Origin of the sequence: Flavobacterium sp. ARAG 55.4 (assembly GCF_051846875.1) — a bacterium.
GTDB lineage: Bacteria > Bacteroidota > Bacteroidia > Flavobacteriales > Flavobacteriaceae > Flavobacterium > Flavobacterium plantiphilum.
This window is the reverse complement of record NZ_JBPYCT010000011.1, coordinates 53,544-111,214: the sequence shown is the minus strand read 5'-3', so window position 1 is coordinate 111,214 and position 57,671 is coordinate 53,544. Positions and strand designations below refer to the sequence as shown.

Below are 57,671 nucleotides of genomic sequence, written 5' to 3'. Positions count from 1 at the left end.
GGAAGATTATTTTACAAAACATAATTTAATCTGTATTTCTGATGTCGATACTAGAGCTTTAGTAAGCTATATTAGAGAGAATGGAGCGATGAATGCTGTTATTTGTACAGATGATACTCCTGTTGAGGAACTAAAAGCGGCTTTAGCTCAGGTGCCGGATATGAAAGGTTTAGAGTTGGCTTCACAAGTCTCAACGAAAGAACCTTATTTTTACGGAGATGAAAATGCCACTTACAGAGTTTCCGCTTTAGACTTAGGGATTAAAACAAATATTTTACGTAATCTGGCTAAAAGAGATTGTTATATTAAAGTTTATCCGTATGATTCTTCTTTTGCGGAGTTAAATTCTTTTAACCCTGATGGGTTCTTCCTGTCAAATGGACCTGGCGATCCGGAGCCTTTGGAAAATGCCATTGAAGTTGCCGGAGAAATTCTTGCAAGCAATAAACCTTTATTTGGGATATGTTTAGGACATCAGGTGATAGGATTGGCAAATGGGATTTCAACATATAAGATGTTTAACGGTCACCGTGGAATTAATCATCCAGTTATGAATTTGGTTTCAGGAAAAGGAGAAATTACTTCTCAAAATCATGGTTTTGCTGTGAATAGAGAAGAAGTTGAAGCTCATTCAGGATTAGAAATTACGCATCTTCATCTTAATGACGGAACAGTGGCAGGTATGCGAGTGAAAGGTACGAACTGCTTTTCTGTTCAATATCATCCGGAAGCAAGTCCGGGACCACATGATTCCTCTTATTTATTTGATCAGTTTATTGAGAGTTTAAAAAAATAATTTTCTTTCAAAAAAATAAGTAAAGGCTAAGCAATTCTTTTGTTTAGCCTTTTTTATTTTTAAATCTTTTGAAGGCTGTTTATTTGTAAAATTTATTTTAAATTATGTTTAAAAAATAGATTTATAACGTTTTCGTTGATAAGATTGAAAAAATAAATACGGTGTTTGAAAAACTTAGAATATATTTGTATTTTAAAATTTAAAAACTAAGTAATATGAGTATTATTATCAAAATTCATGCAAGACAAATTTTCGATTCAAGAGGTAATCCTACAGTAGAGGTAGATGTAATTACAGAAAACGGTGTTTTAGGAAGAGCGGCAGTTCCATCTGGAGCTTCAACTGGTGAACACGAAGCTGTAGAATTACGTGATGGTGGAAAAGCTTTTTTAGGAAAAGGAGTTTTAAATGCAGTGAACAATGTTAATACTGTAATTGCTGAAGAACTTGTAGGTACTTCTGTTTTTGAACAAAATCTTATTGATCAAATGATGATTGATTTAGATGGTACTGCTAATAAATCTAAACTGGGAGCTAATGCAATTTTAGGAGTTTCTTTAGCTGTTGCTAAAGCTGCTGCTGCTGAATTAGGATTGCCTTTATACAGATATGTAGGTGGAGTTTCTGCTAATACATTGCCTGTTCCAATGATGAATATCATCAATGGTGGTTCTCACTCTGATGCTCCGATAGCTTTTCAGGAATTTATGATTTTCCCTGTAAAAGCAACTTCTTTTTCTCATTCTATGCAAATGGGAACTGAAATTTTTCACAGCTTGAAAAAAGTGTTACACGATAGAGGTCTTTCTACTGCTGTAGGTGACGAAGGAGGTTTTGCTCCTAACTTAGCCGGTGGTACTGAAGATGCTTTAGATACAATCAAATTGGCAGTTGAGAAAGCAGGTTATACTTTTGGTGACGAAATTATGATTGCTTTAGACTGTGCTTCTGCTGAATTTTATGTAGACGGGAAATACGATTACACTAAATTTGAAGGAGAAACAGGAAAAATAAGAACTTCTGCTGAACAAGCTGAGTATTTAGCTGAGTTGACAACTAAATACCCAATTATCTCTATCGAAGATGGTATGGATGAGAATGACTGGGAAGGTTGGAAATTATTAACTGAAAAAATTGGAGATAAAGTTCAATTAGTAGGTGATGATTTGTTTGTAACGAATGTGGAGCGTTTGTCAACTGGAATCGAGAAAGGGATTGCTAACTCAATTCTTATTAAAGTAAACCAAATTGGTACTTTAACTGAAACGATAGCTGCAGTTAACATGGCTAAAAATGCAGGGTATACTTCTGTAATGTCTCACCGCTCAGGAGAAACTGAAGATAATACAATTGCTGACTTAGCTGTTGCGTTAAATTGTGGTCAGATTAAGACCGGTTCTGCTTCACGTTCAGATCGTATGGCTAAATACAATCAATTGATCAGAATTGAAGAAGAATTAGGAAATACGGCTTATTTTCCCGGAAAAAAAGCATTCAAAATAAAATAAGAATAACAAATTGTTATTTTTTTAAAGCCATTCATTTTAAAATGAATGGCTTTTTTTATCAAATTTAACAATATCGCTGTTTTTTTCTCTTTTTAATTAACGTTATTATCCTTAGATTTGGTAAATTATTAAGTGTAAAGATTTATTTCAAATTATTATGTCAAAAACAGCTATATTAGAGATTGATGGTCAGAAGTATGAGTTTCCTGTTGTTAAAGGAAGTGAGAACGAAGAAGCTATCAATATTAACAAATTAAGAGATTTAACAGGAGCAATTACAATTGATCCTGGTTTTAAAAATTCAGGTTCTTGCACTAGTGCAATTACTTTTCTGGATGGAGAATTAGGAATTTTACGCTACAGAGGCTATGCTATTGAAGATTTAGCCGATCAGGCAAACTTTTTAGAAGTTTCTTATCTTTTAATTTTTGGAGAACTACCAACAGCTGCACAATTAGAGCAATTTGAAACAGATATCAGAAAACATACCTTAGTAAATGAGGAAATGAAAAACATTATCGATGGCTTTCCAAAAACAGCTCACCCTATGGGTGTTTTAGCAGCTTTGACAAGTGCATTGACAGCTTTCAATCCAAAATCGGTAAATGTTGAGAATGAAAAAGAATTGTATCAGGCGGTTTGTAAAACTATGGGTAAATTCTTGGTAATTGCAACCTGGACCTATAGAAAAGCAATGGGATATCCTTTGAATTATTATGATAATACAAAAGGATATGTAGAGAATTTTATGAATTTAATGTTTGCTTTACCTACCGAGCCTTATAAAGTAAATCCTGTTGTTATTGAGGCCTTAGATAAACTATTTATTCTGCATGCTGATCATGAGCAAAACTGTTCTACTTCTACAGTAAGAATGGTAGGTTCTTCTCATGCTGGTTTATTTGCATCTATTTCTGCCGGAGTATCTGCGCTTTGGGGACCTTTACACGGAGGTGCTAATCAGGCTGTGTTAGAAATGTTAGAAGAAATTCATCAGAATGGTGGAGATACAGAAAAGTATCTGGCTAAAGCAAAAGATAAAAATGATCCGTTCCGATTAATGGGATTCGGACACAGAGTTTACAAAAACTTCGACCCGCGTGCTAAAATTATCAAAAAAGCAGCCAATGAAGTTTTAGGAACTTTAGGAGTTGATGATCCAATTTTAGAAATTGCTAAAAAATTAGAGGCAGCTGCTTTAGAAGACGAATACTTCAAAGCCAGAAATCTATATCCAAACGTTGATTTCTACTCAGGAATTATCTATAGAGCATTAGGAATTCCTACTGATATGTTTACTGTTATGTTTGCTATAGGAAGATTACCGGGATGGATTGCTCAATGGAAAGAAATGCGTGAAAACAAAGAGCCAATTGGAAGACCAAGACAAATTTATACAGGATCTGCGTTAAGAGAATTTAAAAGACCCGTATAATCTTTAAATTAAATCAAACTGAAGCTTCACTGAAAAGTGAGGCTTTTTTTTATCTTTGATAAATAATAACAGATTCAGATGAAACAAGTAACTAATTCGGTTTTAATGATACGTCCGGTAGCTTTTCGGATGAATGAGCAAACCACGGAAAACAATCATTTTCAAAAAGAAATAAAAGGAATGTTGCCTTTGGCTATAAATGCTAAAGCCCGGCAGGAGTTTGATGGTTTAGTGAGCCGGCTTCAGGGAAACGGTGTGCAGGTAGTGGTTATAGAAGATACTTTAGATACAGATACTCCGGATAGTATTTTTCCAAATAACTGGATTTCTTTTCATGAAAACGGGGATGTGGTTTTGTATCCTATGTTTGCTGAAAACCGTCGGGATGAGCGTCGGGAGGAGGTTTTGGATATCCTTGAAGAAAAAGGTTTTGTGATTGAAAATAGTGTTGATTTTACATCAGCAGAAGAGGATGGGCTTTTTCTGGAAGGTACCGGAAGTTTAGTTTTAGACAGAGCAAATGCAATAGCCTATTGTGCTTTATCACCAAGAGCTGATGAGGAACTCTTTATTGAATTTTGTGAAGATTTTGATTATGCTCCGGTTATTTTTGAAGCTTTTCATACAGTAGATAATAAACTGAAATTGGTTTATCATACGAATGTAATGATGAGTATTGGGGAGCATTTTGCTGTAATTTGTGCAGATATGATTGCAGATAAAAAAGAACGTAAAATGGTTTTAGATAACTTAAGAGCAAGCGGGAAAGAAGTTATTCTGATTAGTGAAGAACAGGTTAATTATTTTGCCGGGAATATACTGGAAGTTTCAGGTGCTGATGATAAAAGACATATTGTAATGAGTACTACAGCTTTTAAAGCGCTTCGTCAGAATCAAATAACACAATTAGAAAAATACGGTTGTATTTTAACCGCTGATTTAGAAACCATCGAAGCTTGTGGAGGAGGAAGTGCAAGATGTATGATGGCAGAAATTTTTCTGCCTAAAAATAATTCTTTTTGAAGTATTGAAATTTTGTATCCTTCTGTTTAAGTTCTATTTGTCTACCTTTGCAAAAATAAATAATAATGAAAAATAAAAAAACGCTGGTTCTGGGAGCAACTACAAAATCTGACAGATATGCTTTTAGAGCCATAAATATGTTAACACAAAAAGGGCATACTGTGCTGGCTATTGGTCAGCATCAGGGGGAAGTTGCAGGAGTGAAAATACATACTAAGGCTATTCCTGTTAAGGCTATAGATACTGTTACATTGTATTTAAATCCAAAAAATCAACGGCATTATTATAATTATATTATTGAAGCCCAGCCTAAGCGGGTAATATTTAATCCGGGAACAGAAAATCCGGAGTTGTATCAGCTTTTAGAATTGAATAATATCAAAGCCGAAGTTGCCTGTACATTAGTTTTATTAGCTACAAACCAATATTAATTTTTGTTCCGAAAATAAAGTAAGCTGTTTTTCATACGAAAAATGGCTTTTTTAATTAAATATAGTGAACGGAATCAGGTTTCAGACAGATGATTCAAAAGGAATTTATTTTATCAGGCATTTTAGAATAATCAGTTATTTCAATGAACAAATTATTACATTTGCAACTATGGAATTTTCTTCAAAATTATTAGAAAAAGCTGTCAATGAAATATCGCAATTGCCGGGAATAGGGAAAAGAACTGCTTTGCGACTGGTTTTACATTTGTTAAAACAGCCCAGAGAACAAACGGATTTCCTGACGCAGGCATTGGTGAATATGAGGGAGGAAATTAAGTTTTGTGAAAGCTGTCATAACATTTCGGACACTCTGATTTGCGAAATATGCAGCAATAAAAACAGAAATCATGAAGTAGTGTGTGTTGTTGAGGATATTCGTGATGTAATGGCAATTGAGAACACAGGACAGTTTAAAGGAATTTATCATGTTTTAGGCGGTAAGATTTCGCCAATTGACGGAGTAGGTCCGAGTCAGTTGAAGATTTCGACTTTGGTAGAAAAAGTTAAGTCAGGAAAATTAACGGAGGTTATTTTTGCCTTGAGTTCAACAATGGAAGGGGATACCACTAACTTTTATATTTACAAGCAGATTGCTGATTCAGATATTGTGATTTCAACTATTGCCAGAGGAATTGCTGTAGGCGACGAATTAGAATATGCTGATGAAGTTACTCTTGGGCGCAGTATTTTACAGCGTTTGCCATTTGAAAAGGCAATAAAAAATAATTAATGAGTTATTATTAATACGGCTTCTGTTTTCATAAAATGAAAGCTATATTTGTTATATAAAATTATAAAATGACTAAGTATTTATTTGGTTTATTATTAAGTATCAGTGTCTTGTTTTCGTCTTGTATATCAACAAAAGATTTGATTTACCTGCAAAATAAAGACGAAACAAATACTGAAACTACTATTTCGGCAGTTGTTTCAAAGCCGTATCGGTTACAAACAAACGATGTTTTAAGTATTACTATTAAAGCCAATGATCCAAAATTAGTCGAGATTTTCAGTACTACAAATGAGGATGAATCCGGAAAATCTGAATCAGCTTTGTATTTTAACGGCTTTACAGTAGATGATCATGGAAATATCAGGATACCTCTTTTGGGAGAATTCAATGTGACAGGGTATACTTTAGATGAAGTAAGGCAACGAATCGAAAAACAGTTATTAACAGAATATTTTAAAAAAGAAGCTAATATTTTTGTTATCGTAAAGTTGGCAGGATTTAGATATACAATTAATGGCGAAGTAGGTAGCACCGGAACTAAGACCTTGTTTCAGGAACAGGTAAATATCATGGAAGCGATTGCTAATTCAGGTGATATTACACTTACCGGAAACAGAAAGGAAGTAACTATTATCAGAAAAACTCCGACAGGTACTGAAATGCATGATATTGATCTTACTGATCGTAATGTGATACACTCTCCTTATTATTATTTACAGCCTAATGATTATATTTATGTGAAACCTCTAAAACAAAAAAGCTGGGGTACAGGGAAAACAGGTATCGAATCTTTAGGTACAATATTAACGCTGATTTCTTTAGGAACAACTGTTTTGTTATTGTTAAAAAGATAAAATACTTTGTAAAAAATGCTAGATATAAAAGACTTTTCCATTTTTGAAAACCAGCTAAGCTTTGATTTTAAGGGATTGCTCCTGAAAATAGTGAGTTACTGGAAATGGTTTTTGGTAAGTTTGATAATTGCTTTTACAATTGCCTATCAGGTAAATATTCGTAAGGAGAAGATTTATGAGATGGAGACTTTGATTTCGATTAAGGAAGAAAATAATCCGCTGTTTACTTCCAATACCAGTCTGACCTTCAATTGGGGTGGGATTTCTGATCAAATGCAGACTGTTTCCACCACATTACAATCCCGGTCGCATAACGAATTAGTGGTTGATAAATTAGAATTTTATATTGATTATTTACAGCAGGAAAAGTACAATATGGTTGATGCTTATGGAGCTGTACCGTTTTATGTATCGATTGATAAAAACAAAGGACAATTAGCAGGTAGTTTAATCCAAATTACTTTTTTAAGCGAGTCCGAATACCAGATAAAAATTCCTTTTCAAAACAATTCTGCTTCCTTAATTAGTTATTCTGATAATTCTTATAGCAGTACGAATGTTGCAATAGGCGATTTCATTAAGCAATATAAGGTTGGAGAGCCAGTCTCGTTGCCGTTTTTGAATTGGAAATTAGAGATAAAAGAGAATCCTGGTTTTTATAAAGGGAAAGTATATTTCGTTCGATTTAATGATTTTAACGGGGCAGTGTCCCGTTACAAAGGAGTGAGTGTTATTTCTGACAATAAGGGCGCTTCTATTTTAACTTTAAAGATGACCGGTACCAATAAGGCCCGAATGGTCGAATATCTTAATGCAACGGTTAAGATGCTTATTAAAAGGCAGCTTGACAATAAGAATCGATTTGCAACCAATACGATTTCTTTTATTGATAGTACGCTTGTTGCTATGGAATCGCAATTGAAAACAGCAGGGGAAGAACTGAAATCTTTTAAGAAAGATAAAGATGTTTTTAACCTTGAAGATGGGGGAGCCCGGTTTTCGGATAAAATTCTTGAGTATGATGTTGAAAAAGATGCTATCGTTCGGAAAATTGCTTATTACAATTCCCTTAAATCGTATTTAAAAAGCAGTGTAGATTATTCTAAACTTCCGGCGCCATCCGTTGCCGGAATTGAAGATCCTAATATTGTAACGAATGTCTCTAAGCTTATTGCACTTTCTACACAGCGTTCTGAAATGGCTTATGCGGTAAAAAGTGATAAATTATTTCGGGATTTCGACAATCAAATGGAAGCGGTAAAAAGCGTTCTGCTTGAAAATATTGCTAGTGCAAAATCGGCATTACAGTTTGATTTAGGATTGGTGAATAGTAAAATTAATCAGGCAGAAGGAAGTATTAAACAATTGCCTGATGACCAACAAGAATTGGTGAAAATCAAAAGGAAATACGATTTAAGCGATAATATTTACAGCACGTTTTTGCAAAAAAGGAGTGAAGCTGATATCGTAAAGGCAGCCAATTTATCAGACATTCATTTTATTGATCCCGCTAAAGATGTGGGTGGAGGACTGATAGGGCCTAAAACATCAGTGAATTATGTTTTAGCGTCTTTCTTAGGAATTCTGATTCCGTTAATGTTTATATTTATTATCTTTTTTATTAATAATTCTGTTCAAAATGCAGAAGATGTGAGTAAACAGACTCAGATTCCTTTGATAGGTGTTGTTGGGGTGTATAAGGAAAAAGGTGAACTGGCGGTTTTTGATAAGCCCAAATCAGCATTGTCAGAATCCTTTCGGGCGATTCGTTCTTCGTTACAGTTTTTATATAAAAAGCAAAATCTGGAAGGAGGGAAAACCTTAATGATTACATCTTCTATCAGTGGTGAAGGAAAAACATTTTGTTCGATAAACATCGCCACTGTTTTTGCTTTAAGCGAAAAGAAAACAGTAATTGTAGGTCTGGATTTAAGAAAACCCAAACTGGCTGATGAGTTTGGTTTGTCTAATGACTCAGGGGTTGTAAATTATCTCATCAGACAAAAAAAACTGGAAGAAATAGTAAATAAAACAGCAGTTCCTTATTTAGATGTTATTCTTTCGGGTCCTGTTCCGCCCAATCCTTCTGAATTAATTATCGGAGAAACAATGGCTGAATTTGTTGAAGAATTAAAAACAAAATACGATTACATTATTCTCGATACACCGCCTGTAGGTTTAGTGGCAGATTCATTGGAGTTAGGCCAGTATGCCGATGTAACCTTATATATTATAAGACAGAATGTAACCAAAAAGGAGATGATTCCATTGTTAAATAATCGTGTGAAAAGAGGTGAAATGACCAATGTAAGTATTATTCTGAATGGTTTTGAAAACAAAGCAAAGTACGGTACGTCTTATGCTTACGGTTATGGCTATGGAGATTATTCAAGCGGTTATCATGAGGATGAAAAACCCAAAAGTTTTTTGGGAAAAATAAGAGATAAGATTAGAAAAGCGTAGGAACCGTTAGATTAAAAAATAGAAATTTTCTTTTTCCTCGCTAAAGATGGAAAATTTCTTAAAACAGCTCTATAGCAAATTTTTGAATAAAAAAGATGAGAGAAATAACAAATTATACTATTTTAATTACCGGAGGAGCAGGTTTTATTGGTTCTAATCTGTGTGAGTACTTTTTAGCAAAAGGAAACAAGGTGATTTGTCTGGACAATTTTGCTACCGGACACCGTCATAATTTAAAAGTATGCCTGGATAATCCTGAATTTTCTCTGATTGAGGGTGATATCCGTAATTTTGAAGATTGTAAAAAAGCAATGTCAGGGGTTGATTATGTTTTGCATCAGGCGGCTTTGGGTTCTGTACCACGTTCTATAAATGATCCTCTTACTACTAATGAGGTGAATGTATCCGGTTTTTTGAACGTATTACAAGCAGCTTCGCAGGCTAATGTAAAACGTTTTATATATGCTGCGAGTTCTTCCACTTATGGAGATTCTGCCGGATTACCAAAGGTAGAAGATGTGATTGGAAAACCCCTTTCGCCTTATGCTATTACAAAATATGTAAATGAACTGTATGCTGAAATATTCAGTAAGACCTATGGAATAGAAACTATTGGCTTGCGTTATTTTAATGTTTTTGGAAGAAAACAGGATCCGAACGGTGCTTATGCGGCTGTGATTCCTAAATTTGTGATGCAGTTAATGAATCATGAAAGTATCACTATAAATGGGGATGGTAATTATTCCCGAGACTTCACTTATATAGATAATGTAATTCAGATGAACGAACGGGCTATGGCTACAGATAATCCGGAGGCCGTTAACACGGTTTACAATACTGCTTTTGGGGATAGAAATACGCTGAATGATTTAGTACTTTATTTGAAAGAATATTTGAGTATATATGATGCAGAAATAACGAATGTTAAAGTGATTCACGGTTCTAACCGGGCGGGAGATATTCCACATTCTTTAGCCAGTATTGCCAAAGCAAAAGAACTTCTGGGGTATAATTCTGAATATTCTTTGCAGCAAGGACTTAAGATTGCAGTGGATTGGTATTGGGAAAATTTAGGAGAAAAAAGAAAATAGAAAAATGAAAATTACAAAAATTTGTTGCATTGGAGCGGGCTATGTTGGAGGACCTACAATGGCAATTATAGCACAAAAATGCCCACAGATACAAGTTACAGTGGTAGACCTAAATCACGAAAGAATAGCGGCCTGGAACGATGCCGATGTAAATAATATCCCTATTTATGAGCCTGGACTTTCTGAAATTGTAAAAGAATCGAGAGGGCGTAATTTATTTTTTTCTACTGAAGTTGATCAGGCTATAGAAGAAGCTGAAATGATTTTTATTTCGGTAAATACCCCTACAAAGACCTATGGGAAAGGAAAAGGAATGGCAGCCGATTTAAAATTTATTGAATTGTGTGCCAGACAGATTGCTAAGGTATCCCAATCCGATAAAATAGTGGTAGAAAAATCTACTTTGCCGGTACGTACTGCTGAAGCGATAAAAAGCATTTTGGATAATACCGGAAACGGAGTAAAATTCCAAATCCTTTCAAATCCGGAGTTTTTAGCAGAAGGTACGGCTGTTCAGGATTTATTGCATCCGGATAGAATTTTGATAGGTGGTGATACTGCCGAAGAGGGACAAAAAGCTATTCAGGCATTGGTAGAGGTGTATGCTAACTGGGTGCCGGAAGATAGAATTCTGACCACTAATGTATGGTCTTCTGAATTGTCAAAACTAACAGCCAATGCTTTCCTGGCACAAAGAATTTCTTCTATTAATGCCATGTCTGAACTTTGTGAGAAAACAGGAGCAAATATCAATGAAGTGGCTAAGGCTATTGGGATGGACAGCAGGATTGGTTCTAAATTTTTAAAAGCTTCTGTAGGTTTTGGAGGTTCTTGTTTTCAGAAAGACATTTTGAATTTGGTTTATATAGCTAAATCTTATGGTTTGCAGGAAGTAGCCGATTATTGGGAGCAGGTGATCATTATGAATGATCATCAAAAAAGACGTTTTTCTGATAAAATAGTGAAAACTTTATACAATACGGTTTCCGGTAAAAAGATTGTTTTTTTAGGCTGGGCATTTAAAAAAGATACTAATGATACCAGAGAATCTGCCGCTATATATGTAGCAGATGATTTGATAAGTGAAAACGCTCAAATAGCAGTATATGATCCTAAGGTTGCCCGAAAAAAGGTTTTGGCTGATTTGGATTATTTAGAGTCAAGAAGCGCTGAAAATAATGCAAGCAGTGTTTTGTCATTTGAAAATCCTTACGAAGCTTGTGCCGGAGCTCATGCCATTGCTGTTCTTACGGAATGGGATGAGTTTATTTCATATGACTGGCAAAAAATATACAATGCTATGCAGAAACCTGCGTTTATATTTGACGGAAGAAATATTTTAGACGGTTCTGCGTTAGGAAAAATAGGATTTGTTTATCAGGCTATCGGATCATAATGTAAAAATGATATTGTTATAGACTCATTTCTTTAATCAGGGATGAGTTTGTTTTTTTAGCAGAAAAGGATACTATTTGCTTAAACAGGCAGGACAGGAATGAATGTAGTACTAAAATTTAGAAGTATGAACTGGTATGTAGTGTATACAAAACCAAAATGGGAAAAGAAAGTTGCGGAACAATTAACTCAAAAAGGAATTGAATGTTATTGTCCTTTAGTAACACAAGTCAGGCAATGGACTGACAGAAAAAAGAAAGTACAGGTTCCGCTTTTTAATTCTTATGTTTTTGTTCATTTGGATGAAGCGGACAGAAACTTAGTTTTTCAGGTCACAGGAGTCGTGCGTTATCTTTTTTGGTTAGGAAAACCTGCTGTTGTACTGGATCAGGAAATCAATACCATTAAAGAATGGTTAGGATCTTCGGATAAATATGATGTTTCATTGGCTCCTATGCAGGTGGGAGACAGAATTAAAGTAGCATCCGGGCCTTTCAAATCGCAGTCAGCCATAGTTCAGGAAGTGGGTAAATCACATTATGTATTAATTTTAGAGTCTATGGGATGTGTTCTAAAAATGAAACTCAAATAATGTGAAAAATCGTTTAGTTTTTTCGAAACAGAAATTTGATACAAGAAGTTTCTGTGTTTTAAATGGCTATGATGTGATTTTTGTATAGTATTGGTTTCCTTCTAATAAAGTTTCAGGATAATATTTCTGCTTCGATTTTATATGTTTTATAGGAATTCAGCTTATAGTCTGCTATATTTGCGCACTGAAAAATAGGGATTTCAATTCATTTGTGTGGGTTGGAGCCGCGAAGCGCTGGAAAAAATCGCTGAAAATGGTTAATATGATCGTAAATTAATGAATACTGATTCTAAAATAGCAGTTATAGGTATGGGCTATGTAGGCTTGCCTTTAGCCCGCTTATTTGCTACAAAATTTGCTGTTGTTGGTTTTGATATAAATGAATCAAGAGTGACACAATTACAATCCGGAGTCGATGTTACTCTGGAAATTGATTCCACTACACTGAATTCAGTGCTTAAAGATAAAATTTCTGAAAAAAAAGGATTGTATTGCACTTCTAATTTACATGAAATAGCCCATTGTAATTATTACATTGTTACTGTTCCAACTCCTGTAGATAAAAATAATCGCCCGGATTTGACACCATTATATAAAGCAAGTGAAACGGTAGCTAAGGTTTTGAAAAAAGGCGATATCGTGATTTATGAATCTACTGTTTATCCCGGAGTTACAGAGGAGGAATGTGTTCCTGTTTTAGAACGCATATCAGGATTAAAATTCAATGTTGATTTTTTTGCAGGCTATTCACCGGAACGAATTAATCCCGGTGATAAAGAGCATACCGTAGATAAAATTTTGAAAGTTACGGCCGGTTCTACTGCTGAAACAGCACAAAAAGTAAATCAGCTATACCAATCCGTAATTACAGCCGGAACCTATCTCGCTCCATCGATAAAAGTAGCCGAAGCTGCTAAAGTAATTGAGAATTCGCAGCGTGATATTAATATTGCTTTTGTAAATGAACTGGCTAAAATATTCAATCTGATGGATATTGACACCCAGTCTGTTCTGGAAGCCGCGGGAACCAAATGGAATTTTTTACCCTTTAAACCAGGATTGGTGGGAGGACATTGCATAGGGGTAGATCCTTATTATTTAGCTCAAAAAGCGCAGGAATTAGGATACCACCCTGAAATAATTCTGGCAGGACGACGTTTGAATGACAGTATGGGCGAATACGTGGCTTCTCAGGTGGTGAAACTGATGATTAAAAAAGGAATTTCTGTTAGTGGAGCTGAGTTGTTAATGTTGGGGATCACTTTTAAAGAAAATTGTCCTGATGTACGCAATACTAAAATAGTAGATGTCATTAATGCACTAAAAGAGTATGGAATAAGCGTGACCCTTTTTGATCCTTTGGCTAACCCAGCTGAAGTAAAAAAAGAATACGAATTGATTTGTCATACTGAGCTTGCCGAAGAGCAAAAATTTGATGCTCTGGTTTTAGGTGTAGCACATGCCGATTTCCTGAGTATGGATTTGTCAAAACTCCAAAATACTAAAAGTATCATCTATGATGTAAAAGGTGTTTTGGGTGATTGCGTAGATGGCAGACTGTGATTAATCGGTTATCGTTCATCGAAAATCGAACAACAAATAACGAATAACGAATATCGAATATCGAATATCGAAAAAAGAATAAAAGTTATGAATAAAAAACATACTATCATACACGTCATTCTTACCGGAGGGGTAGGAAGTCGTTTGTGGCCTTTGTCCAGAAAAAGCAGACCAAAACAATATTTAGAAATATTTGAAGGTAAATCACTGTTTGAATTAACAGTAGAACGCAATCGGGAAGTGGCAGATAAAGTGATTGTGGTAGGGAACATGGATAACTGCCATCTGAGCAGACATATCTTAGAAAAAAACAACATCCAGTATCTTGATATTGTGGAGTCCACTCCCAGAAATACCGCCGCGGCTATTGCTTTTGCTGCGTTTGCTGCTGATCCCGAAGCGATTTTGATAGTTACTCCGATGGATCATATTATTGAAAAGAAAGAATTGTATGATCTGGCAATAAATGATGCCATTGCAAAAGCAGCTAATGGTAATATTGTAACATTTGGTATTGTTCCTACCAAGCCGGAAACAGGATACGGTTATATAGAATCTAAAGGAGAAAATGTACTGTCATTCAGAGAAAAACCAAATCTTGAAACAGCAAAAACCTTTATAGCGAAGAAAAATTTCTTATGGAACAGCGGAATGTTTTGTTTCAAAGCGGGGGTTTTTCTGGACGAGTTAAAGCATTTTAAACCCAAAGTATATAAGAAATCTAAAATTGCATGGGAAAATAATACCGATGGGAAACTGGATTTAGAACTATCTCTTGATATTCCTTCTATCAGTATTGATTATGCCGTAATGGAGCGAAGTAAAAAAATTAAGGTAGTTCCTTCACAGTTTTTATGGTCTGATTTAGGATCCTTTGAATCGGTATATGATTATTTAGTGTCTAAAGGTCATCCTATTGATGAAAATGGAAATATGACTATTGGAACACAGAATTATACGGCTTTTATTGGGATGAAAAACACGATTTTAATAGCTACCGATAATGCGAATCTGGTGTTGCAAAAAGAACATTCTCAGGATGTAAAGGATTTGTATAATGATTTAGAAATAGCGAATCCAGAATTATTACAATAAGTTTAAGAATATGGATAAAGAGGCTAAAATATATATTGCGGGTCACAAAGGGATGGTAGGAAGTGCTATCTGGAGTATATTATCGTAAAAAGGTTACATTATTTAGTAGGGAAGTCCAGTAAGGAACTGGATTTAAGAAATCAGGAAACGGTAAAAGATTTTATAGCAACCGAAAAACCGGATATAATTATTGATGCAGCTGCTAAAGTCGGAGGTATTTTAGCCAATAATAATTATCCCTATCAGTTTATTATGGAGAATATGCTTATTCAGAATAATTTAATTGATTCTGCCATGCAGGCAGGTATTGATAAGTTTATATTTTTAGGCAGTTCTTGTATTTATCCCAAACTTGCTCCTCAGCCTTTAAAAGAAGAATATCTGCTTACAGATACTTTGGAGCCTACAATGAATGGTATGCAATTGCCAAAATTACCGGTGTAAAAGCTTGTGAGGCTATTCGAAAACAATTTGGAAAAGATTATGTTAGCTTAATGCCCACTAATCTTTATGGAACTCATGATAATTTTGATTTAAATTCTTCTCATGTTTTACCTGCAATGATTAGAAAGTTTCATGAAGCAAAAATCAATAATAATGCTGCTGTTACGCTTTGGGGTAGTGGAACACCTATGAGAGAATTTCTTTTTGTAGATGATATGGCAGAATCTGTTGTGTTTGCTTTGGAAAATAAATTACCGGATTATTTATATAATGTAGGAACAGGAGAAGATTTGACTATAAAAGAATTAGCAGAAACGATTCCAAAGATTACAGGACATCAAGGAGATATTATTTGGGATTCAACTAAACCAGATGGAACTCCAAGAAAGTTAATGGATGTGTCCAAGATGCATACTTTAGGATGGAAGCATAAAGTAAATCTAGAAGCAGGAATTGAAAAAACTTATACTTGGTTTTTAGAAAATATTGATAATTTTAAAGAAGTGAAGATGTGATTTTTAGTTAATAGTTAGAAGTGAAAAGTGAAATCGAGCAAATGCGAAATATCACAACTCACAACTCACCACTCATAACTCATAGCATGGAACAAAAAGTAGCACTTATAACAGGAATTACAGGTCAGGACGGATCTTATTTAGCAGAATTATTATTAGAAAAAGGATATCAAGTACACGGTGTAAAACGTCGTGCCTCCTCTTTCAATACGCAACGAATTGATCACCTTTATCAGGATCAGCACGAACAGAATGTAAACTTTACATTGCATTATGGAGACTTGACCGATTCTACTAATATTATCAGAATCATTCAGGAAGTACAGCCGGATGAGATTTATAATTTAGGAGCCATGTCTCATGTTAAAGTATCTTTTGATTCTCCGGAATATGTGGCTAATGTAGATGGAATAGGCACTTTACGAATATTAGAAGCAGTAAGAATTTTAGGTTTATGTGAAAAAACCAGAATTTATCAGGCTTCAACCTCAGAACTTTACGGAGGTATGACAGAAAATAAAAACGAAAAAGGATTTTATGATGAAAACTCCCCATTCTATCCTCGTTCTCCTTATGGAGCGGCTAAGATTTATGGTTTCTGGATTACTAAGAATTATCGTGAAGCTTATAAAATGTTCGCATGTAATGGAATTTTATTCAATCATGAATCTCCAAGGCGTGGTGAAACTTTTGTTACCCGAAAAATTACAATGGCAACTGCTGCTATTGCAAAGGGGAAGCAAGAATGTTTATATCTTGGAAACTTAAACTCACAAAGAGACTGGGGACATGCAAAAGATTATGTGGAAGCAATGTGGAGAATTTTACAACAAGACGTACCCGAAGATTATGTAATAGCTACAGGAGTGACTACTTATATTAGAGATTTTGTGATCATGGCTTTTGCAGAAATAGGAGTAATATTGACTTTTGAGGGAGAAAATGAAAGTGAAGTTGCTAAAATTGCTGCTTGTAACAATTCATTGTACCAATTAGAAATTGGTAAAATTGTGGTGCGTGTTGATCCCGAATATTATCGTCCTACTGAGGTAGATCTTTTAATTGGGGATCCTACAAAATCAAAGACACAGCTTGGATGGAAGCCTCAATACGATTTGGCAGGCTTAGTGAAAGAAATGGTGGAGAGTGATTTGAAATTATTTTAAAAATAGCTAAGTAACAAAAGATTCTATTATCTAATTTTTCATAAATATTGGATAATTAATTAATAATAACAAGTGTAAATATAATTTTATGAAAAAAATTACCGCTGTAATCCCAATTCGAAAAGGTTCGCAAAGAGTTATTAATAAAAACTTGCGACCTTTTGCTGGTTCTGATCTTTTAACAATTAAGATTAATAACCTAAAAAAGGTTAAAGGAATAGACGATATTGTTGTAAATACAGACTCCGAAGATGCTATTGAAATAGCGATAAACTTAGGAGTGAATTTTCATAGAAGAGAGGATTATTATGCTTCATCGGAATGTACGGGTAGTGATTTTTTTGAACATCTTGGTAATGTAACGGAGACAGAAATATTTGCTTATTGTCCTGTTACTTCTCCGTTTGTTAAAATTGAGACTATGGAGGAAGCAATTAAAGACTTTTATAATGATGTAAATCATGATTGCTTATCGACGGTTTCTGTGGTAAAAGAATTTCTATGGTTAGACGGAAAGGCAGTTAATTATGATCCAGAAAATGCACCCAATAGTCAAAACTTACCAAATATAGAGGCATTGAATTTTGGATTTACTTTGGTTAGAAGAGAGGATTTGATTAAAAATCGTAATATTATTGGAAAAAAACCAAAGTTTACAAAAACAACAGATATTGAGTCTATCGATATTGATACTCCATTGGATTTCTTTGTAGCTGAGCAAATTTATATTAAAACAGTTCTTGAGACCAAAGGATTATTAGATTAAAAAACAAATATGAACATTTTTATTATGGCAACTTAAACAGATTTTTTCAGTTTTTTAGTAACTATTTTTTAAATTTAGAGTAAATTAATATTAATTACGTTATGAAAGCACTAATTATGTTACTCAGTTCAATATTTTTATTGCTTTCCTGTCAAGTAGAATCAGACAATGGCGCAGTGGATGTAATTGATTTTGTAGAAGTACCCAGCCCAATACTAGATGGTAAAGTTCAATTAGATACCACTCAAAAGGTGATAAGCTATCCAGAGGCAGGTGTTAATTTTATATCAGGGCATATAACTAATTTGGATTATTTAAAAAGGGAAGCTACGCAAATACCTGCAGTACAAGTAGATACTAACGACGTCTTATATTGTGCTTGGTATTCAAATAGTTCTACAAAAAGTCAACACGGTGAAGGAGCAGGGTCCTATGCTACATTGGCAGTAAGTATAGATAATGGAGTAACGTGGTTAGAGAATAGATTAATAATAGCGCCAATTGACGAAAATGATTGTATTTTTGATCCAGGACTTTGGATGGATCCATTAGGGAATATTCATTTTATATGGAACAAGGCGCTAAATTGGTGGGATGAAAAAGGTGGTGTGTGGGAAACAACTATTAGTTATGACAATAGATGGATTATAAATACAGGTCCTAAGATTTTAATTGAAAATGGTGTTATGAGTAATAAACCAACCTTATTAGATGGGTTAGGACATGCTTTGTATGGAAATTTTCATTATAATTTTTCTCCGAATGCGCAAGCCAAAACATATTTGTATACAGCGGATGTTTATACTGGTGGTAGTCCTGCTTCCTCTCCAATACTTTGTAGTGAAATACCTATAATGCCAAGTAATTTAAAAACAGTTTATTCTGAACCACAATTTTTGCAAGTTGGCGATTCTCTTAGTTGTTACATAAGAGAAGAAAATTCCGGTATTTATTTCGCTAAAGCATCCTTAAATAATTTAAAAAGCTGGACATTATTTAAACCGCTCACTTCTATCGGAGAGAATGCTGCAGTAAAATTTTATATCGGTCGCCTGATGTCTGGAAATATTCTTTTAGTGACTTGTAATGATAAAACACGGAAAAATATGACAGCATTTCTTTCAAAAGACAATGGAGTAACCTTTCCATATAAGCTATTAATTGATTCAAGAGATAAAGTTTCGTATCCAGATGTTTCGCAGGGAAAAGATGGGACCATTTATTTGGTTTACGATCGGGAGAGAAATATTGCAAAAGAAATTTTGTTTACAAAATTCACAGAAAATAATATTATTAATAATCAAAAGGTTACTGTGAAAAAAGTAAACTCATTTTAAATATTAATTGATGAAAAAAATAAAGGAATTATGGTTTATTAAATTACCCTACAAAGTTGTAGCCACCAGTTATAGAGCATACATAATTCCATTTATATTTAAATCTCGTTTTAAGGACTTAAAACAGTTTAAAAATAAGCATAAAGGCAAGAGATGTTTTATAATCGCTTCAGGTCCAAGTTTGACGTTAGATGATGTAAATCTTTTAAAAGACGAAATTTGTTTTGGTATGAATTCCATCTATAAATTGTTTGATAAAACTGATTGGAGACCTGATTATTATGGGGTAGTAGATGTTAACGTATTTGGAAGAATTAAAGAGGAACTGACTAATGTTAAATTAAAGTGTGCATTCTATCCTGATAAGTATATTGACTGGAATAAAGGAAATGGATTTGCGGTACCGTTGAAGCAAGGTATAGGCTATAATGCTTTTGTTCGTAAAATTGTTCCTAAGCGCTTTTGGACGACAAGTATAAGTAGTGATATTTCTAAATTGGTATACGAGGGAAGCTCTGTAGTTCACTTTTTGATGCAAATCGTGTTTTACATGGGGTTCAAAGAGGTATACTTATTGGGTACTGATTGCAATTTTTTTGAGGATAACAAACACAGTAGCTTAGTTAATTATAAAGGGGCAAATAATTTAGCCAATTCTGCGGAAGATATATATAATGGTTTAATGGATGATTATAGATTAGCAAATGAATATGCAAATCAAAATGACATTAAGATTTTTAATGCAAGCAGAGGCGGAATGCTTGAAATTTTTCCGCGAGTGCAACTAGAACAAGTCTTAACGTCAAAGTAAATAAATACGGATGTCTAAATCCCTAAAAAAAAATTTTTTATTAAACTTTTTTAATACGGTTACGGTCGTGTTATTTCCTGTGATTACTTTTCCTTACGCCTCCAGAATATTGATGGCGGAGGGTATTGGACAAGTAAATTTTTTAAAATCTATAATTGATTATGTAGGAATGTTTGTCTTATTAGGTATACCTATGTATGGTGTACGAGAGGTAGCTAAAGTAAGAGATAATATAGAAAAAAGAACAAAGATTTCTCTTGAAATATTATTATTAAGCCTGTTTCTTACCCTATTAGGTTATTTAGTGATTGGTATACTAGGATTTAGTGTAACCAAAGTTAGAAGCGAACTCCCATTGTTTTTAGTTTTGAGCTTATCTATTTTTTTAATGACAATAGGATGTGAATGGTTTTATAAAGGTGTTGAAGATTTCAAATACATCACTATTCGAGGATTGATTGTTAAAGTTATTTCGTTGTTTTTGTTGTTTTTTTTAGTAAAAAGTAAAACCGATTTAATGTGGTATGCTGTTTACAATGTTTTCGGTGTAGCAGGAGGGAATTTTTTTAACCTGTTTCGTCTTAGGAAATATATTGATTTTAAAAATATTAATTGGCAGGATTTAAGTATTTGGCATCATTTCAAGTTTACCCTTAATTCATTTGCTCTGAATCTTTTTTTTGTTATTTACATAACAATCAATGTTTTAATGCTTGGGTTTCTTGATACTAATGAAGGAGTAGGTTATTTTTCTGCAGCTACCAAATTAATACAAGTGGCTTTGGTTATGGTCAACTCTTTAGGCATGGTAATGTTACCTCGTTTGTCTAATTTATTTGCAGAAAAACAAAATGAACGTTTTACTGATCTTTCTCAGAAGGCACTTCAATTTATTTTAGCAATTTCTTTACCCATGTCTGCTGGTTTGTTTTTATTAGCCAGTTTGATTATTCCTCTGTTTTGTGGACCATCATATCAACAGGCAATTTATACCTTAAAAATCGTTTCCCCATTAATATTAATAGTTGGTCTATCTTCATTTATAGGTGTTCAGATTCTTTATCCACAAGGAAAAGAAAAGGTAGTGTTAGTCTTAATGATCCTATCGACAGTAATTAATCTGTGTTTAAATTTCCTGTTAGTACCGTTATATTCATTTAATGGTGCCGCAGCTGCCGCAGTAATAGCACAATTGATTCTCTTAATAAGTTTATTAGTTTACTCGAATGATATTATTTTGGCAGGATTTATAAAATCGTTTCTAAAATATGTATTAGCTACCAGCATTATGGGATTGACTATTTGGTTTAGCCTTTTTATTGATCTTCCCAATTTTTTAAAACTTCTGTTTTGTTTAGCTATGGGAGCAGTAGTATATGGCTTAATTTTAGTCATATTTAAGGATTTTATTTATATACAAATTAGAGATTTTCTATTGAATAAATAAGGTGTAAAAAACCTCTTTTTAGATAACCTCTAATTAATAAAGAATTATGATATTAGAATTTTTTTTGATAGCAGTATTTTTAATATACTGTAATCAAGCTTCAGAGAAACGTATTCTTTTTTTAATATTTTTTTTATTACCTATTCATGGTACTATTAAGTATGTGGTCTTTCCTACCGGGGGGGAGATATTTGCTATTTGGAAGGAATTAGGAATATTAGTATTGTTTTTACGTACCTTAAGGTTGAAGCATTTTGCTTATAATAAAATATTTAGTTTATTTTTATTGTTTTCAATATTTATTTTTGGGTATACCTTGATAGGCTTTTATAATGACTATCCTATCTCGACCTCATTTAAAAAACTTTTTTTTCCCGTATTTTTGACTTTATCGGTATCTAAGATTCAATTTACACGTTCAGACGCTAGAAATTTTTTTTTAATTATTCTTTTGGGGAGTTTATTAATAAATATTACAGGTATTATTGATTTTATATCACCTACAATGCGTGTTACATTTCGAAGTGTTTTAGGAGCTTCTTTTCAGGAAGGAAGTGATGGAACTCTCTATTATGATAATTCCTCTCTCCAAATTATGGGTTTTGATAGAGTATGTGGTCTTATGACTGGAGGACCTAATCAAATGGGTATATTTAATAGCGCAATTTTAATATTAGGAATATTTGCGTGGGTTGGTAGATTAAGTTTTAAATTTTCTCATTTTCAATTTATAGGTTTAAAAATATGTATTGGGGCATCTGCTTTTTGCTTACTAACGTCTTTTTCACGAGCGGGATGGGCCATTTTGTTAATCACTTTGTTCTACACCTTAATAGTGGATAAGGGTTTTAGAAAATTTGGACTAAAGTATGTTTTTATCACTTTATTTTTTATTATCAGTGTAGTATTTAGTGTTCCTAAGTTTTATTTTATTATCGAATCTACCCTGTCTGGTAAAGAAGCTAGTTCAGCGGCGAGAGGAGATATGACGATTGATGCATTAAATTATTTTTTAAACAATACATTAGGAAAAGGAATAGGGTCAACCGATTTTGCACATACTCATTTGAATACTGACTTATATTTTGCGGAATCAGCTCTTATAAATTTTGGTATAGAACTAGGATTGTTAGGGCTACTCTTATTGATTGGGCTACAGATTAAAATTGGAAGCTTAATATCTAATAATATTTCGCGAAATGGATTTTCAAATCTAGGAATTGGTTTTTTGATAGCATACCTAATCACAAGTGCGGTCTCAGTAAACACCTATGAAAATCCTTTTATTTATTATGCATGGATGATATTTGGCTTAGCACTTAATACCAAAATATTTATTAAAAGAAATCCTCGAGTAAGAAATAATATAAATAATTTAAAATGAAGATATCAATAATAATTGCAACTTATAATGCTGAAAAATATTTAGCGGAAGCAATTTCTAGCGTAATAAAAAACAAGAGAGAGGATTATGAGCTTATTATTATAGACGGAGGCTCAAAAGATACAACATTATCAATAGTTCAGAAATACGAATCTTTTATTACATATTATGTTAGTGAACCAGATAAAGGAATTTATGATGCTTGGAATAAGGGAGTGAAAGCCAGTAGTGGGGAATGGATTATGTTTTTGGGAGCAGATGATCGTTTAGCGGAAAATGGTTTAGCATATTACTTAAACTTTTTATCTGAATTTGAAAACACGGATTTGGATTATATAAGCTCGAAGGTACAAATGCTGAATATAGAGGGTCAGCCTATTTGGGTGAATGGTGATGCATGGAGTTGGCCTGCTTTTCAGTACAGAATGACTGTAGCACATCCTGGATCACTTCATGCTAAAAAATTATTTGATCAATATGGACTCTATAACATAGAGTATAAAATAGTTGGGGATTATGAGTTACTGCTTAGAGCTGGAAAAGAATTAAAAGCAACTTATCTGAATAAGATTACTATTGAAATGCGAGAAGGAGGAGTTAGCGATACTTGGGCTTCTATTCTCGAATATAAAAAGGCGGTAATGCATAGTGGTAATGGGAATAATTTGAAGGCTACTATAATAGGATTTTATATGTATATTAAATCTCGTATTAACAAAGTTGGTAAGCTGATAGGGGTAAATTTAAACAGAAAAAGATAAATCTGTAAATAATATGTTAGTGAGAATAATCAATAATTTAATTCGCCGTATCAAGGGTGATCAATATACAATAGATTCTACAATTGGGAGTTTCTATTTACTTTGTTTAATATTCACTAGAGCCATAATGGCAATTAGAGGATTACTCTCTTTTGTAAAACACAGAGGTCTACTTTTTATAGGTGCGGGTGTTATTTTGAAAGGTAAAAGTTATATTGCGTGTGGAGCAGGTGTTACTATAGATAGGGGGTGTTTCATTGATGCTTTATCGAGAGAGGGACTTCAACTCGGAAGTAATGTTTCTCTAGGAAAAAGAACAGTTATAGAATGTACGGGTAGTCTTAGGCATCTTGGAAAGGGTCTGATAGTTGGTGATAATGTGGGCTTAGGGCGAGATTGTTTTTATGGGTGTGCTGGTGGTATTGAAATCGGTGAAGATACAATTATTGGGAATTATGTTAGCTTTCATTCTGAAAACCATAATACCAAAGATATTAACATTCCAATTAGATTACAAGGTGTGAATCATAAGGGAATTCAAGTGGGGAAAAACTGTTGGATTGGAGCTAAAGTGACTGTTTTGGATGGAGCAATAATTGGAGATGGGTGTATTTTTGCTGCAGGCGCAGTTGTTAAATCAGGAACTTACGAAGAAAATGGAATTTATGGAGGTATTCCAGCTAAATTAATAAAAAAGAGATAGTATATTAATTAAAGGCTTTATTTAACTGCTAATTATAATATGTTTATTTTGTAATTCTGATAATTTAAGAGTTGAATAATGTTTTTGTTACAGATTCACTTTTTATTATAGTTTAATAAATATGTTGAAGCATGCTCTTTGACTACTACCACAGTAGAAATAAATTATTTTAATTCACAATAACTTCATTTACCTATAAACAATGATGAAAGTATTAATGATTGCCCGGAGAACGCTTAATTCATCACCAGGCGGAGATACCGTTCAAATAAATTCAACAGCCCAATATTTGAAATTATTAGGTATTGATGTTGAGGTTTTTATTGGAGATGAAGAAATAGATTATTCAAAATATGATATAATGCATTTTTTTAATATCATTAGACCAGATGACATTCTTCCACATATATTAAAATCTAAACTTCCATTCGTAGTATCAACAATATTTGTTGACTATAGTGAATATGAAAAAAACAGAGGGGGAACTTTAGGTTTTTTAAGTACTATACTCAGTAGTGATAAAATAGAATATTTAAAAGCTATTGCGAGATATATAAAGAATGGAGATAAAATTAATTCTAAATATTATTTATTAAAGGGGCATAGAGCATCTGTTAAATATGTTGCAAGCAAGGCTAATCTTCTTCTTCCTAACTCTCATAGTGAGTATAATAGATTTATAAATAAGTATGGCGTCACGACTCCATATTTAAAGGTGCCAAATGCTATCGATAAACTCACATTTAGTGATAATATTAAACCTAATGAAAAATTTAAAAATCATGTTATATCAGTAGGCAGAATAGAAGGGAGGAAAAATCAATTAAATTTAATAAATGCATTAAAGGATACCGATTTGTTTTTAACCATCATAGGTAAACCTTCTCCTAATCATATAGGCTATTACAATGAATGTCTAAAGCTTATCGAAGAAAATGATAATATGCAAATTATTGATCATATCAATCATAATGAATTAGCATCAATATTTAAAGCCTCTAAAGTTCATGTTTTACCTAGTTGGTTTGAAACAACAGGGTTGAGTTCATTAGAGGCAGCAATTATGGATTGTAATATAGTTGTTACACCAAAGGGAGATACCGAAGAATATTTTAAAGATTTAGCTTTTTATTGTCAGCCTGATGATTTAGAATCAATTAAAAAAGCTGTTATGGAAGCATTTAATCAACCTATTCAAAACTCCTTGAAAGAATTAATATTGAAAGAATACATTTGGGAGAATACAGCCCAGGAAACTTTAAAAGCATATAACTTAGTTTTAAATAAATGAAAATAGCAATACTAGGCACAAGGGGAATTCCTAATCATTATGGAGGTTTTGAACAATGTGCAGAATATTTAGCCGTAGGCTTAGTAAAAAGAGGATTTGAAGTCATAGTTTATAATTCACATAATCATCCTTATCAGGAAAAAATGTGGAATGGTGTTCAAATTGTTCATTGTTATGATCCGGAACATAGATTGGGTACTGCGGGTCAGTTTATTTATGATTTGAACTGTATTTTAGATGTTAGAAAACAAAACTGTGATATAGTACTACAATTAGGTTATACCAGCAGTTCTGTGTGGGGATGGTTAATGCCTAAGAAATCCATTATAACTACAAATATGGATGGTTTGGAATGGAAAAGAACAAAGTATTCTGAAAAAGTTAAAAAATTTTTACGTTATGCAGAGTCATTAGGTGTTAAATACAGTGATTATTTAATTTCAGATTCTATCGGTATTCAAATATATTTGAAGAAAACTTATAAAGCACATTCCACTTATATTGCCTATGGTGCTAGTCTGTTTAACAGCAATGATGTAGATGTTCTTGCAGCTTACCAATTAAATGCTTATGAATATGATATGCTTATTGCTCGTTTAGAACCTGAAAATAGTATAGAAATCATTTTAGATGGGGTTGCCAAGGCCAATTTGAATCGTCCATTTTTAATTATTGGTAATCATGAAACTTCTTATGGAAATTATTTGAAAGAAAAATATTCGATATATAATCAGATTAAATTCATTGGAGGAATATATAATATTGATATATTAAACAATTTAAGATATTATTCGAATATTTATTTTCACGGTCATACAGTAGGAGGAACTAACCCTTCTTTGCTAGAAGCGATGGCTTCTAATTGTTTGATTTGCGCTAATGATAATGACTTCAATCGCTATATTTTAGGTGCTGATGCTATCTATTTTAAAGAAGCTAAAGATGTCGAAAATCACCTCTTAAATGTGCGCTATTATGATGACTCTTTCCAATCAATGTTAATTGAAAACAGAAAAAAAATTACTGATATTTACGATTGGGAAATTATTGTGGATCAATACGCAAAACACTTTATTGAAATTTTTAAAAAAAAATAAATATTTAGTTTAATATGAGAATTTTAGATGTTTTATCCCGCCATCATTTTTCCCGCTACTTTAAACTTTTGTTTGTAGTCTGGGATGTATTACTTTTAAATTTTTCTATTATTTTGTCAGTATGGGTACGCTACGGTAATTTTGATAAACTATTTATTAAAGAAGTGCAGACGGTTTCCTGCTTATCCAATTTGATTTGGTTAGCCTTATTATTACGTAACGAATCCAATCGGGTAGTACGAATTGAACCTTTGGAATCCATTTTAAAACGGACCATTAAAAAATTTATATTCCACATTGCTATAATTGCTTTTTTTGTTTTGTTCTTAAAATACTCGCAGATATCGAGGCTTCGTTTGTTTTATTTTTATTCTTTTTTCTTCTTTTTGTTGATGCTCTCCCGTGTTTTATCTATGCAGCTCTTAAAGTACGTTAGATCAAAAGGTTATAATTTCAAAAATGTGGTGATAGTGGGAGCAAATGATGTAGGGGAACGAATTCGTAAAACCTTATCAAAAGACCTAACTTATGGTTATCGTTTTTTAGGTTTTTTTGATGAAAAAGTAGATCCTTTTGCTTTTATTTCGTCGCCAATTTTAGGTGGATTTGGTGATATTGAAAAGTATGTGATGACGCATCAAATAGACGAAATGTATGTGGCGTTACATATTGATAACCTGAATGTAATTAGTAATTTAATAAAAATATGTGAACACCGTATGATTCGGATTAAGTTTATCCCGGATTTTCAATTGTACACTAAATCAAGTAAGGTTGAGATATCATTTTACGAAAATACGCCTGTTTTGATGTTTCGGACAGAGCCATTGGAATATACCGTTAATCGATTAATAAAAAAAGCATTTGATATTGTCTTTTCGGCTGCCGTTATACTTCTAATATTTCCATGGTTGTTTCCTATAATTATAGTTTTGATTAAAATGGAATCTCCAGGTCCTGTATTTTTTAAGCAGGAGCGATCAGGCAGGGATAATGAGTCTTTCTTTTGTTTGAAGTTCAGAAGTATGCGGGTCAATAAAGAAGCGGATAAATTGCAGGCAGAGAAAGGAGATGCCAGAATTACCCGGTTTGGAGCTTTTATGCGTAAAACAAGTATTGATGAATTACCGCAGTTTTTTAATGTTTTTTGTGGAGATATGTCTGTGGTGGGACCACGTCCACACATGGTTAATCATACCAGGCAGTATACGGAATTAATTAATAATTATTTAGTGCGCCAATATGCCAAACCCGGTATTACAGGATGGGCACAGATAAATGGCTACAGAGGGGAAACCCGAGAATTAATCGATATGCAAAACAGAGTAGAATATGATATTTGGTACATTGAAAACTGGAGTTTGCTGCTTGATATTAAAATTATTATAAAAACTGTTTTTAATATATTTGAAGGGGAAGAAAAGGCCTATTAAGTATCAGTAGTTTTTGTAAAAAAAAAATCAAAACCAAAAATAACTAACATTAAGTAAAATTATACTATTCAATTAAAGAATTCTTATATTTGCCGTCTTAAAAATTACTCAATGAAATCCAAAATATTATTTACAAATAAAGTTTCTCTTTTGTTACCTTTATTTTTACTTTTTTCCTGTGGTTCAAAACAAGATGTAGTATACTATCAAAATATAGATGATATGTCTGCACAGAAAAATTCAAATTCATATGAAATTACAATCCAGCCAGATGATTTATTAATGATTCTTGTATCAGCAGATGATCCTGAAGTAGCTATTCCTTTTAACTTAAGAACATACAGTACATCATCAAATAACAGATTAGATATAACTAGAGGTCAGGAAACAGTACAGCTGTATTTAGTAGATAAAAATGGTGTTATTGAATTTCCTGTTATAGGGAAACTAAAAGTTAGTGGGCTTTCCCGTACTGAAGTACTAGGGCTTCTAAATGAAAAAATCAGTAGTTATATAAAGAAGCCAATAATTAATCTTCGTATTATGAATTTTAAAGTTTCCCTACAAGGGGAGGTTAATTCACCAGGAACTTACCCTATTTCCTCAGAAAGAATTACTTTGATTGAAGCTTTGAGTATGGCTAGAGATCTGACTATTTATGGAAAAAGAGACAACATATTGATAATAAGAGAGGTTAATGGTGTGAAATCATATAACAGAGTTGATATAACTAAGTCGGATTTTATTAATTCTCCATTTTATTATTTAGCGCAAAACGATGTAGTGTATGTGGAACCAAATAAGACCAGAGTGAATTCTTCAGTAGTAGGTCCAAATACGTCGGTAATTATATCGGCGATTTCTATCCTTGTATCGCTCTCAGTACTAATTTTCAGATAAATATTAAAATAATAAAATGCAAAAACAAGAATTTTATAATGATACTATAGAGGATGAAATCGAAGATATTAATCTTCGAGAGCAATTAGACAAATACTTAATACACTGGAAATGGTTTGTATTTAGTGTTCTCATTTGTTTGTTACTTGCTTTTTTATATTTGCGTTATACCACACCTAGCTATGAAGCCTCTACCTCTATTTTAGTGAAGGATGAGAAAAAGGGGGGGATGCTTTCTGAATTATCTGCTTTTGCTGATTTAGGCTTAGGAGGAAGTATGAAGAGTAATGTGGATAACGAAATTGAGATATTGAAATCAAGAACTTTAGTTGAAAGTACTATTAAAAAATTGAATTTGAATGTTTCTTTATTTGTGAAAGGAAATGTTGTTGATCGGGATATATATGCAGAGAGCCCAATTAAAGCCTATTTTGTAAATAAATCACTTTCTTTTGATGAAGCTGAACATGTTCTGGAATGTAAGTTGTTGGATTCAAACGGGTTTGCATTAGAAAATGAAATGGAAGATGGAGAGGAAGACAAATTTATTCTTTCATCTAAAAAAGAATTTAAGTATGGAGAAAAAATACCAACACAAATTGGAATTTTGATTATTCAAAAAACTGCTTTTTATGAAAAAAATCATAAAGATCGATTTGAGTCTATTCGTGTATTATTACACCCGCTTGATGATTTAACAGAAGATCTTAGAGAAAAATTAAAAGTGGAGTCAATAAGTAAAACCAGTAGTGTAGTAAATATTTCAATTTCTGATCCGGTAGCAAAAAAAGCAGAGAGTTTTTTAGATACGATGATTGAAATTTATAATGAAAACGCTGAGGAGGATAAGAATTTTATATCAGAAAACACTTCTAAGTTTATTGCAGGTCGGTTAGGATTGATTGCGCAGGAATTAGATGGGGTAGAGGAGGATGTTGAAAGTTTTAAAAAATCAAATCAATTAACTGATATCGAATCAGAAGCCAAGCTGTTTATAGAAGGTTCTAGTGAATATGATAAGAAAGGAGTTGAAGTGGAAATACAATTGAATGTAGTTTCTTCGTTATTAGACTTCATTAAAAAAAGTACCAATTCAGATTTACTACCAACCAATATGATTACTGAAAATGGAGATGCTTCAGGCTTAATCAGTACCTACAATCAGTTAGTTTTAGATCGTAATAGAATTTTAAAATCGGCTACTATTGAAAACCCATCAGTGATAAAATTGGATCAACAAATTAGTTCTTTAAAATCTAATGTTGCAGCCAGTTTAAGACGTTTACAATCCAATTTACAAATTCAGAATCGTGACATTAAAAGTCAGGAAGGGATTTTGAATAGTAAGATAGGGAAAATTCCGGTGCAGGAACGTCAGTTTAGAGTAATCGCCAGACAGCAAAAAGTCAAAGAAGAGTTGTACTTGTATTTATTACAGAAACGTGAAGAGACAGCTATTTCATTAGCTGCTACTGAGCCTAATGCCCGTGTTATAGATGTGGCTAAAGCTGATAAAAAGCCTGTAAGTCCTAAGAAAAAAATTGTTTATTTGGCTGGTTTACTTTTAGGATTATTAGTTCCTTTTGGGTTTATTTATATTGATGATCTATTAGATACAAAAATTAAAAGCAGATTGGATTTAGATGGGAAAACCCCAATTCCTTTTATTGGAGATGTGCCTACTTCAGATTCTCATTCTGAGATTATACAATCAGAAAGCAGATCCAGTTCGGCTGAAGCATTACGGATTATCAGAACCAATCTGGAATTTATGCTGAATTCAGTACCAGTGGGTCAAGCCAAAACTGTTTTTATGACTTCTACTTTTCCTAAGGAAGGAAAGACTTTTATTTCTGTTAATTTAGCCGCTACTTTCGCATTATCCGGCAAAAGAGTATTACTGATAGGAATGGATATCAGAAATCCAAAGCTTGATGAATATTTAACTTTACCAGATAGAGGAATTACCAATTATCTATCTTCTAAAGACTTGAATATAGAAGATTTAATCGTTAAAAAAGAAGGGTTTGAAGCTTTTTATGTCTTACCAGCTGGTATAATTCCACCAAATCCAGCGGAATTATTAATGAATAAAAAAGTAAATACTTTATTTGAAGATTTAAAACAACAATATGATTATATTATAGTTGATACTGCTCCGGTTAGTTTAGTTACTGATACTTTATTAATTGCAAAATATGCGGATTGCTTTGTTTATGTAGCTCGTGCCAATGTTTTAGAAAAACGTATGCTCAATATACCGAATACCTTGTATAAAGAAAAGAAATTGCCTAACATGTGTATGCTGTTGAATGATACAGATTCCACTAAAGGATATGGGTATGGCTATGGCTATGGTGTTAAAGTAGAAGATAAATCTTGGTTTAAGAGAATATTAAAGATGTAAAAAATTATTTTTTACTTTTTAAAAGTTTACAAAATCTGTTTTGTAAACTTTTTTTTTTGAGGTATTGTGATGAGTATTGAGATAATAAATAAATTTATATTTAGTTAAATAATGTAATACGATCCAGATTCTTGTAAGCTGAAATTTATAAATGGCTGATTAATATTTTTTAGTTTTTATTGATAAAGCTTTAAGAGTTAGTTTTTTATCATTTTGGTGATAATATCATTTTTTTTATTATCAAAAGAGATTTTATTTTTGTTTTATATTTTAATATAAAAAAATAGTTTACCGTATGATTTTACTGTAGATTTGCACAAAATTTAGAAAAAGTAGCACATAAAATGTGACTTACAAAGGCGAAGCTATGCTAAATTTTAATAAAAAGTATGAAGCCAGAATAAATTATATGGGATCTTTATATTGCCCATTTGAATCAATTAAAATTTGAATATGAGAAGAATAATTACTGTCTTGTTATTATTTATGGTGTTTTTTCAATCATCCACTATAGTTGCTCAGGATTTACTAAAGAGTAGTGATTTGAGCACTTTGAAAGTAGATTATTTATCGGATAGCGATATTATAAAAATAAAAACTGAGCTAGAAACCAACAATATGACTATCATACAGGCGGAACCTATTGTAATGTCTAAAGGTATGTCTGCAACTGAATTTGCTAAATTAAAAGAGCGCTTAGTTAAACTTAGTTCTAAAAAAGAGGCAGTGGAAATCGAAGATGCTAGCGATAAAGAAAGTTTTGGAAGAAAACAAGATAAAATAGTTAATACAAAAATTAAGGACAGTATAAATGCATTAATTTTTGGATCCGAATTATTTGATAATCCAACACTGAATTTTGAGCCTAATTTAAAATTAGCGACACCGGTTAATTATATTTTAGGACCGGGAGATGAATTGCAAGTAGCGGTTTACGGTGTACAGGAGTATAATGCCAATGTGACTGTAAGTGAAGAAGGCAAGATCTCCATTCAGTATGTAGGGCAGCTTGCTGTATCGGGAATGACTATCGAAGCTGCTACCCAAAGAATAAAAAATGCTATTGCAGGAGTTTATAGTACTGTAAAATCAGGACAATCCAGTGTGGGAGTTAGCTTAGGGCGTATAAGGACTATTAAAGTGACTATTATTGGGGGGAAACAACCCGGCAATTATTCGGTCTCTTCATTAGCAACAGTATATAATGCGCTTTTTTTGGCCGGAGGTCCAGGTAAGAACGGGAGCTATAGAAATATTGAACTGATTCGAAACAATAGATTATACCGTAATATAGATATCTATAGTTTTTTGGTAAAAGGTGATCAGTCAGATAACTTAGGATTAAAAGATAATGATGTAATTCGTATTCCGACATATAGTCAGAGAGTCACTTTAGAGGGAGAAGTAAAGCGTCCTGGAATTTTTGAAATGAAAAAAGGAGAAACTTTCTCTGATTTATTGAGTTTTGCTTCGGGATTCACAGATTTAGCCTATACTGCGTCAGTAAATGTAGTGCAAAAGACAGCGAAAGAATTTAAAGTAAAAGACATAAATGCTGTAGAATTTAACACATACCAACCTTCTTCCGGGGATGTATTTAAAGTTGCCAAAATTTTGAATCGTTTTCAAAACCGTATTACTATTGAAGGGGCTGTATTTAGACCGGATACCTATTCTTTTGAAACAGGAATGCGTATTGCGGATCTTATAAAAAAAGCAGATGGATTAAAAGAAGACGCTTACAATAAAAGAGCTAAAATAGTACGTTTGAAAGATGATTTGACCTCAGAAATAGTGAATGTTAATTTAGCTAATGCATTAGAGGGTAACCAGAATGCTAATATTCTATTGCAAAGAGAGGATGTTGTCACAGTCTATTCTATTTTAGATTTTGTAGAGGAATATAAAATTACAATTTATGGTCAGGTAAATAAGCCGGGCACTTATGAGTTTTATGAAAATCTGACATTGAATGACTTATTAATTCAGGCAGGCGGACTGACGGGAGCAGCTTCTAAAAGAGTTGAGATTGCCAGAATGATTCGGTCCGAGGAAATTGATGATTTAAGTCAAAAAAAAGCCGATTTATTTGCTATTGAGATTACTCCTGGTAATAACGAACAGCTAAAGAATTTTGAATTACAACCTTTTGATGTAATTAGTGTCCGGAAAATGGCTTTTTACGAAAAACCTGAAGAAGTTACTGTTAGTGGAGCTGTGAATTATTCAGGAAAATATGTTCTGAGTCATAAAAAAGAAAAAGTATATGATATTATTCAGAGAGCTGGTGGATTAACAAGTTTAGCCAACCTCGACGGTGTGAAGATTAAGCGCCCTGTCAAAGAAAAACAGTTTGAGGATTTAGGGAATATGAATTTCAAGGTCGCTAAAAATGATACAACACAAACTAAATTTAAAGAAGATATAAAAAAGGAATTGAAATTCATAACCATACCTGTAGAATGGGATAAAATTTTAAAAAATTCAAATGACAAATCAAATGTTGTACTGTTCCCCGGAGATGAAATTGAAGTAACGGCTAACACTGGAAATGTTACTGTAGTTGGAAATGTTTTATTAAATTCTGAAATTCCTTATGATAAAGGAAAAGGATTCAATTATTATATAAATGCAGTAGGAGGAACTGATGCAAAGGCATGGAAAAAGAAGGCTTATATTATTTATCCCAATGGGAAGGCAGCTGTAGCAAGCAGTTTCTTTTTTATTAAATCCTATCCTAAGGTTACTCCGGGTTCGCAAATTGTAGTGCCGGAAAAGCCAGAGAAGAAAAAGATGAGTACAGGAGAATGGGTTGGTATAGGCAGCGTGATTTCAAGTTTAGCTTTATTGATTATAACAGCTTTTAAATAAAATTAAATGGAGAAAAATTCTATTGATAATGATGAAATATCTTTAAAAGAATTAATAGTGAAAATTAAAGAATGGTTTGACTATCTTTTATCTCAATGGAAAATTATTCTTTTGATAGCTGTTATTGGAGCTACGTTGGGCTTAATATATTCATTTATGAAGAAGCCTACTTATACAGCAACTATGACTTTTGCATTAGAAGATGAAAAGTCAGGTGGAGGCATAGGCGGCGCATTAGGATTAGCGAGTTCTTTCGGATTGGATTTAGGAGGCAGTGGCGGAAGCGTTTTTTCTGGTGCCAATCTGGCGGAGTTCTTTAAGTCTCGATCTATGGTTGAAAAAACTTTATTAAGACCTGTCATGGTCGATGGTAAAACAATTTCTTTAGTGGAAATGTACATTCAAAATAATGATTGGCGAAAGAACTGGGAGAAAAATCCTCGTTTAACAAAATTAGAATTTATACCCAATGCCAATCGTGAAAGATTTACACGCATTCAGGATAGTATTCTTGGTGTCATTTATAAAAACTTACTCAACTCTGCGCTAACGGTAGGACAAAAGGATAAAAAAGTGGCGATAATTAGTATAGATGTTGTGTCTGCCAATGAGCTTTTTTCTAAATATTTTTGCGAAGCATTGGCTAAAGAGGTGTCTGATTTTTACATTGATACTAAAAGCAAAAAATCCCGTGAAAATATGTTGATTCTAGAACGGCAAACCGATTCTATTCGTCGGGAACTTAATGCTGCGATCACTGGGGTAGCTGTTGCTAATGATAATACCTTTAACCTGAATCCGGCTTTGAATGTACGTCGTGCACCTTCGGCTCGTAGACAGGTAGATGTACAGGCCAATACCGCTATTTTAACGGAATTGGTAAAACAAACAGAATTAGCTAAAGTGACTTTACGAAAAGACACACCTTTAATTCAGATTATTGATAAGCCTATTTTACCTTTGGCTAAAGAGCGTTTTGGAAAAGCGAAAGGAATTCTTTATGGAGGTTTTTTGTTTGGTTTCTTAACTGTTTTTATTTTAACTATAATAAAATTTTTAAAACAGATTATCTAAATTGTTTTATGAAAGTTGACTACTAAGTTGATGATAATTGAAATACTAATAATAGAATTTAATATACGGAGTAAAATATATGATTTGTTTTATTAAAGGAAATATAAATCAACATAGTTATTCTATTAATTGGAAACCCTTTCAAATCTAAAAATTAAGGAACCACAGTGTAATTTATATCGTTCTTTTAAAGTATTGGTAGATAGTGGTTTGGTTTTGTTAAATTGAATTTAATATATACTAAATTTTATTTAGTATAATTTGTTATAAAATATAATTTAGTGCTAAAAAAATATTTATCGAGAACGAATTTAGATCGATCTCAAAAAGCAAATTTTAATATATTATTATCCTTTTTTTTTAAAGGAGCCAGTATTGCTTTACAGTTTGTTTTAGTTTCTTTAACTATCGAATATATAAAACCTGATGCCTATGGTGTTTGGTTGACTTTATCCTCTTTAGTCGGTTGGATTGCTATTTTTGATATAGGAATAGGAAATGGTCTTAGGAATAAACTCTCGGAGAGTTTAGCAAAAGAGGACTACAGATCAGCCAAAATCTATGTTAGTACTTCTTATGCAATTATAGGTTTAATTGCTTTAACACTAAGTGGGTTATATTTTCTAATTAGTCCATTTATTCAATGGCAAGCTGTTTTTAACTCTGATTTTATACAAGAACAAGAACTTCATACAGTTGTAACGGTTGTATCACTTTGTTTCTTCTTGAAATTTGTAACTGATATTGTCAATATTGTTGCAGCGTCTTTTCAGATGGTCTCTATTAGTTCTATTTTGTTATTTATTAGTAATATTGGATTAACCGGAGCAATTTGGATATTAACAAAAACGACAACTGCTAATTTAGTTTTATTAGCCTTGTGCTTGTCTTTTATCCCTGTTCTAGTTTCAATTGCAACCACTGTTTTTTTGTTTAGAAAACAGTTCAAAATAGTTACTCCTTCTTTCAAAGCTATTGATTTTAAAAAATCAAAAGGTATAATGAGTTTAGGTTCTCAATTTTTTATATTACAAATTATCACCTTAGTTGTTTTTCAAACAGATAATATATTAATTGCACAATTGTTCCAACCCTCGGATGTAACAGATTTTAATATATCTTATAAGTATTTTAGTGTGATAATAATGTTTTTTTCGATTATATTGACACCATATTGGACTGCATTTACTGAAGCATTTTATAAAAAAGAATATGAATGGATAGAAAAAACAATTAATACTCTGGTAAAATATTGGTCTTTAAGTATTATTGCATTAATTATAATGCTTTTTTGTGCTAATTTTGTTATTAAGCTTTGGCTAGGTGGTGTTGTTAATGTTTCTTTGCCTTTATCTATTTCAATTTGTTTATATATCATCGTCTTTAATTGGAATGCTATTTTTGCGAGTTTTTTAAATGGAGTAGGTAAAATAAGAATTCAAATTATGTATGCTATTGTAATGGGAATTATTAATATTCCACTGTCATTTTTTTTAGTAAAATACTTAAAGTGGGGAATTTATGCTATGCCTGCTTCTAATTTTTTTTGTTTATTATTAGGGGCAGTAATAAGTTACATTCAATACAAAAAAATCATTTCCAATCAAGCTAAGGGTATATGGAACAAATAACTAACGGTCATTTTTTGATTCGTTTTTTAAATTTTAATTTAAAATGAAAATACTTTTTGATCATCAAATCTTCACGCTACAGCAATATGGTGGAATTTCCCGATATATTTATGAGCTGATTAAGCGTTTTGATAACGTTAATAATAGTTGTAATGTGGGTACTGTTTATTCTAATAATGCTTATTTAAATAAAGAAACTTTTCACGGAGTTTCTCCTTTTTTTCCTACTACCAATTTTAGAGGTAAAGAATATTTATACAATAGTATTAACCAATCTAAAAGTTTATCTAAGGTGAGAAAATCTGATTTTGATATATTTCATCCAACCTATTATAATGATTATTTTTTAAAGAATTTAGAAAACAGACCTTTTGTAATTACTTTTCATGATATGATACATGAAAAATTTGAAAATCAATATCCAGAATTATCAAATGAAGTTTCTGTTTATCAATCCAAAAGAAAATTGGCAGAAAAGGCTCAAAAAATTATTGCAGTTTCTGAAACTACAAAAAAAGATATTATTGATATTTACGGAATTGATGAAGAAAAAATTGATGTAGTTTATTTAGGTAATTCTTTAGAAAGTTCAGGTGGAGACCAAGAAAGAATTATCAAGCAGGATTATATTTTATTTGTTGGTAACAGATTACTCTACAAAAATTTTGAAGGATTTGTAACAGGTGTTACGCAATTATTAATTAATAATGACTTGACATTAATATGTGCAGGTGGTGGGGATTTTTCTATTTTAGAGATTCAATTTATAAAAAAAATGAATTTAGAAAAAAGAATTATTCTATTAAAAAAAATAAATGATACTATTTTATCTAACTTATATACAAATGCATTGTTTTTTGTATTTCCTAGTTTGTATGAAGGTTTTGGTATCCCAGTTTTGGAATCATTTGCATCTGGTTGCCCTACCTTATTAAGTACCGGAGGCTCATTACCCGAAATAGGTGGAGATGCAGCTATTTATTTTGACCCACAAGATCTGCATTCACTATATATGGCTTCCTCAAATTTAATTAGTGATAAAAAATTACGTCAGAATTTAAAAATAAAAGGAACTGAGCGTATAAAGAAATTTTCTTGGGACAAGACATTTGAAAATACTTTGGAGGTTTATAAAAAAATTATATAAAGTAGCTTTTATTACTGGTTTATACGGAGAATATTGTGCTTATTTGGTCAATTTTTTTAATTGATAAAATAGTATAAATCGAAATAATCATTCAGATATATTGCCATAAGTAGTTAATACTAACAGATAATAGCATTGGTAGGGGAATAGGATTCACTTTATTTTATAAAGTATTATTTCTCTAGTAATCAGATATAAAAATGATGAAATTTCTAATTTAGAAACTCAAAGCTCTATTAAGTATTCTTTTAAACATCCCTCAGCTAGTACATTTAATATTTATTTCGGCTGTTAACTTATTAGAATCCATTTTGAATAATTAAAACAGATGCTTATTTTTATCAGGTTACAAGTGGTGAGATCTACAGAAAAGTTTTAAACTGACGTCACTATCAAAACTCCAATCAAATACAATTAAATAAATAAGAATGTGTTTAATGAATAATAATTTGAGTCCTAAAATTTCAATTATAACTGTTTCCTATAATTCAGTTTCAACAATTGAAGATACAATACTAAGTGTTATAAATCAAAAATATACTAATTATGAGTATATAATAATTGATGGAGGCAGTAATGACGGAACTGTAGAAATTATTAAAAAGTATCAAGACAAAATCTCTTTTTGGGTTTCAGAACCAGATAAAGGTATTTATGATGCAATGAATAAAGGCTTAGAAATTGCAAAAGGAGAATTTATTGGTATTTTAAATAGTGATGACTGGTATGAAAATCAAACTTTGGAAAATGTAGTAAAATATCATAATCGTTATCCGAATATTGATATTATTCATGGTCTTTTAAAATTTATAAATAAAGATGGTATTATAGATTCTATTGTTGGGCATGATAGCTTATTTTTAAAAGATGGTATGATTGAACATCCAACTTGTTTTATTAAAAGGTCATTATATATAAAAGTGGGTGCTTTCAGTCTACTATATAAATCAGCTGCAGATTTTGAATGGATTTTAAGAGCAAAAAACGCTGGAGCGATTTTTTTGCTAATTCCTGAAATCTTAACAAATTTTAGAAGAGGAGGTATGTCAGATTCTTTCCTTTCGGGTTTAGAGGCATTGAAGATACAAAAAAAGTATGGCTATATTTCTAATGTCAAATATGTCTTAAGGAATTTGATTATTAAGGCTTTACAGCTTAAAAGTATTTTGTCTTAATTATTTTTTATTTATAATGTTTTTCCCAATCTTGTATTTAAATATATAAAGAATAAGGTTTATTGAGAATAAGATTTGAGAAAGAAAAAGAAATTCCTCGAGGCATTTACGATAAGTAATAGTTCAAATATCTTAGGTCTATTAATAATGTAAACTACGTTTAGAAATTGAATAATGAGTAAAAATTATTATGAGCCAAAAGCTCAAAATGTTATATATATATATTATTTGACTAAATCAGTTAGTGAGGGCGGAATGGCAAGAAATAATGCATTCTATGAAGCTTTTAATAATTTAAATTTTAGGTTGCTTAATGTACATACAAAATACAGTATAGGAAGATTGTGGATGACTCTTAAAGCGGTGTGGATTTTAGCTACAGCAAGAAATAAAACGATATTTATTCATCAGGGGACTCTTTTTTTTATATTTTCAATGTTTTTATTAAGAAAAAATTCATTCAGAGAAAAAATTTTTTCTTTTCTAAATAAAGTGGCTCGATATAACAAATTGATAATTGAAATTAATGATTTGGTATATGAACAAGCAATCGATTTAGAATTAGAAGTTGATGAAGTGTTTAAAATTTTGCAGGATTTGATGTTTACAATCCCTGAGTGTAATTATGTTTTTGCATCAAACGAAATGAAATGTTATGTGAATTCAAAATATTTTTTAGATTCTAGCAAATCCAGTGTAGTGCTAAATGGCGCTCCAAAAGTTCAGGATTATTCGGATACCATTAAAAATAAAAAATGGATTGATAGTAATAAAGTAAAATATGTCTATGCGGGTAGTTTAAATAAAGGTAGACAAATAGAAGAACTATTAGATATTTTTAAAACTAACGAAAATTGTCTACTTATTATTTTAGGAAGTGACGGAGAATGGATCAACAATATCCTATTGCCCCAAAATATTCTTTATTTGGGAAATTATCAAGAGAAAGAAGCTCACTATATTGTCTCTAAATGCGATATAGGTATAATTCCATATAATTCAGATAGATTTTATTATAATATGTGTTATCCAACTAAAGCTTCTTTTTATTTAGCCGCAGGATTACCTATTTTATCAACAAAATTGAAAGAAATGCAGAATATTTTTGAAAATAAAGGCGTTTTTTTATTTTCAGATTTTAAAAATTGGTCACAGCTTATTGAAGAGCTTGATTACAATACTTTAAAGAATATGCAAAATAAGGTTAATCTTGTAAAAGAAGAATTCTATTGGGAAAAATTACTAAATGATTATAAATATAATAACATTTTATAATTAATATTTATATATCTGGCAAAAATGATAATATATTATGGCATATTTTGCTTAAGTTTTTTATTATGTATATTTGATTTTATTAAAGAATCAAAAATAAAATTAGTTGTATATATAATTTTCACATGTACTGTCACTTTAATTGCAGGACTTAGAACAATAGGCGTTGATAATGATAGCGTTGCTTATCAGCAAATTTTTCTTAGCAGCGATAATTTAAGTTTTTATCAAATTTTTATTGGTGATTATTGGGAAAATACAGAAAGAGGCTTTTATTTGTTAAATAAACTAATCAATTCTCTTGGTGGTAATAGCAATACTTTACTTCTTTTGATAGCTATATTAACAGGATATCTTAATTACAGCATAATTTACAAAATTAGTCCATATCCATTTTTATCGATACTATTTTATCTTAGTTTTTTTTATTTATACCGGGATTTTACACAAATAAGATATGGGCTGGGATGTGCTTTAATATTTTATACTATTTATTACTTTGTTAAAAAAAAATACATTTTCTTTTTTACTTTTCTATGCTTGTCTTTTTTGTTCCACAATACAAGTTATATAGTAATTATCATATTACCATTCTGCTCTATTTTTAGAAATAAATTAATTTATTTTTATTTGCCAATTATTGGACTGATTGGTCTTTTTTATAATTTTTTACCGCTGTTATTATCATTAGGAGGAGGTTTACAATACCTGCAAATTTATCTTGACGAGACTGGAACTGCCGGTTTAATGATACCTCTTATTGGATCTTTAATTATGATAATATATGTGTTTAATGAAAAGAAATTATTACTGATTGAAAAAAATCATATCTGGTATAATATGTTTTTTAAGCTTTTTGCCATTTCTGTAACCCTCAATTTTTTGTTTTTTCAGGTTTCCATCTTTCAAAGATTTTCATATTTGTTTTTTCAGTTCGGTATACTTCTATTACCAATGATGCTAAAAGATTTAAAATTTGGTAGATATAAAATTTATTATAACCTGTTGTATTTTGGTTTTGCAAGTTTCTTTTTGTACTATGGTATTAGAATGATAAACCCTGATTTAGTAAGACCCTATTTTAAATAAATGAAAATAGATATTTTAATGGCTACGTATAATGGTGAATTATACATTAAGTCTCAAATTTTATCAATTCAATCGCAAACCTTTGAAGATTGGCAGCTTATCATACATGATGATGGCAGCACTGATAATACTTTACAAATAATAGAGGATATAGCAAGTAGAGATAAGAGAATTATTCTGATTAAAGATGATGTGGAATTTGGGAATGCAGCGTATAATTTTATGCATTTACTCAAATTTTCAGAAGCAGAATATGTGATGTTTTGTGATCAGGATGACATTTGGTTTGATAACAAAATCGAGGTACAATTGACCGCTATACAAATCAGAAATAATAAGATTCCGCAAGTAGTTTATTCCAATGCCTACGTTTGGATTCCTAGTGAAGGAATCAAAGGACTAGCGACTTTAACTTTTCCTAAAAAAATCAGTCAATTTTTATTTTTGAATTCGGGAATGCAAGGCTGTGTAGCTCTTTTTAATAGACAAATGTGTGAAATAATGATGTCTTATAGAGGAACTTTGGCGATGCATGATCATCTATTACATTTATCAGCATTGTGTTTAGGTGAAGTTACCTATTTACCTATTAGTTTAATGCTGTATAGAAACCATCAAAAGAATGTAACAGGTAGTACTGCTACAACTACTCTGGATATAAATACCGTATTAATGAAAAATAATTTTCCTGTAGTAGATAAAAAACATTATAGGACTGTTCTAGATTTTTATCATTTTTTTAATACAAAAATAACAGCAGCAAATAAATCAGTTATTGAATCTTATTTGAAAATGGTTAATAAGAATATTGTAGTTAGATTTTTTATGCTATTAGTATCTGATTTTCAATTATTTAATTCGCGTGTTCGTTTAATAATTAAATTGTTACTTAGACCCTATATTAATAATTAATTTTATGTTAGTAACTGTTTTTACTCCTACTTATAACCGGGCTTATATCATTACTCAATTGTATGAAAGTTTGTTGAGACAAAGCGATACTTCTTTTGAGTGGGTTGTAGTTGATGATGGCTCAACTGATCATACAGAGGAATTTTTTGAGCAGATTCTGAAAGAGAATAAAATAGTAATAAGCTATATCAAGACAGAAAATGGAGGAAAACAAAGAGCTATAAATAGAGGTGTTGCTGTAGCTAAAGGCAGTTTATTTTTTATTGTAGATAGTGATGATTACTTAACGGATGATGCTATTTTGAATATTTCAAAATCATGGGACTCCATTAAAGAAAAAGAGAAAATTGCAGGACTGTGTTTTAGAATAATCAATTATACTACTCACAAATTTATAGGTGGAGATTGTGATGTTCAAGAAGGGGAGTATACCTCCATAGAAATCGCTAACAAGCTCCAGATTTTAGGAGACAAGGCAGAGATTTTTAAAACATCCATTATGAAGTTATTTCCTTTTCCTGAATTTGAGAATGAAAATTTTGTTCCTGAAGCTTTAGTGTGGAATAGAATTAGTAAAAAGTATAAGCTTAGATTCATAAATAAAGGAATATATTTTTGTGAGTATTTACCGGATGGATTGAGTTATAATTTCTATAAAAATTTGCAAAAAAATCCCAGCGGGTTTGCTTTGTTTTATAAAGAGGTTTTGTTTTGTAAAGGAATACCTCTTTTGGTAAAAGTAAAATCGTTGGTAAGGTATTTACAGTGTGTTTTTTTTAGTTATAAAAAGCAATCATGAAAATTCTGCACATTATAAATAATCTGGCGACAGGAGGAGCAGAAAAATTAATTTTAGAAACACTTCCTTTGTTGAAAGAAAGAGGAATAGCAGTTGATTTGCTCGTTTTAGATGATACTGAATATCCTTATTTGAAACAACTTAAATCATTAAATTGTTGCACAATTTATTCAATAGGAAAAAGTTTTGTTTATAATCCCTTACTTATTTTTAGAATTATCCCTTATTTAAAAAATTATGATTTAGTTCATGTACACTTATTTCCTGTTCAATATTGGGTTGCAATTGCAAAAGTGATAAGCTTTTCTGAAACGAAATTAATTTTCACAGAGCATAGTACTTCTAATCGAAGAATGAAAAATTTGTTTTTTAAAATTTTAGATAAATATATTTACAGGTTGTATGATAAAATGGTATGCATTACACAAGAAGTAGAAGAAGCACTAATAAGGCATACAAATTTAAACAATAATAGATTTGTTGTAATTGAAAATGGAATTAATTTGAATTCAATTTCAAAGGCAGTAGTATTAGAGAAATCAAAAATATGGAATACAATATTAAACACAGATAAGTTATTAATCCAAATTGCTGGCTTTAGAGTAGAAAAAGACCAAAAAACGCTTATCAAGGCAATGCAATGTTTAGATGTAAATGTAAAATTACTATTGGTGGGTGAAGGAATACTAAGAAATGAATGTGAAAAATTAGTAATTGAGCTTGATTTACAAAAAAGAGTGTTTTTTTTAGGTGTACGTATAGATGTGCCCGCTTTACTAAAAACGGCAGATATATCGGTGATAAGTTCGCATTGGGAAGGTTTTGGTTTAGCAGCAGTAGAAGGTATGGCTGCTGGAAAGCCTGTAATAGCTTCTGATGTACCAGGGTTATCAAACGTTGTTAATGGGGGAGGTATTTTGTTTGAGAAGGGTAATGAGAAGCAACTTGCCACTATAATTAATAAGTTACTCACTAATGTAGATTATTATGATACCGTGGGAAAAGCAGGTTTAGAAAAGGCTAAGCGATATGATATTCGTATAATGGTTGATAAGCAAATAGAATTGTATAATGAAGTTTTAAATTTATGAAAACTGAAAAGGTTTTACACGTAATAACAGTGTCATTTGTTATAAATCATTTTTTTGGTAAACAATTTCAGTATTTAAAACAAAAATCAGGAAATGAATACCACTTAGGATGTACCACATCAAAAAATTTTATAGAATCTTCAAAAGAATTAAAATATATTCCTTTTGAGGTTGAGATTACAAGATCTATAAGTCCACTAAAAGATCTTAAAGCCATAATTAAAATTTATAAGTATATAAAAAAAAATAAAATTGATATAGTAGTTGGTCATACGCCTAAAGGAGGTATGGTAGCAATGATTGCTTCTTATTTAGCAGGTGTGTCTATCCGCATATATTTTAGACATGGAATCATTTATGAAACAAGTAAAGGATTAAAAAAAAAGATACTTAAAAATATAGAGAGACTCACAGGCTTTTTTGCAAAAAAAGTTGTTTGTGTAAGTTATTCTGTTAAAGAAATAAGCAAAATTGATAGGTTAAATAAACCAAATAAAAATGTAGTTTTAGGTTTAGGAACTTGTAATGGTATTGATACAGAAGAAAAATTTAACCCAGATAATAAAAATAAACAAAAGGTTTTAGCATTAGCAAATAGCTACAACATTTCTTCAGAGGATAAAGTTGTTGGTTATGTTGGGAGATTAGTAAAAGATAAAGGAATTGATGATTTAATTTTGGCATGGAAAATAGTTAAAATGAAAATTCCAAAAGCTAAATTATTGTTAGTAGGACCAATAGAAAATCGGGATTCAATATCAGAATACTCAAAAAGCCAGATAAAATTGGATTCGTCTATTATTTTTACAGATTTTGTTCAAGATGCATCAAACTATTTCCTACTTATGGATATTTTTGTATTACCGACCTATCGAGAAGGTTTTCCTACTGTTTCTTTAGAGGCTTCATCGATGAAATTACCAGTTATTATAACTAAAGCAACGGGTTGTTATGAATCTATTAAAGAAAATAAAACAGGGCTTTTTATTTCAAACCAACCACAAGACATTGCAGATAAAATTCTATATTATTTAGAAAATGAAGATGTGGCTCAAAAGCATGGAATAGAAGGAAGAGCTTTTGTTCAGCAAAATTTTGAACAGACTAAAATTTGGGATTTAATAGCTGAAAAACTAAATATTTAAATGAAAATATTAATAACAGGAGCAACAGGATTTGTAGGAACAAATCTTCGAGAATATATAAAGGATTCTCATGAAGTAGAAAGTGTAAGTATACGTTATGAAAAGCAACAAAAGATTATAATAAATGAGGATGTCATAATTCATTTAGCAGGAAAAGCACATGATTTAAAAAAAGTAGCTAATCCTAAAGATTATTATGAAGCCAATTTTGAGTTAACCAAACAACTATTCGATGCTTTTTTACAATCAGAGGTACAGGTTTTCATATTCATGAGTACGGTAAAAGCAGTGGCTGATGAAATAAAGGGAGTATTGACTGAAGAAACGATCCCAAATCCTAAAACACATTATGGAATTGCCAAACGACAGGCAGAACAATATATTTTATCTAAGGAGATGCCTGAAGGGAAGCGGGTATATATTCTAAGACCTTGCATGATTCACGGACCCGGTAATAAAGGAAACTTAAATTTATTGTACCAATTGGTTGCTAAAGGTTTGCCTTGGCCTTTGGGGGCTTTTGAAAATCAGCGCTCCTTTTTGAGTATCGAAAACCTTTGTTTTGTTATTAAAGAGTTGTTGGGTAATGCAACTATTACTTCAGGTGTTTACCAAATTGCTGATGACAAATCCTTATCTACGAATGAATTAATTCAATTATTAGGTGCTAGTTTAGATAAAACAACCAGAATTATGAAAATTCCGTCCAATTGGATTAGGGGAATTGCTAAAATAGGAGATTATTTATCTTTGCCACTTAATTCAGAGCGTTTGCAAAAATTAACGGAGGATTATGTAGTAAGTAATGAAAAAATTGTTGCAGCTTTAGGGAAATCACTTCCTGTGCAAGCAAAAGACGGTTTGTTAAAGACTTTTAGATCGTTTAAAGAATAATAAAATATAAAATTATAAAAATGAAAACAGCCCTTATCACAGGAGTCACTGGACAAGACGGTTCATATCTGGCAGAATTATTATTAGAAAAAGGATATATGGTTCATGGGGTAAAGCGAAGAGCTTCTTCATTTAATACCCAAAGAATCGATCATATCTATCAGGATTTACATCAGGATCATGTGAATTTTAAATTACATTATGGCGATTTGACGGATTCTACTAATATTATTCGAATCATTCAGGAAGTACAACCGGATGAGATCTATAATTTAGGAGCGATGAGCCATGTAAAGGTGTCTTTTGATTCCCCGGAGTATGTGGCTAATGTAGATGGAATAGGTACTCTTCGTATTCTGGAAGCGGTACGTATTTTAGGACTGGAAAAGAAAACCAGAATTTATCAGGCTTCTACATCAGAATTATATGGTGGTTTAGCAGAAAATAAAAATGAAAAAGGACTGTATGACGAGCATTCTCCTTTTTACCCACGTTCTCCTTATGGAGCAGCTAAAATATATGGTTTCTGGATTACTAAAAATTATCGTGAAGCGTATAATATGTTTGCCTGTAACGGAATTTTATTTAATCATGAATCGCCTCGCAGAGGAGAAACTTTTGTGACGCGAAAAATTACGATGGCTACCGCTGCTATCGCTTTAGGAGAACAAGATTGCCTGTATTTAGGAAATTTAGATGCCCAACGTGACTGGGGACATGCGAAAGATTATGTGGAAGCAATGTGGCGTATTTTACAACAGGAAAAACCGGAAGATTATGTAATTGCTATGGGTGAAACGACTTATGTACGTGATTTTGTTCGTATGGCTTTTGCAGAAGTAGGAATTGCTATTGAGTTTAAAGGCGAAGGAGTAGCTGAGAAAGGATATGTAGCGGCCTGCTCTAATCCTGCTTACCAACTGGAAATAGGGAAACAAGTGATTGCAGTTGATCCGCAATATTTCCGTCCAACAGAAGTTGATTTATTGATTGGAGACCCAACAAAATCGAAAACACAACTAGGATGGGTACCTCAATATGATTTAAAAGGATTGGTTTCGGAAATGATTGCTTCTGATTTGATCTATGTGCAAAAAGAGAAGATGTTAAAGGAAGTGCGTTCGGCTGTTAAATATTAATTGGAATAGTTGGTTGTGAGTTGTGAGTATCGATAGCTATCGAGATGGATATTGGATTAACTTTTGCAATAATTTTAATATAATTTTAGTTTCACTCTCTAAAGTACTTTTATTCCAAGATTTAATTTGATTATAGAAAATGAATAAACAAGATAAAATATACATAGCAGGTCACCGGGGAATGGTAGGTTCTGCTATTTTAAGAGCTTTACAGGCTCAAGGATATAGTAACTTTTTGTTACGAACTTCTTCTGAGTTAGATTTAAGAAATCAGCAGGCGGTAGCTGATTTTTTTGCAGCAGAAAAACCGGATTATGTTTTTTTGGCAGCTGCCAAAGTAGGTGGAATTGTAGCTAATAATACGTTTAGAGGTGATTTTATCTATGAGAATCTAATGATACAAAATAACGTGATTCATCAGGCTTATGAGAATAAAGTAAAAAAACTGATGTTTTTAGGTTCAAGCTGTATTTATCCTAAAATGGCTCCACAACCCTTAAAAGAGGAATACTTGTTGACAGGTCTTTTGGAACCCACAAACGAACCGTATGCTATTGCAAAAATTGCCGGGATTAAAATGTGTGATGGTTACAGAGACCAGTTTGGATGTGATTTTATTTCGGTGATGCCAACTAATTTATACGGTCCTAATGATAATTACGATTTAAAAAATTCTCATGTACTGCCGGCAATGCTTAGAAAATTCATTACTGCCAAACGCAATAATGATGCATCGGTAACGATTTGGGGAACAGGAAGCCCTAAAAGAGAGTTTTTACATGCGGATGATTTGGCAGCAGCCTGTTTGTTCCTAATGGAAAACTACAGTGATTCCGGACTGGTTAATATTGGGATTGGTGAAGATATATCGATATTAGATTTAGCTGTTTTGGTAAAAAAAATAGTAGGCTTCGAAGGGGATATTCTTACGGATCCAAGCAAGCCTGATGGAACTCCACGTAAACTGATGGATGTTTCTAAATTATCTGATTTAGGCTGGAAAGCGAAGATAGATTTAGAAAAAGGAATCCAAAAAGTATACGACGAAATTAAAGATACAGTGTGGGATTAAGCATGTAAAATCTTTTTTCCTAAGTAATAAGTTATAAATATTGAAAATATATTATTCCAATGACAATTGAAAAAACTGCCATACAAGATTTAGTTATCATTAACCCAACCGTGTTTCCTGACGAACGCGGTTATTTTTTTGAGGCCTACAATCAGGCGAAATTTGCAGAAAACGGAATTCATTACAAATTTATTCAGGACAATCAGTCTTTTTCTAAAAGAGGGGTAGTCCGTGGTTTGCATTTACAGATAAACCCTTTTGCACAGGCAAAATTAGTGCGTGTTTTAGAAGGTGAAATTCTGGATGTAGCGGTGGATTTGCGAAAAAATTCTCCTACTTATGGACAGCATGTAAGTGTAGTACTGAGTGCCGAGAATAAAAAACAATTGATGGTGCCTCATGGTTTTGCCCATGGTTTTTCGGTGTTGAGTGAAACGGCATCAGTATTGTATAAAGTGGATCAGGTGTATCACAAAGACAGCGAAAGAGGTATTCGTTATGATGATCCTGTTTTAAATATTGACTGGCAGCTGAACCCTAAAGATGTTATTGTTTCGGAAAAAGATTTGATACTTCCAACGTTTAAAGATATTGACTGGGAGTTTTAGATGTTCGTTATCGGTTCTCAGTTATATAGTCGACTGAAGATATAATTGAGTTAATTCTTTTTTGCACCCTTTAGGGAGGGGGAAACAAAAAAGAATGCAATGGTTGTGAAAAGATTTGATACTTCCAACGTTTAAAGATATTGACTGGGAGTTTTAGAATCGTGATTGGTGAGTCGTGAATGGTGGGGTGTAATTTGTAAAAACGTCAGTTCGAGTGTTTTTTGTGCAGTCCCGACACTTCGGGACGAACCAAAAAATGTATCGAGAACCGTTTTTAATAAAATGTTTCTTATTCTCGATACAATCCCGCCCGAAAGCGGGATTACTCGAACTGACGAAAAATTATCATCAAAAACTAATTACACCCAACGGATTTAGTTAATTAAAGTATATAATTTGGTAGTTCTTTTTTGCACCCTTAGGGAGGGGAAAACAAAAAAGAATGCAATTGGATTAATTCGTGTTAATTCGTAAAATTAGAAAAGAAAAAAATGAAAAAAATACTTGTCACCGGAGGAAACGGTCAGTTAGGCTCTGAATTGCGGGTTTTGTCAAAAGTATATACGCAATTTGAATGGGTTTTTACGGATTATCAGGAACTGGATTTGTGCGATTTGGAGAATTTAGAAATTGCATTAAATACCATTAATCCAAAGATTATTATTAATTGTGCGGCACATACTGCTGTGGATAAAGCAGAAACGGAAACGGAATTATCGGATGTGCTGAATCATCGCTCCGTAGCGGTTTTGGCCAAATGGAGCCATGCCAACAATTGCCGAATGATTCATGTTTCTACGGATTATGTTTTTGATGGTACCGCATCAACAGCACTGACTGAAACAGCATTGCCTAATCCGATTAATGTTTACGGAGTTACAAAATTAGCAGGAGAACAGATTTGTTTGCAAAACAATCCGAATGCTGTTATTATCAGAACTTCATGGGTGTATTCCAGTTTTGGTAACAACTTTGTAAAAACCATGTCCCGCCTGATGCAGGAACGCGACAGCTTAAATGTGGTGAACGACCAGATAGGAAGTCCTACCTATGCAGCTGATCTGGCAAGGGCGATTATGACGATATTGACTCACAAAAACTGGCAAGCCGGAATTTATAACTTTTCTAACGAAGGTGAAATCAGTTGGTATGAATTTGCATTAGCTATTCAGGAAATTGGCGGTTTTGACTGCGCTGTTAGTGGTATTCCATCCTCAGCTTATCCTACTCCGGCTAAGCGGCCTCAGTATTCATTATTAGATAAAACTAAAATAAAAACAACTTTTGGTGTGGAAGTTCCTGATTATAAAGAAAGTCTGAGGCTTTGTATGCAATTACTTCAGACTAAGGACTAAGCACTAATTACTAAGGACTAAAAAGAAACAAATGAAAAAAATACTAATCACCGGTGGTGCCGGATTCATAGGTTCGCATGTGGTGCGACGATTTGTAAATCAATATCCGGACTATCAGATTTTTAATCTGGATGCACTGACTTATGCTGGAAATTTAGAAAATATAGCAGATATTGAAAAAGCACCTAATTACACTTTTATCAAAGGAGATATTACAGATGCTCCGTTTTTAGATGCCTTGTTTGCCCAACATCAGTTTGACGGCGTATTGCATTTAGCAGCCGAATCACACGTAGATCGTTCGATAACGGATCCATTGGCTTTTGTGAAAACAAACGTTATCGGAACGGTAAACCTGCTGAATGCTGCTAAGGCTATCTGGCATGGAAATTACGAAGGCAAGCGTTTTTACCATATCAGTACTGATGAGGTTTACGGAAGTTTAGGTGCTGAAGGATTGTTTACCGAAACAACCGCTTATGATCCTAATTCACCTTATTCAGCGTCTAAAGCAAGCTCTGATCATTTTGTAAGAGCTTATGGTGAGACTTACGGACTGCCGTATGTGCTGACCAATTGTTCGAATAATTATGGTCCGTTTCATTTTCCTGAAAAACTGATTCCGTTATTCATCAACAATATCATTCATAATAAACCTTTACCGGTTTATGGGGATGGAAAATATACACGCGACTGGCTTTTTGTAGAAGATCATGCGGTAGCAATTGATTTGGTTTTTCATGAAGGTACAAACCATGATACGTATAATATTGGCGGTTTTAACGAATGGCAGAATATTGATTTGGTGAAGTTGCTTTGTAAAATCATGGATGAAAAATTAGGAAGAGCTGAAGGTACTTCTGAGCAATTGATTTCGTATGTCAAAGACCGTCCGGGTCATGATTTGCGTTATGCGATAGATGCCAATAAAATAAACAAGGAGTTGGGATGGAAACCTTCGGTTACATTTGAACAGGGATTAGAAAGAACTATTAATTGGTATCTGGATAATCAAACCTGGCTGGATAATGTAACTTCAGGTGCTTATGCGAGCTATTATGAGAAACAGTACCAGTAATTCGTGCATCGTAATCCGTAATTCGAAACTGAGCATATAAGAGAACATGAAAGATCATAAAGGTTTAGATGTCTGGAAACAATCTATGTTACTTGCGGAAGATGTGTATGCACTAACAAAAGAATTTCCATCTGAAGAAAAGTATGGATTATCAAGTCAAATTAAGAGAGCAGTAGTTTCTATTCCAGCAATATTGCTTAAGGAGCCGGAAGAAAAGGTGATAAAGAATTTATACAATTTTTATATATTGCGATGGGTCTTTATCAGAACTGGAAACACAATTGATTTTATCTGAGCGCTTACAATTTGTAAATTCGATTGAAATTCATTTAAATCAGATTGAAAAAATTAGAAAAATGCTTTTTGGTCTTATCAGATATTTGAATAATAAATAAGAATGTAATTCGAATCACGCTATTCGAATCACGAATAACTAAATAAAAAATGAAAGGAATTATATTAGCCGGTGGATCCGGTACCCGTTTGCATCCGTTAACACTGGCCATGAGTAAACAAATGATGCCTGTTTATGACAAACCGATGATTTATTATCCGTTGTCAACATTAATGATGGCTGGGATTAATGAGGTTTTGATTATTTCTACACCGCATGATTTGCCTAATTTTAAAAAATTATTGGGAGATGGTTCTAACATTGGTTGTCAGTTTAGCTACGCTGAACAGGCTGTTCCTAATGGTTTAGCTCAGGCTTTTGTAATTGGTGAAGAATTTATTGGAGAGGACAGCGTGGCATTGGTCTTAGGAGATAATATTTTCTTTGGTTCTAATATGCACCAATTATTACAATCAAATACAGATCCGGATGGAGGGGTAGTATTTGCCTACCATGTTTCCGATCCGGAACGCTATGGTGTAGTAGAATTTGATAAAGACTTAACGGCTATTTCTATCGAAGAAAAACCTTTAGAACCTAAGTCAAATTACGCTGTACCGGGATTATATTTTTATGATAATTCAGTGGTTGAAATTGCTAAGAATATCAAACCAAGTGCACGTGGTGAATATGAAATCACCGATGTGAATAAAGTATATTTAGAAAAAGGAAAGTTAAAAGTAGGTATTTTAAGCAGAGGGACAGCCTGGCTGGATACCGGAACTTTTAACAGCCTGATGCAGGCAGGACAATTTGTCCAGGTTCTGGAAGAGCGCCAGGGCTTGAAAGTAGGGTGTATCGAAGAAATAGCCTGGAGACAAAAATTCATAACAGATCAACAACTGAAAGATCTTGCTGAACCCTTAAAGAAATCAGGATATGGTGATTATCTTTTAGGATTGCTTAAGCATAAAAGTTATTAATTAAATTCTTTAAACAGTTAATCTGTGTGTGTAGTAATTATGTACACCGGTTAGCTATTTAGCATTTTAAATCATGCAATATCTTATATTATTTTTATTGTTTTTAGTTCTGGAGCTGCTTTATTTCAAAATAGCAGATCAATATAATATTATTGATAAACCAAACAGCCGATCTTCTCATACCGCCATTACTTTGCGGGGCGGAGGAATTATTTTTCCTGTTGCTGTCATTATCGCTTTTTTAATGGGATATGCAGATTGGTCTGTGACATTGGCAGTAGTATTGGTTGCAGTAGTCAGTTTTATTGATGATATCAGACCGTTGTCCCAGTTGCCACGGTTTCTTTCGCACCTCATTGCCGCAGTTTTAATTTTTTATGAATTAAATTTGTTTTCAGACCCGCTGTGGTTACTTCCGATACTTTTGGTGTTACTTATTGGCTGGGTAAACGCCTTCAATTTTATGGATGGTATCAACGGTATTACGGTATTGTATGCGTTTTCAGCAATTATAGGGTTTTCATTACTGAAATTTAATCAGGATTATTTACCATTATTAATCACGATGGGCTTGTCCTGCATAGTCTTCGGAATTTTTAATATTCGAAAAAAAGCCAAAACTTTCGCTGGAGATGTCGGCAGTATCAGTATGGCGCTTTTTTTAGGTTACTTTATGATAAAAACAATTATCGAGTCCGGACAACCGGCTTTTATCCTGTTTTTCTCCATTTATGGTATTGATGCCGGAATTACCATCTTTACCCGTATAAAGAAGAGAGAAAATATATTTCAACCCCACCGCTCTCATTTGTATCAGTATTTGGCTAATGAAATGGGATTGTCTCATGTTTTAGTTTCAGTTATTTATGCTGTTTTGCAAACGGGGCTAAACATTTTTCTTATTTATATGGATGCTCAGGGGAATTTAACTTTACTGTTTTTCATTGGAATTTTACTGACTCTAGTGGTTCTTTATATGCTTTTTCGCCAATTTATTGTTCGTAAAATGGTTTTGAGTAATTCCTGATCTATTTTAATTTTTAAGAGTGCATAAAAATAAAATATGGCTTTCCTCTCCCGATATGGGAGGTAGTGAACTGAAGTTCATTCAAGATGCCTTTGATACCAATTGGATTGCTCCGGTAGGGGCGAATATTGATGGTTTGGAACAGGATTTAGAAGCTTATTTAGAAAATGGACATGTAACGGTATTAAATTCCGGAACAGCAGCCATTCATTTGGGATTAATCGTATTGGGAGTGGAAGCTGGTGACGAAGTACTTTGTCAAAGTATGACTTTTGCAGCCTCGGCAAATCCTATTCTCTATCTGGGTGCTACGCCTGTGTTTATTGATAGTGAAAAAGAAACTTGGAATATTTGTCCCGTGGCATTAGAAGAGGCAATAATCGATCGTCTCGCCAAAGGGAAAAAACCAAAGGCCATTATAGTGGTCCATTTGTATGGCGTTCCCTGTCAAATCGAATTAATCGGACAGCTGGCTGATAGCTATGGAATTCCTATTTTGGAAGATAGTGCTGAAGCTTTAGGAAGCCGCTATAAAGGAAAACTTTGTGGAACTTTTGGAGACGTAGGTATCTTTTCTTTTAACGGAAGCAAAATTATAACCACTTCAGGGGGAGGAGCAATTATAACACGGACTAAAGCGCTTAAAGAAAAAGTGTTGTTTTTAGCCACGCAAGCTAAAGATAAAGCGCCATATTATCAACACAGTGAAATAGGTTATAATTACAGAATGAGTAATATAGCTGCTGGTATCGGTAGGGGGCAAATGCAAGTATTAGATAAGCACATTGATTTACGTAGAGAGATGAATGCTTTTTACGTCGATTTATTTAAAGATATTTCGAGCGTAACTGTTTTTAAGACTGCTAATGAAGCTAGTTTTGCTAACTGTTGGTTAACAACAATAATTGTGAATCCTAATAACAATAAAGGGATTACTAATGAAGTTTTACGCTTCGCTCTAGCATCTGATAATATAGAAAGTCGTCAGTTATGGAAACCCATGCATTTACAACCATTGCATGAAAAGTATCCTTATTACGGGACAACTGTTGCTGAAAATTTATTTAAAAATGGATTGTGTATGCCTTCTGGTTCAAACTTAACAAAAGAAGATAGAGAAAGGATAACAGCAGTTGTAAATGCAGTTTTTAAGAATTAATGGCAGGTAAAATAAAAATAAGTATTAGCTTTATAAAAGAAATTACGTCTAAAGAAATTGTTTGTTTTTGAGACTGGATAAAAAATAATAAGCTAAATCCTATGTGTTTTTAGAAACCAGTAATTTTTATTTTGGAATGTTTTATATTCATCTAAAGAATATATTTTGGTTTTGTAAGTTAATTTTTTAAGAAAAGTGTAAAAGTCTTTTTTTAAATGTCATTATGTTATAATTTTGGAGTTTTAATTATATAAGAATACTTTGAGTAAGAATAGAGAAACAGGAGATGTACGAACGCTGATGAATTTTTTTTCAAGAAAAAATTTGATGCTCAATGTACGCAATTTGAGTTATCTCCCAAGATGGATTGTTGTAGGAATAGATTTGATTGTTTTAGTTGTAAGTTTTTTGTTTACAAAAACAATAATTAATGGTGTTGGATTGCATTATATTCCGTTTGAGCATAAAATCCCGTATTTCTCTTTTCTATTAGGAATAAATATAGTTTCATTCTGGATTTTCAGAACTTATGCAGGGATTATAAGGCATTCCTCTTATACCGATGCCATAAAACTACTGTTTTCACAAATTTCCGTTTTAGTTTTTTTTATAACTTTTAATTTTGTTTTCCAAGTATTTTATGGACATAAAGTTTATTTAAATACGGCGCTCTTTCTCAATATGGTGCTTTCCTTCTGCGGCTTGTTTATATATCGGGTAGTGATAAAACAAGTTTTTGAACATTTCTTTTCAGAAACAAATGATCTCAAATTACCACGCACCATAATTTATGGAACTGATGCTAATGCTCTTGCCGTAGCCAATGCACTAAAATTAGAAATACCTACCAGATTCAAAATTGTGGGATTTGTAGATAAAAATAGCCAAAACTCATCTAAGAGAATGATGGATTTACCTATTTTAATCCAAAAGAAAAAGCTTCCTACTTTGATGCGTTCTGTGGGTGCAGATGGAGTGATTATTGCTGATAAAAGTTTGTCTAAAGAAGAGCGTCTGGTAATAGTAGAACAATGCCTGGAATTCAATTACAAAGTATATATAGTACCTCTAATTACGGATTGGGAAAACCAGAAAGAAATTTCTCAAAAGGTAAAAAATTTACAAATTGAGGATTTATTAGACAGAAAACCGATTGTTTTAGATGGGAAGTCCATTTCCAAGCAATTAAAAGACAAGACTGTTTTAATAACAGGAGCTGCAGGTTCTATAGGAAGCGAAATTGTCCGACAGGTACTGCTCTTTAAACCCAAAAGAATTATTGCGCTGGATCAGGCAGAGACACCGCTCCATAATTTATGTCTGGAACTGATAAATGGAGGTGTAGCCGATAAAATAACTACTGTAGTGGCTGATATACGGAATAAAGACATGATGAATGCTGTCTTTAAAATCCATAAACCGGAAGTAGTATTCCATGCTGCGGCTTATAAGCATGTGCCACTAATGGAAGAAAATCCCTCTCAGGCTATTTTGACAAATGTGGAAGGAACTAAAAACTTAGCCGATTTGTCCTGTACCTTTAAGGTAAAAAACTTTGTGATGGTTTCTACTGATAAAGCGGTAAATCCCAGCAATGTTATGGGAGCAAGCAAGCGAATCGCTGAAAAATATGTACAGTCTTTACAGTTAAAAGCCAATGCCGAGAGAGATGCTAAAAGCACTAAATTTATTACTACCCGTTTTGGAAATGTTTTAGGTTCTAATGGATCGGTGGTACCTTTATTTACTAAACAAATTGCAGCCGGAGGACCTTTGACGATTACACATCCGGACATTATCCGGTATTTTATGACGATACCTGAAGCTTGTCAGCTGGTGTTAGAAGCAGGAGCTATGGGTAAGGGAGGCGAGATTTATATTTTTGATATGGGTAAGCCCGTAAAAATTATCGATTTAGCCCGAAAAATGATTAAACTGGCCGGATTCATACCCGAGCAGGATATCAAAATTAAAATTGTAGGCTTACGACCTGGAGAAAAATTATACGAAGAATTATTGAATGATACCTCCAAAACAATTCCTACGCATCATCACAAAATCATGATTGCCGAAGAAATTCAGGAAGAGTTTGAAATCCTGCATGATGAAATTGAAGAGCTGATTACCATTGCTAATTTTCATAAAAAAGAAGCTATTGTATCTAAAATGAAGAAAATTGTTCCCGAATTTAAAAGTATGAACTCTGCTTTTGAAGCATTGGATAAATAAGTTTATAAGAATAAAGAATAAAGAATAAAGAATAAAGAATAAAGAATAAAGAATAAAGAATAAAGAATAAAGAATAAAGAATA

At 32.5% G+C, this 57,671-nt stretch carries 49 protein-coding genes and 1 pseudogene (1 of these 50 only partly in view); all 50 read left to right on the top strand.

What is annotated here, in order from left to right; all coding sequences use genetic code 11:
- A protein-coding gene (gene carA / locus ACSV4D_RS13015; protein ID WP_439228616.1) for a glutamine-hydrolyzing carbamoyl-phosphate synthase small subunit crosses the window boundary here: on the top strand, positions 1 to 796 show its 3' portion. The gene continues 305 nt to the left of window position 1, outside the view; the window shows 796 of its 1,101 coding nt (coding positions 306-1,101); its start codon lies beyond the left edge, outside the window; it ends in the stop codon at positions 794 to 796.
- A 215-nt stretch (positions 797 to 1,011) separates the two neighbouring features.
- Positions 1,012 to 2,304: a phosphopyruvate hydratase gene (gene eno / locus ACSV4D_RS13010; RefSeq protein ID WP_439228615.1), complete on the top strand. Its 1,293-nt coding sequence runs from the start codon at positions 1,012 to 1,014 to the stop codon at positions 2,302 to 2,304.
- Between the two features lie 157 nt (positions 2,305 to 2,461).
- Positions 2,462 to 3,739, top strand: a complete 1,278-nt coding sequence (locus ACSV4D_RS13005; RefSeq protein ID WP_439228614.1) for a citrate synthase — start codon at positions 2,462 to 2,464, stop codon at positions 3,737 to 3,739.
- A 78-nt stretch (positions 3,740 to 3,817) separates the two neighbouring features.
- Complete coding sequence (gene ctlX / locus ACSV4D_RS13000) at positions 3,818 to 4,762, top strand: citrulline utilization hydrolase CtlX (protein WP_439228613.1); 945 nt, start codon at positions 3,818 to 3,820, stop codon at positions 4,760 to 4,762.
- A gap of 65 nt (positions 4,763 to 4,827) precedes the next feature.
- The gene (locus tag ACSV4D_RS12995; RefSeq protein ID WP_408082363.1) at positions 4,828 to 5,193 is read left to right on the top strand and encodes a CoA-binding protein; all 366 of its coding nucleotides are present in this window, start codon (positions 4,828 to 4,830) and stop codon (positions 5,191 to 5,193) included.
- 169 nt (positions 5,194 to 5,362) lie between these two features.
- Positions 5,363 to 5,983, top strand: coding sequence for a recombination mediator RecR (gene recR, locus ACSV4D_RS12990; RefSeq protein WP_439228659.1), 621 nt, complete (start codon positions 5,363 to 5,365; stop codon positions 5,981 to 5,983).
- A gap of 68 nt (positions 5,984 to 6,051) precedes the next feature.
- Positions 6,052 to 6,840 (top strand): polysaccharide biosynthesis/export family protein, encoded by a 789-nt coding sequence (locus ACSV4D_RS12985; RefSeq protein ID WP_439228612.1) that lies wholly within the window; start codon positions 6,052 to 6,054, stop codon positions 6,838 to 6,840.
- A gap of 15 nt (positions 6,841 to 6,855) precedes the next feature.
- Positions 6,856 to 9,303, top strand: coding sequence for a polysaccharide biosynthesis tyrosine autokinase (locus ACSV4D_RS12980; protein ID WP_439228611.1), 2,448 nt, complete (start codon positions 6,856 to 6,858; stop codon positions 9,301 to 9,303).
- Between the two features lie 95 nt (positions 9,304 to 9,398).
- Complete coding sequence (locus ACSV4D_RS12975) at positions 9,399 to 10,394, top strand: SDR family oxidoreductase (protein ID WP_439228610.1); 996 nt, start codon at positions 9,399 to 9,401, stop codon at positions 10,392 to 10,394.
- Positions 10,395 to 10,398: 4 nt separating this feature from the next.
- Positions 10,399 to 11,790 carry a UDP-glucose 6-dehydrogenase gene (locus ACSV4D_RS12970; protein ID WP_439228609.1) on the top strand — a complete coding sequence of 464 codons (1,392 nt, stop codon included), beginning with the start codon at positions 10,399 to 10,401 and terminating at the stop codon, positions 11,788 to 11,790.
- Positions 11,791 to 11,916: 126 nt separating this feature from the next.
- Complete coding sequence (locus tag ACSV4D_RS12965) at positions 11,917 to 12,381, top strand: UpxY family transcription antiterminator (RefSeq protein WP_439228608.1); 465 nt, start codon at positions 11,917 to 11,919, stop codon at positions 12,379 to 12,381.
- Positions 12,382 to 12,657: 276 nt separating this feature from the next.
- Positions 12,658 to 13,944, top strand: coding sequence for a nucleotide sugar dehydrogenase (locus tag ACSV4D_RS12960; protein WP_439228607.1), 1,287 nt, complete (start codon positions 12,658 to 12,660; stop codon positions 13,942 to 13,944).
- An 87-nt stretch (positions 13,945 to 14,031) separates the two neighbouring features.
- Positions 14,032 to 15,039 (top strand): mannose-1-phosphate guanylyltransferase, encoded by a 1,008-nt coding sequence (locus ACSV4D_RS12955; protein ID WP_439228606.1) that lies wholly within the window; start codon positions 14,032 to 14,034, stop codon positions 15,037 to 15,039.
- A gap of 10 nt (positions 15,040 to 15,049) precedes the next feature.
- Positions 15,050 to 15,998 (top strand): annotated as a pseudogene (locus tag ACSV4D_RS12950) (GDP-L-fucose synthase family protein).
- An 86-nt stretch (positions 15,999 to 16,084) separates the two neighbouring features.
- Positions 16,085 to 17,164, top strand: coding sequence for a GDP-mannose 4,6-dehydratase (gmd, locus tag ACSV4D_RS12945; RefSeq protein ID WP_439228605.1), 1,080 nt, complete (start codon positions 16,085 to 16,087; stop codon positions 17,162 to 17,164).
- An 88-nt stretch (positions 17,165 to 17,252) separates the two neighbouring features.
- On the top strand, positions 17,253 to 17,930 hold the full coding sequence (locus tag ACSV4D_RS12940; RefSeq protein WP_439228604.1) for an acylneuraminate cytidylyltransferase family protein: 678 nt from the start codon (positions 17,253 to 17,255) through the stop codon (positions 17,928 to 17,930).
- A 101-nt stretch (positions 17,931 to 18,031) separates the two neighbouring features.
- Positions 18,032 to 19,267 (top strand): sialidase family protein, encoded by a 1,236-nt coding sequence (locus tag ACSV4D_RS12935; RefSeq protein ID WP_439228603.1) that lies wholly within the window; start codon positions 18,032 to 18,034, stop codon positions 19,265 to 19,267.
- Between the two features lie 10 nt (positions 19,268 to 19,277).
- Positions 19,278 to 20,078 (top strand): 6-hydroxymethylpterin diphosphokinase MptE-like protein, encoded by an 801-nt coding sequence (locus tag ACSV4D_RS12930; RefSeq protein ID WP_439228602.1) that lies wholly within the window; start codon positions 19,278 to 19,280, stop codon positions 20,076 to 20,078.
- Between the two features lie 10 nt (positions 20,079 to 20,088).
- Positions 20,089 to 21,525, top strand: a complete 1,437-nt coding sequence (locus tag ACSV4D_RS12925; protein WP_439228601.1) for a flippase — start codon at positions 20,089 to 20,091, stop codon at positions 21,523 to 21,525.
- A 46-nt stretch (positions 21,526 to 21,571) separates the two neighbouring features.
- Positions 21,572 to 22,909, top strand: a complete 1,338-nt coding sequence (locus ACSV4D_RS12920; protein WP_439228600.1) for an O-antigen ligase family protein — start codon at positions 21,572 to 21,574, stop codon at positions 22,907 to 22,909.
- A complete protein-coding gene (locus ACSV4D_RS12915) occupies positions 22,906 to 23,670 on the top strand; it encodes a glycosyltransferase family 2 protein (protein ID WP_439228599.1) in 765 nt (254 codons plus the stop codon). Before ACSV4D_RS12920 ends, ACSV4D_RS12915 begins: the two co-directional genes overlap by 4 nt.
- A 13-nt stretch (positions 23,671 to 23,683) precedes the next feature.
- On the top strand, positions 23,684 to 24,373 hold the full coding sequence (locus tag ACSV4D_RS12910) for an acyltransferase (protein WP_439228598.1): 690 nt from the start codon (positions 23,684 to 23,686) through the stop codon (positions 24,371 to 24,373).
- Between the two features lie 202 nt (positions 24,374 to 24,575).
- The gene (locus tag ACSV4D_RS12905) at positions 24,576 to 25,664 is read left to right on the top strand and encodes a glycosyltransferase family 4 protein (protein WP_439228597.1); all 1,089 of its coding nucleotides are present in this window, start codon (positions 24,576 to 24,578) and stop codon (positions 25,662 to 25,664) included.
- Positions 25,661 to 26,761: a DUF1972 domain-containing protein gene (locus ACSV4D_RS12900; protein WP_439228596.1), complete on the top strand. Its 1,101-nt coding sequence runs from the start codon at positions 25,661 to 25,663 to the stop codon at positions 26,759 to 26,761. Before ACSV4D_RS12905 ends, ACSV4D_RS12900 begins: the two co-directional genes overlap by 4 nt.
- Positions 26,762 to 26,775: 14 nt before the next feature.
- The gene (locus ACSV4D_RS12895) at positions 26,776 to 28,194 is read left to right on the top strand and encodes an undecaprenyl-phosphate glucose phosphotransferase (RefSeq protein ID WP_439228595.1); all 1,419 of its coding nucleotides are present in this window, start codon (positions 26,776 to 26,778) and stop codon (positions 28,192 to 28,194) included.
- Between the two features lie 111 nt (positions 28,195 to 28,305).
- Positions 28,306 to 29,094, top strand: coding sequence for a polysaccharide biosynthesis/export family protein (locus ACSV4D_RS12890; protein ID WP_439228594.1), 789 nt, complete (start codon positions 28,306 to 28,308; stop codon positions 29,092 to 29,094).
- A gap of 16 nt (positions 29,095 to 29,110) precedes the next feature.
- Positions 29,111 to 31,501, top strand: coding sequence for a GumC family protein (locus ACSV4D_RS12885; RefSeq protein WP_439228593.1), 2,391 nt, complete (start codon positions 29,111 to 29,113; stop codon positions 31,499 to 31,501).
- Positions 31,502 to 31,954: 453 nt separating this feature from the next.
- Positions 31,955 to 34,372 carry an SLBB domain-containing protein gene (locus ACSV4D_RS12880; RefSeq protein ID WP_439228592.1) on the top strand — a complete coding sequence of 806 codons (2,418 nt, stop codon included), beginning with the start codon at positions 31,955 to 31,957 and terminating at the stop codon, positions 34,370 to 34,372.
- Between the two features lie 6 nt (positions 34,373 to 34,378).
- Positions 34,379 to 35,446 (top strand): Wzz/FepE/Etk N-terminal domain-containing protein, encoded by a 1,068-nt coding sequence (locus ACSV4D_RS12875; RefSeq protein ID WP_439228591.1) that lies wholly within the window; start codon positions 34,379 to 34,381, stop codon positions 35,444 to 35,446.
- Between the two features lie 281 nt (positions 35,447 to 35,727).
- On the top strand, positions 35,728 to 37,077 hold the full coding sequence (locus ACSV4D_RS12870; protein ID WP_439228590.1) for a lipopolysaccharide biosynthesis protein: 1,350 nt from the start codon (positions 35,728 to 35,730) through the stop codon (positions 37,075 to 37,077).
- A 43-nt stretch (positions 37,078 to 37,120) separates the two neighbouring features.
- A complete protein-coding gene (locus ACSV4D_RS12865; RefSeq protein ID WP_439228589.1) occupies positions 37,121 to 38,224 on the top strand; it encodes a glycosyltransferase family 4 protein in 1,104 nt (367 codons plus the stop codon).
- A 437-nt stretch (positions 38,225 to 38,661) separates the two neighbouring features.
- Positions 38,662 to 39,399 carry a glycosyltransferase family 2 protein gene (locus ACSV4D_RS12860; protein WP_439228588.1) on the top strand — a complete coding sequence of 246 codons (738 nt, stop codon included), beginning with the start codon at positions 38,662 to 38,664 and terminating at the stop codon, positions 39,397 to 39,399.
- 174 nt (positions 39,400 to 39,573) lie between these two features.
- Positions 39,574 to 40,674 carry a glycosyltransferase gene (locus tag ACSV4D_RS12855; RefSeq protein ID WP_439228587.1) on the top strand — a complete coding sequence of 367 codons (1,101 nt, stop codon included), beginning with the start codon at positions 39,574 to 39,576 and terminating at the stop codon, positions 40,672 to 40,674.
- A 24-nt stretch (positions 40,675 to 40,698) separates the two neighbouring features.
- A complete protein-coding gene (locus ACSV4D_RS12850) occupies positions 40,699 to 41,763 on the top strand; it encodes an EpsG family protein (RefSeq protein WP_439228586.1) in 1,065 nt (354 codons plus the stop codon).
- Entirely contained in the window at positions 41,764 to 42,675 is a 912-nt protein-coding gene (locus ACSV4D_RS12845) for a glycosyltransferase (protein ID WP_439228585.1), read from the top strand.
- A gap of 4 nt (positions 42,676 to 42,679) precedes the next feature.
- Complete coding sequence (locus tag ACSV4D_RS12840) at positions 42,680 to 43,474, top strand: glycosyltransferase family A protein (protein ID WP_439228584.1); 795 nt, start codon at positions 42,680 to 42,682, stop codon at positions 43,472 to 43,474.
- A complete protein-coding gene (locus tag ACSV4D_RS12835; RefSeq protein WP_439228583.1) occupies positions 43,471 to 44,565 on the top strand; it encodes a glycosyltransferase family 4 protein in 1,095 nt (364 codons plus the stop codon). The genes ACSV4D_RS12840 and ACSV4D_RS12835 overlap by 4 nt, the downstream gene beginning before the upstream one ends.
- Entirely contained in the window at positions 44,562 to 45,710 is a 1,149-nt protein-coding gene (locus tag ACSV4D_RS12830; protein ID WP_439228582.1) for a glycosyltransferase family 4 protein, read from the top strand. The genes ACSV4D_RS12835 and ACSV4D_RS12830 overlap by 4 nt, the downstream gene beginning before the upstream one ends.
- A complete protein-coding gene (locus ACSV4D_RS12825) occupies positions 45,711 to 46,604 on the top strand; it encodes an NAD-dependent epimerase/dehydratase family protein (protein WP_439228581.1) in 894 nt (297 codons plus the stop codon). It begins immediately after the preceding gene.
- A 20-nt stretch (positions 46,605 to 46,624) separates the two neighbouring features.
- Entirely contained in the window at positions 46,625 to 47,743 is a 1,119-nt protein-coding gene (gmd, locus tag ACSV4D_RS12820; protein ID WP_439228580.1) for a GDP-mannose 4,6-dehydratase, read from the top strand.
- A gap of 139 nt (positions 47,744 to 47,882) precedes the next feature.
- Positions 47,883 to 48,815, top strand: a complete 933-nt coding sequence (locus tag ACSV4D_RS12815) for a GDP-L-fucose synthase family protein (RefSeq protein WP_408082392.1) — start codon at positions 47,883 to 47,885, stop codon at positions 48,813 to 48,815.
- A gap of 59 nt (positions 48,816 to 48,874) precedes the next feature.
- Entirely contained in the window at positions 48,875 to 49,423 is a 549-nt protein-coding gene (gene rfbC / locus ACSV4D_RS12810; protein ID WP_408082393.1) for a dTDP-4-dehydrorhamnose 3,5-epimerase, read from the top strand.
- Between the two features lie 491 nt (positions 49,424 to 49,914).
- Complete coding sequence (gene rfbD / locus ACSV4D_RS12805) at positions 49,915 to 50,778, top strand: dTDP-4-dehydrorhamnose reductase (RefSeq protein WP_408082394.1); 864 nt, start codon at positions 49,915 to 49,917, stop codon at positions 50,776 to 50,778.
- A 31-nt stretch (positions 50,779 to 50,809) separates the two neighbouring features.
- Positions 50,810 to 51,856, top strand: a complete 1,047-nt coding sequence (gene rfbB / locus ACSV4D_RS12800; RefSeq protein WP_439228579.1) for a dTDP-glucose 4,6-dehydratase — start codon at positions 50,810 to 50,812, stop codon at positions 51,854 to 51,856.
- Between the two features lie 46 nt (positions 51,857 to 51,902).
- Positions 51,903 to 52,151, top strand: coding sequence for a four helix bundle protein (locus ACSV4D_RS12795; protein WP_439228578.1), 249 nt, complete (start codon positions 51,903 to 51,905; stop codon positions 52,149 to 52,151).
- Positions 52,138 to 52,251: a hypothetical protein gene (locus tag ACSV4D_RS12790; protein WP_439228577.1), complete on the top strand. Its 114-nt coding sequence runs from the start codon at positions 52,138 to 52,140 to the stop codon at positions 52,249 to 52,251. Before ACSV4D_RS12795 ends, ACSV4D_RS12790 begins: the two co-directional genes overlap by 14 nt.
- Before the next feature lie 49 nt (positions 52,252 to 52,300).
- Positions 52,301 to 53,173 (top strand): glucose-1-phosphate thymidylyltransferase RfbA, encoded by an 873-nt coding sequence (rfbA, locus tag ACSV4D_RS12785; protein ID WP_439228576.1) that lies wholly within the window; start codon positions 52,301 to 52,303, stop codon positions 53,171 to 53,173.
- Positions 53,174 to 53,246: 73 nt separating this feature from the next.
- Positions 53,247 to 54,200, top strand: coding sequence for a UDP-GlcNAc--UDP-phosphate GlcNAc-1-phosphate transferase (locus tag ACSV4D_RS12780; RefSeq protein ID WP_439228575.1), 954 nt, complete (start codon positions 53,247 to 53,249; stop codon positions 54,198 to 54,200).
- Between the two features lie 19 nt (positions 54,201 to 54,219).
- Complete coding sequence (locus ACSV4D_RS12775; protein ID WP_439228574.1) at positions 54,220 to 55,359, top strand: DegT/DnrJ/EryC1/StrS family aminotransferase; 1,140 nt, start codon at positions 54,220 to 54,222, stop codon at positions 55,357 to 55,359.
- A gap of 300 nt (positions 55,360 to 55,659) precedes the next feature.
- Positions 55,660 to 57,588 carry a polysaccharide biosynthesis protein gene (locus ACSV4D_RS12770; RefSeq protein ID WP_439228658.1) on the top strand — a complete coding sequence of 643 codons (1,929 nt, stop codon included), beginning with the start codon at positions 55,660 to 55,662 and terminating at the stop codon, positions 57,586 to 57,588.
- The last annotated feature ends 83 nt before the right edge of the window (positions 57,589 to 57,671 follow it).

Coding starts and splice junctions, on each gene's coding strand:
- rfbD (WP_408082394.1), top strand. CDS start 49,915: ATGAAAAAAATACTTGTCACCGGAGGAAACGGTCAGTTAGGCTCTGAA.
- rfbC (WP_408082393.1), top strand. CDS start 48,875: ATGACAATTGAAAAAACTGCCATACAAGATTTAGTTATCATTAACCCA.
- ACSV4D_RS12885 (WP_439228593.1), top strand. CDS start 29,111: ATGCAAAAACAAGAATTTTATAATGATACTATAGAGGATGAAATCGAA.
- ACSV4D_RS12770 (WP_439228658.1), top strand. CDS start 55,660: ATGAATTTTTTTTCAAGAAAAAATTTGATGCTCAATGTACGCAATTTG.
- ACSV4D_RS13005 (WP_439228614.1), top strand. CDS start 2,462: ATGTCAAAAACAGCTATATTAGAGATTGATGGTCAGAAGTATGAGTTT.
- ACSV4D_RS12900 (WP_439228596.1), top strand. CDS start 25,661: ATGAAAATAGCAATACTAGGCACAAGGGGAATTCCTAATCATTATGGA.
- ACSV4D_RS12985 (WP_439228612.1), top strand. CDS start 6,052: ATGACTAAGTATTTATTTGGTTTATTATTAAGTATCAGTGTCTTGTTT.
- ACSV4D_RS12895 (WP_439228595.1), top strand. CDS start 26,776: ATGAGAATTTTAGATGTTTTATCCCGCCATCATTTTTCCCGCTACTTT.
- ACSV4D_RS12915 (WP_439228599.1), top strand. CDS start 22,906: ATGAAGATATCAATAATAATTGCAACTTATAATGCTGAAAAATATTTA.
- ACSV4D_RS12795 (WP_439228578.1), top strand. CDS start 51,903: ATGAAAGATCATAAAGGTTTAGATGTCTGGAAACAATCTATGTTACTT.
- ACSV4D_RS12835 (WP_439228583.1), top strand. CDS start 43,471: ATGAAAATTCTGCACATTATAAATAATCTGGCGACAGGAGGAGCAGAA.
- ACSV4D_RS12965 (WP_439228608.1), top strand. CDS start 11,917: ATGAACTGGTATGTAGTGTATACAAAACCAAAATGGGAAAAGAAAGTT.
- eno (WP_439228615.1), top strand. CDS start 1,012: ATGAGTATTATTATCAAAATTCATGCAAGACAAATTTTCGATTCAAGA.
- ACSV4D_RS12920 (WP_439228600.1), top strand. CDS start 21,572: ATGATATTAGAATTTTTTTTGATAGCAGTATTTTTAATATACTGTAAT.
- ACSV4D_RS12960 (WP_439228607.1), top strand. CDS start 12,658: ATGAATACTGATTCTAAAATAGCAGTTATAGGTATGGGCTATGTAGGC.
- ACSV4D_RS12925 (WP_439228601.1), top strand. CDS start 20,089: ATGTCTAAATCCCTAAAAAAAAATTTTTTATTAAACTTTTTTAATACG.
- ACSV4D_RS12975 (WP_439228610.1), top strand. CDS start 9,399: ATGAGAGAAATAACAAATTATACTATTTTAATTACCGGAGGAGCAGGT.
- gmd (WP_439228605.1), top strand. CDS start 16,085: ATGGAACAAAAAGTAGCACTTATAACAGGAATTACAGGTCAGGACGGA.
- ACSV4D_RS12995 (WP_408082363.1), top strand. CDS start 4,828: ATGAAAAATAAAAAAACGCTGGTTCTGGGAGCAACTACAAAATCTGAC.
- ACSV4D_RS12830 (WP_439228582.1), top strand. CDS start 44,562: ATGAAAACTGAAAAGGTTTTACACGTAATAACAGTGTCATTTGTTATA.
- ACSV4D_RS12875 (WP_439228591.1), top strand. CDS start 34,379: ATGGAGAAAAATTCTATTGATAATGATGAAATATCTTTAAAAGAATTA.
- ACSV4D_RS12865 (WP_439228589.1), top strand. CDS start 37,121: ATGAAAATACTTTTTGATCATCAAATCTTCACGCTACAGCAATATGGT.
- ACSV4D_RS12845 (WP_439228585.1), top strand. CDS start 41,764: ATGAAAATAGATATTTTAATGGCTACGTATAATGGTGAATTATACATT.
- ACSV4D_RS12955 (WP_439228606.1), top strand. CDS start 14,032: ATGAATAAAAAACATACTATCATACACGTCATTCTTACCGGAGGGGTA.
- ACSV4D_RS12880 (WP_439228592.1), top strand. CDS start 31,955: ATGAGAAGAATAATTACTGTCTTGTTATTATTTATGGTGTTTTTTCAA.
- ACSV4D_RS12850 (WP_439228586.1), top strand. CDS start 40,699: ATGATAATATATTATGGCATATTTTGCTTAAGTTTTTTATTATGTATA.
- ACSV4D_RS12890 (WP_439228594.1), top strand. CDS start 28,306: ATGAAATCCAAAATATTATTTACAAATAAAGTTTCTCTTTTGTTACCT.
- ctlX (WP_439228613.1), top strand. CDS start 3,818: ATGAAACAAGTAACTAATTCGGTTTTAATGATACGTCCGGTAGCTTTT.
- ACSV4D_RS12825 (WP_439228581.1), top strand. CDS start 45,711: ATGAAAATATTAATAACAGGAGCAACAGGATTTGTAGGAACAAATCTT.
- ACSV4D_RS12970 (WP_439228609.1), top strand. CDS start 10,399: ATGAAAATTACAAAAATTTGTTGCATTGGAGCGGGCTATGTTGGAGGA.
- rfbB (WP_439228579.1), top strand. CDS start 50,810: ATGAAAAAAATACTAATCACCGGTGGTGCCGGATTCATAGGTTCGCAT.
- ACSV4D_RS12840 (WP_439228584.1), top strand. CDS start 42,680: ATGTTAGTAACTGTTTTTACTCCTACTTATAACCGGGCTTATATCATT.
- ACSV4D_RS12815 (WP_408082392.1), top strand. CDS start 47,883: ATGAATAAACAAGATAAAATATACATAGCAGGTCACCGGGGAATGGTA.
- ACSV4D_RS12910 (WP_439228598.1), top strand. CDS start 23,684: ATGTTAGTGAGAATAATCAATAATTTAATTCGCCGTATCAAGGGTGAT.
- ACSV4D_RS12860 (WP_439228588.1), top strand. CDS start 38,662: ATGAATAATAATTTGAGTCCTAAAATTTCAATTATAACTGTTTCCTAT.
- ACSV4D_RS12980 (WP_439228611.1), top strand. CDS start 6,856: ATGCTAGATATAAAAGACTTTTCCATTTTTGAAAACCAGCTAAGCTTT.
- ACSV4D_RS12905 (WP_439228597.1), top strand. CDS start 24,576: ATGATGAAAGTATTAATGATTGCCCGGAGAACGCTTAATTCATCACCA.
- ACSV4D_RS12780 (WP_439228575.1), top strand. CDS start 53,247: ATGCAATATCTTATATTATTTTTATTGTTTTTAGTTCTGGAGCTGCTT.
- ACSV4D_RS12855 (WP_439228587.1), top strand. CDS start 39,574: ATGAGTAAAAATTATTATGAGCCAAAAGCTCAAAATGTTATATATATA.
- gmd (WP_439228580.1), top strand. CDS start 46,625: ATGAAAACAGCCCTTATCACAGGAGTCACTGGACAAGACGGTTCATAT.
- rfbA (WP_439228576.1), top strand. CDS start 52,301: ATGAAAGGAATTATATTAGCCGGTGGATCCGGTACCCGTTTGCATCCG.
- ACSV4D_RS12930 (WP_439228602.1), top strand. CDS start 19,278: ATGAAAAAAATAAAGGAATTATGGTTTATTAAATTACCCTACAAAGTT.
- ACSV4D_RS12935 (WP_439228603.1), top strand. CDS start 18,032: ATGAAAGCACTAATTATGTTACTCAGTTCAATATTTTTATTGCTTTCC.
- ACSV4D_RS12940 (WP_439228604.1), top strand. CDS start 17,253: ATGAAAAAAATTACCGCTGTAATCCCAATTCGAAAAGGTTCGCAAAGA.
- recR (WP_439228659.1), top strand. CDS start 5,363: ATGGAATTTTCTTCAAAATTATTAGAAAAAGCTGTCAATGAAATATCG.